A 56398-nucleotide genomic window follows, 5' to 3' on the forward strand; every position below is an offset into this window, starting at 1 on the left:
GTGGCGCTGCATCCTGTTGCAGTGCGTCAGCTGTAAAACCGGATCACTCCGCTTCAGGCAGCTATTTGCAGGACAGCACACTGGCAACTATTTGTACAAAGTGTATCAGCACAATTCTGACGCACCAAACCTACCGAAACCGAGGTTGGCGCCAGAACAACAAAGTTACCGCCTTCACACAACAGAACAATGCAGTGCTGATGCCAGCTCCGATTTGAGTCCCGCGCCGACTTTGTTGGGCTACCGAAGCGAAGGGTGAAGGGCAAATGGTGCTGGCACTTCGCATCTCCAGCCTGGCTCACTCACGGTTCGACATTTGGCCCAAATCGGGACCGGTCGAAGTCCGTATCCAGCCTGGCAGGTACATGGCCCGCCATCGCGACGCGCTGTCGTTAACCGGCACCGACTATCGATGCATGACATTGGAGAAAGCCCAGCGGACAAATTTGTCCGCTGGGGGGACTTGTTCGAATCGTCAATCCTGACTTCGAACCCCACAGCTGAATATGACCACGCCTCGCGCAGTTGGAATCTCCGCAAAAACCCCACGTGAACCAATGATCCTGGTGCTGCGGACAACCGCTGATGGACGGAGCCGATCCCGCAGATACACAAATGCAGGGGCGGGCTGTGTATGTACTACGACCGAAGGGCCCCGTGAAGCAACCACTTCGGTCAACGGAATCGCGCCTGCCCGCGTGAGTGCATCCTCCGCTGGATACCGGCTCTAACCACCGCCAAACAGACCTACGAATGTAAACGGTCCATCCCCACAGCAGATCGCGCTCCGCCAGTGGCGTCCACTCAGGGCACAAGTGCAATGGTCACTGGGAACAACTTGAGCTGGGCTGACGCTGTTGGCGTGGCACAAGCTGGGCACATACAGGGCACAGGCACCAGGGAAGCAAAAGGGGTGACCATTGGTCCCTTGACCAGTTGAGCCCGATACCAGGACCCAAACGTACTCATGGAGCACAACTGCACAACACGTTGATGGCAATCACTTGCGCGGAACACAAGATATGGTGCGGCTGGCGGGGATCGAACCCACGACCCTTGGCTTCGGAGAGCAGAAAAATTGATCGACATGTTGATGCTCTAAGCTCACCAAGCAAGCGTCAAGCGGCGCTAGTCGGCATCAAGTCGTTGATCTACTGATCCTTTTTCAGAGACGTGGTGTGACAGGCGTTTTTTCACATGACGTCGCTTGTCACACATCTGTCCTAAAAAACGCTCGTGTTTTCCAGCAAGGTGCGCCTCAAAGCCGCTGACCATTGCCCCCTCAGTCATAGCCTGCTTCCGATGCGATCATGTTGATTTGACTTGCCCCTCAGTAGTTCGCGCATGTGGCAGCACCATCAAAGCAAGAAGGGCCAACGCGCCCAGGCCGGCAGACAACCATAGCGCGCCCGAGCCCCATTGCACCAGCGCCATTCCGAACAGAAATGGCGCCATGGCCTGCGCCACGCGCGCTGGCAACATCAGCCAGCCCTGGCGCATGCCGTAGCCCTGAGGACCAAACAGCACCAGCGGAAGCGTCCCCTTGGCAATGGTGAGGATGCCATTGCCCGCGCCATGCAAAACGGCGAAAAGCGGCGCTACAACTGGCCCGGCAATGAGCAAAGCCGCTACGCCCAACGGATGGCCCATCGCGGCAAGTCGTGCCGACAACAGTGGGTGAACGTGTCGAAGAAACCCGAATTCGAGCAGTCGCCCGGCCACCTGTGCAGGCCCGATCAATGCGCCCACACCAACTGCCACCGCTAGGCTGGCGCCACTGGCTTGCAGAAGTGCTGGGAGGTGTGTCGCCATGGCGGTGCTGATGAACCAGGTAACGGCAAACACGAAGGCCAGCAAAGTGGAGGTGACTTTCACACGATTGGCAGACGGCGCCTTGCCGTCAACCTTTGTCGGCGGCGTCTGGTGGGGCTGCTGCGCCACGCCCGCGCGCGGCAGCGCTGCGTTAAGGGGCAGGCCAAGCACCAGATGCAGACCTGCCCAAGCAAAGCAGGCGCCTCGCCAACCGATCTGTGCTTCAAGCAAGGTCGAAAGCGGCCATCCCACCGTGCTGGCGAAACCCGCGATCAGCGTGATGCCTGTGATGGCACTGCGGGAACCTTGACCGTACAGCCGAACCAGGGCCGAGAAAGCTGCTTCGTATAGGCCGCTACCCATGGCAAGACCAATCAGTGCCCAGGCCGCAAACAAGGACCACACGCCTTGCGATGTACCGAGTGCGGCCAACCCGAGTGCGAAGAGCAGACTTGTGCCCATGAGCACAGGGCGCCCCCCATGGCGATCAATGGCGCGGCCAGACCATGGGCCTACCACCGCGGACACAACCAGCGCGAGCGAGAATGCGGCAAACACGGTGGGCGTGCTTACACCCAAGTCCCGTGCCATGGGGGCCGCCAGCATGGCTGGCAGGTAGTAGGTGGATGCCCACGCCAGGGTTTGGGCAGTCCCCAGCGCCGCGATCGTGGCCGCGTTGCCTGGAATGGCCATGTCAGCCGCAGCAGGCGGCTGCGGCCGGGACTGCAGAACGGGTGGCGGGATTGGCTGGCTCAACCGGGGGAGACGAGGATTTCGATCCGCACCCGCAGCCTGACTTGCCCTGCACCTTGCTCGCTTCGTCGAGTACACAGCAGGCGGTTGTGTCGGCCTTTGCCGGCCCGCCGCAACAGCCCATGTCTGCTCCCCCGGAAGGAGGGCTCGCCAAGTCCACCGAGCACACACCGGTCTGCGGCAGCTCAAGCTGCACGTCATCGGCGGCGCTCAGGTCGCCAGCCAATGCGGCCACGACCGAACGTGCCTGCTCATAGCCTGTGGCGAGCAGGAAATTCGGGGCACGGCCATAGCTTTTTGCGCCGATGGCATAAAAGCCGGCTTCGGGATGTGCGAGCTCGCGGTGACCATGGGGCCGCACGGTGCCGCAGCTGTGCACGTTGGGGTCGATCAAGGGCGCGAGTTCATCGGTGCTTTCCAGCCATGGATCAAGGCGAAGCCGCAGTTCCCGCGCAATACTGAGGTCGGGCCGGGCGCCTGTAGAAGCGATGATCTCGTCGACACCCTCGATGGGTGCCTTGGCTGCATCAACGGCGAGCACACGCAACCCCTTGGGGCCGGGAGCCACCTCGCGAATGCCGAAACCGAGGTGCATTTCGAGTCGACCTTGATCGACAAGCGCGCGCAGGCGCACTCCCAGTTCGCCGCGCGCAGGCAAACCATCGTTTTCTCCACCACCAAAAAGCCTGCGCAGGTCATTGCCCCGCACCGCCCAGGCCAGACGCGTGCCAGGTTCCTCTTCTGCCAGGGTGGCCAGGGCCAGCAGATTGCCGGCAGCCGAATGTCCCGCACCGACCACCAGCACCTTGCGGCCGGCATAGCGGCTGCGATCCGTGCCCAGCACATCGGGCATGCCGTGCACGATTTGTGCGCGAGCATCTGCTTCGCCCAGTACAGGCAAGCCGTGTACACCCAGCGGATTGGGTTGCGACCATGTGCCCGAGGCGTCAATCACTGCGCTGGCGTGCAACTCGCGCAGACCCTCAGCCGTCTGGATCTGGAGCACAAAGTCGGCCTGCTCACGACCTGCGGTCTTGGCCTTGTCGTACCCGTCACGCGAGATGGCCACCACCCGATTGCCGAAATGAATGTGTGGCGCCAGCGCCGACGTGCGGGCCAGTGGGACCAGATAGTCTTCCACCAGTTCGCCTGCGGTGGGCAGCTTGTCGAGCACCGGAGCAAGCCAGCCCGATGCGTCGAGCAATTCGCGCGCGGCGCGGTCGATGTTGTAGCGCCAGGGAGAGAACAGACGAACCTGGCGGTAGCTGGCCAGATGGCTCGCGACGATGCTGCCCGCCTCCAGAACAACCACAGGCAGACCGCGTTGCACCAGATGGGCCGCCGCAGCCAAACCGACCGGGCCGGCACCTATGACGGCCACGGGAGAAGAAGCGGAACTCAGAACTTTCATGGGAGACTCCTTCGTACTTCGTCGATTGACGAATAAATAAACCAAAAAAGGCCGCCCTTAGAGCGCCTCGACCAATCTCTTGAGCGTGGCCACGCGATCAGGGTTGATGCAATAGCAGGTGCGTTGCTCTTCGGCAGATCCCAGCACAAGGCCAGCGTCTTTGAGCACCTTGACGTGTTGTGAAGTGGTGGACGGCGCGAGATCCACGACGTCGGAGAGCTTGCCGAAATAGCAGGTGCCGTGGCTGGCGAGGTGCTGCAACAGACGGATGCGTGCCGGGTGCGCCAATGCCTTAAAAAGCACAGACAACTCTTCGGCTTTATGTTTTTCGTAGGCGGACTTTGACTCATTGGTGGACTTCGCCATGACCTGCTTCGTAATTCGTAAAAATACGAAGAAATGTATCTGGAACTCGCTGCTGGGTCAACTGATCTCGCTCCATAAGTTGGCCGGATACACCTAGCTCACAACCATGTCGCAGTAGTTCACAACGACCCGGCTTTTATCGACCAGTACCACTGCGTATCCAGGCGGCTCCTTGCTCCGAACAAGCTTCTGTGCGTTCATATCGAACTCAAACTGCACATGGGTACTCTTCAGCGTTGCGATGGGATGACCTGCCCACAATCCCGTGCTGTTTCGATGGACATGCCCAGCGAACAGGAACGTTGGATGCTTGCGAGCCTGGACCAGTGGAAGAAGTGCGTCTGCATTGATGAGCTTTAGCCGGTCAAGTGCAGCAACACCGATATCGGCAGGCGGATGGTGCAGAAATGCCAGCAGTGGGCGTTCGTCGCTGGACGAAAAGGCCTTCTCGATCCAGTCCAGTCTGGACTCGCACAGTTCGCCATGGTGCTTTCCGTTGTCGGCAACAGTGTCCAAATAAACGATCTGTGCGTCTGAGAGTTCGTCAAACCCGTGGACGAAGGGCCCCGCGCCGCAGAGATCGGGGAAGATCGATAGCAGTGCTCGACGGTCATCATGGTTTCCCGCCATGACGCGGTACGCAATACCGGTCTGGTCAAGCTCGTCGCGCAAGAGGCTATAGGCGCCAGGGTTCTTTAATTGAGCAACATCACCAGAAACAACGATCCTGTCTGCATCACCGTGTCTTTGACGCACTTCGCTGAGGCAGTTGCGCAAGCGCTGTAGTGGGTCAATGCCCTGCGGCCACTCCCGGCCCGGCTCGACCAGATGCAGGTCTGTCAACCATATGAGTTTGCTCATGCTGACTGTCCTTGAATTTGAGGCGCAATCGCAATCGCAGACAGGTCCCGGCCTTCATCTCGTGCAGGCATGCTAGCCTCCTTTCGTTCGGAATACCGGTCTGTCAGGACGGGTACGTGGGGCCGAAGCAAAGCGGTGAAGCGGACCAGTTCTTCGACCACATCAACGATGCGATCGTAGTAAGCAGACGGCCTCATGCGTCCTGCGTCATCGAACTCCTGAAAGGCCTTTGCCACGCTAGACTGATTGGGGATGGTGAACATGCGTACCCAGCGACCGAGCAAGCGCAACGTATTCACTGCATTGAAGGATTGCGAACCACCCGACACCTGCATGACTGCCAGCGTCCTCCCTTGCGTTGGCCTCAACCCACCCAGGCTCAGCGGAAGATGATCAATCTGCGCTTTCATGACCGCTGTGATCTGCCCATGGCGTTCGGGACTGCACCAGATCTGCCCTTCCGACCACATCGATAGTTCGCGCAGCTCACGCACCGCTGGATGTTCGTCATGAGCCACCTGGTCCGGCAGGGGCAGATCCGACGGATCAAAGATGCGCGCTTCTGCACCGAAGAAGCGCAGAATCCTGGCGGCCTCTTCGACAACCAGCCGGGAGTACGAACGGTCGCGCAACGAACCGTACAGCAAGAGGATACGTGGAGGGTGATCAAGGCGCAGGCCTGCGGGAAGATCACCCGCCAGATGACGCATCGTGTAGCGCTTGTCCAGGGCGGGGAGGTGGTCCGGATCTGCAAGGGTACGAAGTCTCATTTCAATCAGTCTTCCTTAAAGGTTGGAGGATTGCGGCCTTGCCACTGCAGCCGCGAGAGAAGGTCGGTCACTCTATATACATTGCACAAGGAGGCATCCTACACCGATGTATAAAGTGAAAAAAATAGCCTAGGGGGTGGTCATCACGTCACCGGCGAGCATTCAATTGAGTCATCGCTTGGCCCGCAAGGATGCAATCGGTGGCCTCAAGCCAGGCTTCCACTGCCGTCTGAAACGCATCGCGACCCTTCTTGGTGATTCTGTACACCTTGCGTTCGCGTCCCTGAACGATCTCCGACTTTGAGTTCAGATAGCCGCCCGCTTCAAACTCGTTGAGCATGGGATACACAGTTCCTTCTGAAGGGCTGCAGCATCCTTTGGTTGAGGCCTCTACGGCCTGCACCACCTCGTAGCCATGCATGGGCTTCTGGTGAAGCACGCATAGAACGAAAAACTTGGAGAGGGACATCTTGATGGTGCCCTGCCAGTACGCCTGGTCTGAGTAATCAGGTATCTGGCGTGAAGTCGTGCGCGCTGGTGATGAAGCAGATGTCATGGCTGAAAATATAATACCTTGATGGGCGAGGTGTCAACCGGGTGAAACAATAGACCCCTGACTCGCAAACCAAGCGCTTTTCTTCAAGCAAAGATCAATGCGTCGCCTTCATCTGCGCTTGCTTGCCTACCTGGGTGGGCACAGCAAGCTCAACGCCGAGGTGTCTTTCAGCTTACTGAATCGACAAGCGTTTCATTCGCTCCCAAAGGCTCTTCCGACTGATGCCCAATGCATCTGCCGTGATACCGATTTGCCAGTCGTGTTTGGCAAGGATCTGGGTGATGTATTGCTTTTCCTGCTCCCGGAGGTAGGACTCCAGCGTCGGAGATGTTGATTTCGCCTCTGGCCCAAACTCAGGGGTTGGAGAGACCAGGCTTTCATCCTGTGCAGGCTGCAGGAGCCTGGCTTCAATGGTCGTTCCCTCAGATAGCAGACATGCACGTTCGATGCAGTTGCGCAGCTCACGCACGTTGCCCGGCCAGCGGTGTGCCATTAGCATTCGCTCGGCTTCTTCTCCCAGGAGTCGGGGTGCTGATGGGTGCTCCTGATTCCAAGCTTCGACAAAGCGCTGCGCGAGCCATGGCACATCTTCCGGTCGCTCGTGCAAGGGCGGCACACGCAGGTGCACCACGTTGATGCGGTAGTACAGGTCTTCCCGGAAGCGACCGGCCCTAACCTCTTCGTTCAGGTGCCGGTTGGTCGCGAAGATGATGCGCACCTGGACCTGCTGGGCCTTTTCGCTGCCCAGGCGGGTGATCATGCGGTCCTGCAGCACCCGCAGCAACCGGCTCTGGAGGCTCAGCGCCATGTCACCGATTTCGTCAAGGAACAAAGTGCCACCGTTGGCCTGTTCGAACATGCCCTTGTGGGAACGCGATGCACCGGTGAAGGCCCCTTTTTCGTAGCCGAACAGCTCGGCTTCGATCAGCGATTCAGGCAATGAAGTGGCATTCACCGCCACAAATGGGGCTCCTGTTGGCTGCGTTTCAAGGTGCAGACAGCGCGCCAGTTCTTCTTTGCCGGCTCCCGACTCTCCAGTGATTAGGACGGTGTTCCAGTGATCGCCCAGGCGCCTGACCATGACGTGAAGCTTTCGCATTTCGCTGGAGATACCCAGGGGGCAAGAGGGCGTTTGCAAAGGAGGCGGCGAAGCTCGGGTTGGCGCAAGCGCGCGCAGCCGCTCCATCAGACGGTCCATGTCCAGGGGCTTGGTGAAGAAATCGAAGGCACCTCTGGCCAGCAGTTCGTTGCGCTGGGCGACCGTCCCATAGCCGGTGATGAAAATCCAGGGGCGATCGAGCCAGCGCTTCGGCAGGCGGTTCATCAGTTCCGGCCCCTCAAGATCCGGCAGCCGCACATCGCTGATGATGGCCGCAGCAGGTTCCTGCCCTCCTTCAGCTGCAACGATCAACGCATTCGCAGTGCGCCACCAGCGGCACTCGAAGCCTTCTAGTTGCAACCGCTCGGTCAGCGCTTCGCCCATGAGCGGGTCGTCTTCAATCAGGTCGATGTTCATGCGGTGCTGGCAGGGGAATTCGTGTCGTCACGCTCTGTGCTGAGCAGGTGGAACTGTTGGAGTGGAAAGTCCGCGCAGAGCACGGTCGTTGGTTCGCTGGGGCGGGCCATTCGAAGCTCAAGCCGACCACCCAGGGTATGAAGAATGCGGGCGGTGATCCACAGGCCCAAGCCCAGGCGTCCATCGGGCGTGCGTTCGGTGCCCTGGGTCAAGGCGTCCAACTTTTCATGACTCAGCACCGGGCCTGTGTTGCCCACACACACCTGCCATGACGCCGATGTGGTCTCGGTCCAGACCAGCACTTCGCCCCTTGCGCCTGCCGCCGCCAGAGCGTTGAGAGTGAGGTTGAGAACGACCTGTCGCACCGCCACCGCGGGCAGGTCGCCATGAGAGGGTGGAGCCACCCGCCATTGGAAAGAACAACGAAGATGCTCGGCCTCCGGCCGCAGCAACAGCTCCAAGTCGTGCAGGTCGGCGGCCTGCAGGCTACGCTGCTCGCGGCGAGCTTCATTGAGCAGCGCCTGCACGGTTTCATGTATCTGGTTCAGGCCGCGATCAAGCAGTCCCAGGGTGCGCTCGGTGGCTTCGTCAACACCACCACGCAAGCGCCGGTTCTGTATGACGCCCAGCATGCCACCCAGCGGGTTGTTGACTTCATGCGCAATGCTGGCGGTGATCTGGCCGATGCTCGCCAGGCGCTCGGCTTCCTGCATATGACGCTCAAGTTCCTGCTTGGCCGCAATCTGCCGGAGCATGGCCGAGAAGGTTCTGGCCAGTTCGCCCACTTCGTCCTGACGCTCTCCCACGCTGGTCAGCTCGTCGGACTGCAATTGCTCCTTCACGGTGGCTAGCCGGGGTGTGTTCTGCATGACTTCCCGCAGGCGCCCAAGCGGCGCCGTCAGCCTTGTACCGAGGTAGGCGCCTGCAAGGGCCACCAGCGCCACAGCGATAAGGCCAAGAACGGACAGCTGGCGCACCACGGTTTCCCGCTGCGCTCGGGAGATACCGGCAGGATGGGTCGCCAGCACGACGCCGAGCAAGGCGTCTTCATCGCCCACGATTGGAACGGCCAGAACGAGGGAAGCGCCGCCTGCATCCGCCACCCTGGCCGAACCTGGTGGGTGGCTGGACAGCACGGTGCGCGAAGCCTCGATCATGCTGTCGGGGAGCGTGCTCAGGTGCGCTCCGATGGGGTATTGGCGCGGTGCAGGCGAGACAAAAACCTGCTCCCTGGCATCCAGGACCACGATGCCGACGGACGCGTCCTGCTGCTCCTGCGGTGCAGTTTCAGTGGCAGCGCGAACCAACTGATAGGCCTGCCAAACATCGTTGCGCAACACAGGCTGGACCAGTGCCCGCGCCAACGTGCTGGCCAGTCGGCGTGTTTCGGCCTCTGCATTGGCCTGCACATGACGATCCACCAGAAAGAAGGTGGTGAGCGCCACGGCAATACCGGCCACCACGGCCACGCCCGTGAGTGCCAGTGGCACCAAAAATCGGTAGCTCAGCAGAACCCGGTTCATTTCAGCCGCGCTGGTGAGCGGCCATGTTGGCGATGCTGTCGAACAGTCCGGGCGTCGCATCGGCGAAGCCATCGAGCCGAAGCTCCTTGAGCACCCGCTGTCCGTCCGGATGGTTGGCCATGCGCTTGAGTGCGCTGGCATAACGCGCCACCACCGCACGGTGTGTGTTGGCCGGCGCAACGATCGGCGGAAAGCCGAAATCAGGCGAGCGCATCATCACGCGGGTCTGAGCGGTCACGGCGGGCGAAAGCTCGGCCAGGGTTTCCCAGACGTAGCCATCTACCGCACCGGCTTCCGCCAGCCCCTGCGAAACCGCATCGACCACGTGCCGGTGCGAGTAGGTGAAAAAGGAACGCTTGAAGTAGCTGGCCGGGTCGTGTTTTCGATGTCGCAGCAAATGCTGGACAAACAGGAAGCCCGAGTTCGACAAGGGGTCGGAATACGCAAAGGTCCGTTCGCGAAGGTCGTCCACGGTGCGAACGGTGGATGACTTGTCCGCGATCAGATAGCTCTGGTAGACAAGGGCATCGCGCCAGATCGGAACAGTCACCAGTTGCAACTCTTGGCGATACAGCACATACGGATAGCCGCAGACCCAGGCCAAGTCGAGTTGACCACCCCGAAGGGCATCCATGACCTGGGCATAGGAGCCAAACTGGACAAAGGTCACCGCGCTGCCCATTTCGTTTTCCAGGTACTGGGCCCACTGCCGAAGCAATGTCACGCGGTCGTCCAGAAACACCGGCGTCAGGCCAAAGCGGATGGCTCGCGACTGCGCTCCCAGCGAGCGGGGTGCCAAGGCCAGCACCGCCCCTGCTGCAAGGCACTCACGCCGGTTGAGTCCAGCCCCAACCGCTGGGAAGACTTTGCTTGTCATGGTTACCCGACGGTAACGGAAAGATTGGGTGTTTTCCCTAGGGTGTTACCCGCAGGTAACACCAACAGACCTCGGAAAAAGGTCGGTTGGTCTGTTAATGCTTTGATTTCATTGGGAATTTTAGACGAGGACGCAGTGGCATGCCCCTTGCGGTGTCAAGGTATTTCCCCCACGAGGCCTTCATCGGTCGCCAACAAGAATGCCTGGAGACAAATCGCCTGTCCGCGTCATGCTGCGCGCCGACAAACCGCTGTTGCACGAAGAGGGCGCGTGCCTGCCGTTGCGCAGCCGACATGGCCAGTGCCGTGCGTGTGCGAGTGCCTGCCCGGCGCAGGCGCTGGAGGTGTCGCTGGCCGAAGTGACGCTGGGCGACGCCTGCACCGGCTGCGGCCAGTGCACGGCTGCCTGTCCCACTGAAGCGCTGTCGCTGCCCGAGCTGGCGTTCCTGTCGCCTGCGGCTCCGCAGGCGGAAGCCGGCCGCTCTTCCCCTGCGCAGCCTGCGGTGCCCGTCATCCTGGAATGCCGCAAGGTGCCAGCCGACCTGCGCGCGCCAGCCAGCCAGGAGGTGCCTTGTCTGGGTGCGGTCCGCGCGAGTCATCTGGTGGCGCTGAGCGCCGGAGGCAGCGCCGTGCAGCTCATGGACAGGGGCTGGTGCGAAACCTGCGACATGGGTTGCCACGGTGAAGCCCCACACCACCCCGCGCAAGCGGCGCTGGATCTGGCCACCCTCTGGCTGGAAGCCGTGGACGCAGCGGCGGCGGCTCCCCAGCTGGTCCGTGAGCCCCTGCCTGCAGAACGCTGCCCGCAACTGCTGCCCCCCGCACCAGAGACGGCGGAAAAACTCGACCGGCGCAGTTTCTTTCGCCAGGCCCTGGAGCGGCCTGCAGGCCGTTCCACAGCCGTTTCCACCCCCATGGGTGGCGACGGCAAGGCTGCGTATCCGGCAGACCGCCGCCAGGCTTCGCCGGACCGTCAGCGTCTGCTGACAGGCTTGGGTTCTTTGGCCGAACGTTCAGGGAACGAACTGCCCAGCGAGCTCTACCCGCAGATGCATGTGAACGCCACCTGCTGCGACCAGCGTCTGTGTGTAGCCCTGTGCCCCACGGCTGCGTTGACGGTGCGCGACAACGGCATTGGCGCGCACCTGCAGTTTTCAAGCGAGAGCTGCATCGCCTGTGGCACTTGTGTGCGGGCTTGCCCGACCGGCGCCATCCAGCTGGCTCCCACCGGGGGCCGGCGCGGCGCGCAGACCGTGTTTTCCCATGTGCGGCGCCCCTGTGCGTCATGCGGCGACGTCTACACGCCGGATGCGGCGCAACTGGAGAGCGAGGCGCCCAGCCTGTGCCCCAGCTGTGCCAAGTCACAACGCTTCATGGACGACGCACGCAAGCAACTGTTTGGCGGCCTGAATTGATTCAACCAAGAGGAGACCTGTGATGGGCATCATCGAACGCATCTTCCAGCCAGCGGTCTCACGCCGGCGCTTCCTGCAGGCCACGGCTGCCACTGGCGCGGCGGCTACTGTGGTCGGCGGCACCACGCTCAGGGAAACCCGGGCACAAGCGCCGGCCGCCGCTGCGGCCGAGACGAAGATCACCAAAAACATCTGTCACCAGTGCCCGGCGCGCTGCGGCATCGACGTCTACACCACCAACGGCAAGGTCCACGCCATCTACGGCAATACCGACCACCCCATTGCCAACGGCAAGCTCTGTCCCAAGGGCCCGCTAGGCACCTACATACTGTACGACCCGGACCGCTTCAAGAGCCCGATGAAGCGCACCAACCCGAACAAGGGGCGCAACGAAGACCCGAAGTTCGTGCCCATCTCGTGGGACGAAGCGCTGCAGACGGTGGCCGACCGCCTGAACATGCTGCGCGACAAAAACGAAAGCCACCGCTTTGCCTTGCTCTATGGCCGTGGATGGGGTGCATCCTGCGCTGGTCTGCAGGGCACCTTCGGCAAGCTTTACGGTTCACCGAACGTGGCCATCGGTCACTCGTCGATGTGCTCGGACGGGAGCATCAAGTCCAAGCAGGCCACCGACGGCAACGGCTCCTACAACGCGCACGACTACCGCAACACCAACTACCTGTTGCTCATGGGCTGTGGCTTTCTGGAGGCCTTCCGGCCCTACAACTACGTAATGCAGATGTGGGGCCACATGCGCTCGAAGTCACCCAAGACCCGGGTAACGGCGGTGGATGTGCACATGAACACCACACTGGCCGCCAGCGACCGAGCGCTCATGATCAAGCCCGGGACCGATGGCGCGTTTGCCTTGGCCGTGGCCCATGTGATCCTGACCAAGGGCCTGTGGGAACGCTCTTTTGTGGGCGACTTCAAGGACGGCGAAAACCGCTTCAAGGCGGGAGAGACCGTCGATCCCGAACTGTTCCAAGAGAAGTGGACGCGCGGCCTGGTGGAGTGGTGGAACATCGAACTGAAGGACCGCACGCCTGAATGGGCCGAAGGCATCACCACCATCCTGGCGCGTGACATCATCGCCACCGCCACCGAGTTCGGCAGCACGCGCCCGGCGATGGCGATCTTCGAACGTGGTGTGCACGCGCACAGTAATGGCATCTTGAACGGTATGGCGGTGCATTCGCTCAATGCGCTGGTGGGCTCGTTGTTCGCCGAGGGCGGCATGATGTACCAGATGGGTCCGTCCTACGGTGCCATGCCGGTCGACGAGGCCGACTTCATGGACGACTATGCGAAGGACGGCCCCTGGAAGAGCCAGCCACGCATCGACCTCAAGGGCCACGAAGACGGCTACCTGATGGCCAACAACATGATGCAGGAGGTGGGGCCCAACTCGCTCGCGGGCAAGCCCTACAAGCTCGACACCATCATGTTCTACCTGAACAACGCGGTGTGGACAGCCCCCAACGGCCAGCAATGGGAAGAGGCGCTCAAGGAACTGTTCGTCATCGACACCTCGCCCTTCCCCGGCGAGACGGCCATGATGGCCGACATCATCCTGCCCGACCACACCTTCCTGGAACGCCTGCAGGACGCACCCACCTATCCGTTCGAAGGCTGGCCACTGGCGCAACTGCGAGTGCCTGCGATCAAACCGCTGTACGACACCAAGTACTACGGCGACACGCTGATCGAAATCGGCAAGCGCATGAAGGGGTCCATGGGCGCGTACTACAAGGAACTCAAGGATTCTGAAAATGTCATCCGCCATCTCGCCAAGGGCTTCGAGGCCGACCCGGGCGACAACGGCGTGAAGGATTTTGAGAGCTGGAAGGAAAAGGGCGTCTGGTACAAGAAGCGCTACCTCTGGCAGCAGCGCAATGGCGACTTCTTTGAGTGGGACGGAAAAGCCTACGCCAAGCCCATGAGCGCGGACGAGGTCAAGGCCAAGTTGCTCAAGACACCGTCGGGCAAGTTTGAATTCCGCTCCGGCTGGCTCGAGGCCAAGGCCGACTGGATCGCTTCCAAAACCGGACGCGATCGCGCCAAGCTGATGTTCCCGCACTGGGAGGAGCCTCAGAACCCCGGTGGCGGCGACATGTTCATGGTCACACCCAAAGTGGCAATGCATGCAGAAGGCCGCGGTAGCAACCTCCCACACGCCATCAGCCTGCTGCAGCCGGTGATGGGCGGTCGCGATCAGGCCTACATCGAAATCCATCCGGAGACGGCGAAACAACGCGGCATCGCCGATGGCGACCGCGTGCGGGTCAAGACCAGCGTCGGCTCCATTGAGGGGGTGTGTCGCCTCTTTGAAGGTGTGCGACCAGACACGCTGGTGTACCCGATGGAGCATGGCCACTGGGCACAAGGCCGATGGGCCAAAGGCCGCGGGCCGGGCCACAGCGGCGACATCACCGTGAATCAGAGTGATCGCATCACGGGGCAGTGCAACTACTACTCCACCAAGGTCACGATCGAAAAGGCCTGATGGCCATTCCAACCAGACAAGGAGACTGAAATGGCAAAGTGGGGAATGGTCATTGACCTGGACAAGTGCACCGGCTGCCAGGCCTGCACCACCGCGTGTTCGATGGAGAACAACCGGCTGCCAGGTGAGAACTGGCAGGACGTGCTTTTCTATCACGAGGGGACGTACCCGAACGTGAAGATGCAGTGGTTCCCGCGCCCCTGCATGCATTGCGAAAACCCGTCCTGCGTGGATGTCTGTCCAACCGGTGCCACGTACAAGGAAGAGGACGGTGGCTTCGTGCTGATCGACTGGAACAAGTGCATCGGCTGCAAGGCCTGCATGGTGGCTTGCCCTTATGGCGTGCGCTTCTACACCGACGAGAAGGCCGTGGTGCAGCCCGACTTGCGCAGTGTGTTTCCAGGCCAGGACGGGCGCCAGTGGGACCCCCCCTACAAGGGGCCCCAGGACGATCCCACCCATGGTGTGGGCATCCAGCCGAGCGGCGTGGTGTCCAAGTGCACCTTCTGCCACCACAAGACCAGTACCGCGCCCAAGGGTGTGGCCGATCTGGACGAGGACAACCCGGTGACCAAGGAACACACCCCGGCCTGCGTGCGCGTGTGCCCGCCCAAGGCGCGCTACTTCGGTGACCTGGACAACGCCAACTCCAACGTCAACAAGCTGATCGCCGACAAGCGTGGCGTGCGCCTGCTCGACCACACCGGCAACAAGCCGCAGGTGTACTACCTCTCGGGTGGAGCCGGTGCCGCCGTGCCCAGCAGCCGAGCCGACGAACCCAAGGCCTGATACAGAGGAGAACCCACATGAACACCCTTGCTCAACCTCGCCCTTCCTCGGGCAGCCCGATGGGGCTCCTCCTCATTCTGGCGGTGGTCGGTCTGGTCGTGGCTGGCGGCTTCGTGCTCAGCCAGTTGCTGACCGTCGGTCACACCGCTTACAACAGCGACAGCCGGGGCATCTTCTGGGGCCTGCCCATCGTCACCTACGACTTCTTCCTGCTCTCGTCGACCGGCCTTGCCATGCTGGCTTCTGCCTGGACGGTGTTCCGGCTGCCGGCTTTCGAGCCGATCGCGCGGCGCGCCACCCTGCTGGCCATGGCTGCCCTGGCCGGCGGCGTGGCCGCCTTGTTCATGGAGCTGGGCGCGCCCATGAAGGCGCTGTTGCTCATCCCGTTCAGCGGTACTTTTTCGGCGCCGCTGTTCTGGAAGGTGTGGGGCGTGATCTTCTACAGCGTGGGCCTGGCCTGGCTGCTTCTGACGTGGCTGTGGCCCAGGGCTGTGCTGCCGTCGAAGGCCGCTGCCGTATTGACTTTTGTGGCTGCGGTCTACATCACCTTCGTGGCGGGCGGCGTGTACGGCTGGATGTCGATGCGGCCGTTCTGGTTTGGCGGTGAAATGTCACTGGCCTTCATGGTCGAGGCCTTTCTGGGTGCCGTCACGTTCGTGATCATCTTCACCCACCTGGCCGCCGGCTTCAACACGCAACGCATACCGGAGAGAACCCGCATGCTTTTTACCGGTCCACTGGGCGGCCTGTTTGCGGTGCTCATGATCGCGCACGCCTTTTTCGTGGTGTCGCGCCTGATCGCGGGCCTGTACAGCAACGCCGAGGGCATGCAGGTGTGGCACTACCTCTGGAGCCGGCCCACGTTCCAGGCCGAGCTGTGGATCGGTCTGGGTCTGCCCATCGTGCTGACGGTGCTGCCAGGCCTGCGCAGGTCGCTGTCGCTGCAGCTGCTGGCCGCCGTGGTGGCGCTGGTGGCCTTGTTCACCGCGCGCTATGACTTCGTCATTGGCGGCCAGATGGTGGCCCTGTTCAAGGGCAGCTGGGCTCATGGTTTGCTGAGCTATACGCCTTCCCTGACCGAGTGGGCGGTGCTGGCCACTGCGGTGTTTCTCGCCAATGTGGTCTATGCGCTGGGAGAGAGACAGCTCGCGCTGGACGGCCAGGAGGGCCTGTGAGCGAAGCCGCTGCACTGGCGCCGGGTGTGCTGAGCTCTGAAGGCGAGGCGCAGCTGCAGCGGGCCGACCTGCTGTACTGCCTGGCCCAGGCCTTTCTGCCACCACCCGATACGTGGTCCATCTGTGACTGGGCGCAACCTCTGGTCGACGACCTGGCTGAAATGGCGCCTGGCCTGCCCGGTCTCGACATGGAAGGCGTCAAGTCCGCGCTGGCAACTGAATGTGCCCGCTGGGCGGCCAACGCGCGAGCCGGGGACGCAGACACGTGGCTGGTGGAGTACAGCCGACTGTTTCTGGTGCCGCCGGTACCGGTGACGCTCAACGCAGGGGTGTATCTGGAAGGCGCGCTCGGAGGCAACAGCACACAGATGATGCTCGCCTGCTACGAGATGGCCGGGGTCAAGCCTGACGAACGCTTTCACGATCTGCCCGATCATGTGGCCATGCAACTGGAGTTTCTGGCCCGCCTGTATGAGAGCGCAGCCCGTGGCGACCCGGATGCTCAAGGCATGGCAGAGGAATTTGCTACCGAGTTCGTTCATGCCTGGGGAGGCCCTTTGGATCGGGCCTGCCACAAGGCATCCACCCGTTTTCCGGCGGCACTCGTGTTCGCGGCGCTGGTCAGGTTGATGCGGCATGCCCTGGCGGATCCCGCGCCTTGAACGACTGAGTTGGCGAGACAACTGAAAGGAAGAGGAGCCCGTATGCGCACCCATGGCCTGAAGCCTGGTTTTGATTCATTGAAGCAGTTGCCGGGACCGCATCACCCGATGCCTGATCCCGCAGCTTCTCGGTCCACCGCGCTGCAGGGGCTGCTCAGCCGGCACTCGGTGGGACCCCGATGGTTAACCGAGCCTGCGCCGTCGACGGGGCAACTGGAGCAGGCAGTGGCCTGCGCCTTGCGCGCGCCAGACCACGGTCTGCTGGTGCCCTGGCGCGCAGTGCTGGTGCCCTCGGAACAGCGTGACGCGCTCGGCGAACGGTTCGCGGTGTTTGCGGCAGCAGTGGGCAAGTCCGCCGACGACATTCAGCGTGAGCGGGAACGCGCGGCCAAGGGCCCGATGCTGGTGGCCTGGGTGGCGCACATCATTCCCGACATTGCAGAAGTGCCCGAGCATGAACAATGGATGACGGTAGGCGGCGCCCTGACGAATTTCCTCAATGCCATGCACCTGATGGGCTTTGGCGCCAAGACACTCAGTGGACGCAAATGCCAGCACCCGGCTGTTACGGAAGCGTTCTGTGCCGCCGACGAACAGCTGGTGGCATTCATCTGCGTAGGAACACCCTCCCAGGTGGGCAAGCCACGGTGTGCGGACAACGTGGCTGCGGCATGGTCGCAGTGGCACGGCAACGCCCCTGCCTGAGCGCAGAACGGAACATCTTGGGGGTTGCGGCGTTCGGTAGGGCACTTGGGCCGCTGGCGTTGCTCACGGTCCTGGCCCTGCCGGCACACGCGGAAATGTCGGGCGATGACTACCGCAGCCCGACGGTGCTGTCTTCACCGCAGGAACGTGCCAAGGTGGCAGAGGAACTGGAGGCCGACCGGCTGCGCCTGTCCCGCGAGGCCGAGCAGCAACAGGAGTCACAGGCCAGAGCGCTGGCGCTTCAACGCCAGCGAGAACAACAACGTCCGCTGGGCGAACGGCTGCTTGACGCGAAATGCACCCGTTGCCATTCGCTGGACATCGTGAGGTCGCAGAGCAAAAGCGCACTGGGCTGGCGCTGGACGGTGGAGCGCATGCGGTGGTGGCACGGTGCCGCTCTTGAAAAGGGCGAGGCTGGCGTGATCGCACGTCAACTGGTGCAGACACGTGGCGCGGCCAGATCATCCATCTGGTTTTTGGCAGGCGCAGGCGCCGCAGGCGTGGGAGTTCTTTTTTTTGGGATCAGGCGCTTCCAGGGGCGTCGAGTCAGCGCCGAAAACCATGCAAAGTTCAATACAAAGGGGATATGAATGAGGCTGGTCATCGGGTGCGTGTGGTGTGTGGCGATGGTGCAGGCGCTGGCCCAGGCGCCTGCGGAACCGCTGGCGAAGGCCGAGGCGGTCGTACCTGCGCTCATTCAGCCTTCAGATCCGCAGCGCCTGTTCAAGCAGGGCGGGCGCCAGATCAAAGACCAGAAGCCCGCCATCTCTGTGTCCAAGGAACCAGTCGGCAAGCGACCGCCTCTTGTGCAGGTCAACCCACCCTCTCTGGGACTGTGCGACGGCAGTTGATCGCCGCGCAGCCCTTTCACGGGGTGATCACCGAACCTTCGCGCACTACCAGCAGCTCCCCCTGCGCCAGCGGGACCCATGCTTCGTCTGTGAGTGGCACGCTGGCCACCAAGGTAAGGAACTGCTCGGCCGGCTCCACCGCGACACCCACTTGATTGGCCTGTTCCTCGGCGGAGCGTCGGGGCTGCTGAAGGGCGCACTTCTTCTGCAGTACCCATAAACCGGGAGCAGCGGTCTTGCCACTCAGCTGTTGCTTGCGACGGTCGGCATGCACAAAAAGAGCATCGCCGTCCGCGTACAGGAAATTGGCTGGCCCGAGCGCTCTCATTTCGGTTGCAAACGCTCCCAGTACGGTGTGGCGGTCTGCCACTGTTGGCGGCGTGTTCCGCCCCCAAAGCGCTTGCAGTCTTTCCAGCAGCAGTCCAAAGGCCCACTCCGAGTCTGTTTCGCCCACTGGCAGACTGGGCCCAAGCAGCTTGAGGCCACTGTCACGAATGCCCTGCAGGTGGCCATTGTGGGCGAAGACATGCATGCGTCCAGCCATGGCTCGGCTGAAAGGCTGGGTGTTTGCCAGAGAGAGACGACCTTGCGTGGCATGCCGGATGTGGGATATGGCCAATTCGGTGCGCGGCCCTTGCGACTCCAGGAACCGGACCAGCCGACTGCCGGCTGCGGGCGCAGCCTGCCGGAACAGCGCCACATCCGGGCCATCGTAAAAGGCCACGCCCCAGCCATCGGGGGCCACACCGGGTTCTGCGCTGTGCGCGGCCAGTGTCTTCAATGAGAAATTCAGACGCGCCGGGCGCGAACTCGACAGGGCGAGCAGTTCACACATGGCATCAATGAGCGGGCAACTTGCCGAGCACCGGCGAATCGAGGCTGGCATTCATCGCGTTGCCGCAGCCATTGAACATGGGCGTCTTCCCCATCTGCAAGGTGACATGCTCGATATCAAAGCGATCGTGCAGCAGCGCCGAAACGTTCTCCAGAAAAGCCTCGTCGCCGACGCCGTCTGGCATCACAAGGTGCGCCGTGAGCGCAATCTTCTGGGTGCTCATGGCCCAGATGTGCAAATCGCTCACCTGACTGACGCCGGGCTGGTTCGTCAGGCAGTCGTGAACCGCCTGCGGATCGATGCTGTCTGGCACGCCGTCAAAAAGCAGGTGCAGAGACTGGCGAAAAAGATTCCAGGTGCCTGCCAGGATTACGGCCGCAATCAACAGGCTGGCAACCGGGTCCAGCCAGACCCAGCCCATCCAAAGCGTGAGCGCGCCGGCCACCACCACGCCAGCCGACACCAGCGCATCGGCGGCCATGTGCAGAAACGCACCGCGGATGTTGAGGTCGGTTTTGCCTCCTCGCATGAATAGCAGGGCTGTGATTGTGTTGACCACGATGCCGATGCCGGCTACCACCATGATGGTGGCGCCTTCGGCGCTTGCAGAAGGATCGGGCGATATGAGGCGGCCCACTGCTTCCCAAATGAGTGCGCCCATGGCCACCAGCAGCAGGAGGGCGTTGCCAAAAGCGGCCAGGATGGTGCCGCGTTGCCAGCCGTAGGTATGTCGCTGGTTCGGTCGCAGCTTGCTGGCCAGCGCTGCGCCCCAGGCCAACACCAGCCCGGCCACGTCGCTCAGGTTGTGCCCTGCATCGGCCAGCAGGGCCAGCGAATTGATCTTCCAACCATAGAAGGCCTCGATGGCCACGAAGGCAAGGTTCAGAGCAATGCCGATGGCAAACGCCTGGTTGAATGCCTTGGGAGCGTGATCGTGGTGGTGGTGTTCGGCACCCATGTTGAAAGCCTGTCAGCGCCGGCGCAGCGAACCTTGCAGATCCGTACCGGGCGACACGGTGTTGAATACAGTACCGTACTTCCTGACGTTGTCGTGCAGCAAGCTCAGCCGCTGATCGTTCTCGTCGGTGTCCACGATGATTTCGTAACGGATGGACTCCATGCGCGGCGGCACGTCCTGGCGCACACCTTCGACCACTACCTCCACACCACTCAGTTGGAATTTGAGGATGGGCGCTACGCGCTCGATGCTCTTGATCATGCAGGCCGACAGGGCCGCCAACAGGAGTTCCGCCGGGTTGAACGCATCGGGGCTCCCCGCCAAATCGGTGTCTAGCGCTACCTCGGCATTCTTGCAGCGCGACCGGCTACCGTGAGCGTTGACCCGGCGGGACTCGACGCGAAAGCGCATCTTTGGTGGAGTGTCTTGCATGGGGTCTGTTTGGTTAGCGGTTGCTGCCGCGGTCGCGAAATGCTGCATCAGGTTACGCCAGAACTGGCACGCCAGGGTTGCTTCATGTCAATTGAACAAATGAATGGGTGAGAGTCTGATGGGCGCAGTTTTGCTTTTCTTTGCATCTTTTGGCCCCATGCTCCGTCTTCAGAGACATGAGCACACTGTCCGCCCAACTGTTCCGCTGGCCAAAGAAGCAGCCCCTGGCCTTTCTTCTGATCGCTGTCGCCATTTGGCTGGGGCTTTATCAGTTGTTGATTCCCTTCTCTGAGGTGATGGTGGCCGCCCTGCCTGTGGAGCGCCAGAGCCATCTGGGCAAATCGCTGCAGTTCTTTTTCTATGACACGCCCAAGGTCTTGCTGTTGCTGACCGGAGTGGTGTTTGTCATGGGCATGGTGAACACCTGGTTCACCCCTGAGCGCACGCGGGCGCTGCTGGCCGGGCGAACGCATGGTGTGGCAAATGTCATGGCCTCGGCGCTGGGCGTGGTCACGCCGTTCTGTTCCTGTTCGTCGGTACCGCTGTTCATCGGTTTTGTGCAGGCGCGCGTGCCGCTGGGGGTGACATTCTCCTTTCTGGTCACCGCGCCCATGGTCGACACGGTCGCCCTGACCATCCTGTTCTCGCTCTTTGGCTGGAAGATCGCCGCGCTCTACCTGGGATTTGGCATGGCGCTTGGGGTCATGGCAGGCCTGGTCATTGGCGCGCTGAAACAGGAGCGCCACCTGGAAGACTGGGTGCGCGCGATGCCACAGGTGTCGGCCGATGTGGACCCGCAGCAGCTTGCAATGGCTGACCGTGTCGCAGCTGGCATGGCATCGGTGCGCGAGATTGTGGGCAGGGTGTGGCCCTATGTGCTGGGAGGCATTGCGGTGGGCGCGGGCATTCATGGCTACGTGCCGCAGGAGTTCCTGGTCTCGTTCATGGGCAAGGACGCTGCCTGGTGGTCGGTGCCAATGGCGGTTGTGATGGGCGTTCCCATGTACGCCAACACCGCCGGCATTCTGCCGGTGATCGAGGCGCTGACCGCCAAGGGCGCGGCCATGGGAACGGCGCTGGCGTTCATGATGAGCGTGGTGGCCTTGTCGCTGCCCGAGATGATCATCCTGCGCAAGGTGCTCAAGCTGCGCCTGATCGCCACTTTTGTTGGCATCGTGTCCATCGGCATCCTGGCGGTGGGTTTCATCTTCAACGCCATTCTTTGAAGCGCTTCGACAAACAACAAACCAACGGAGACACCGCATGGATCTTGAACTCGCCCGAGCCAGACAACTGTTGACGATCTGCCTCGCGTCCACGCTGGCCTGGTCTGCCCAGGCGGTTGAGATCGTCTTCCACCCCGTGGCCCCTGGCGTGTACGCCTACGTGGGCGACCTTGAGGGCCGTACCTACGAGAACGAAGCGCTCAACGCCAACCTGGGCCTGGTGGTGACGCCGTCGGGCGCGCTGCTGATAGACAGTGGCGCGAGTTTCCAGGGCGCGAAGCAAATCGCTGAAGCCGCCAGGAAAGTGACGACGCAGCCGATCCAGTGGGTGATCAACACCGGGGGGCAGGACCATCGCTGGCAGGGGAACGGCTACTTCAAGGCGCAGGGCGCCGAAATCATGGCCCACGCCAACGCCGAAGCCGACATGCAATCCCGTGGACCTGAGCAGTTGAAGGCCAATGCACCCGTGCTCAAGGAAAAGCTGGACGGCACCGAGGTCGTGCTGCCCACCCGCTGGCTGAAAGACGCCGACACGCTGCTCGATCTGGATGGCGTGGCCGTGCAGGTGGTGCACCGCGGTGGCGGGCACACACCTGGCGACAGCATGGTCTGGCTGCCGCAAAGCGGTGTGGCGTTCACGGGTGACGTGGTCTACGTGGACCGCATTCTGGGCCTGCACCCGGTGAGCAAAACCCGGAACTGGGTGCAATCCTTCGAAGCGCTGGAGGCACTCAAGCCCAGGGTGGTGGTGCCTGGCCACGGCAACGTGACCACGCTGGCCCAGGCACAGAAAGACACGGGTGCGCTGCTCATGGCTTTGCGTGCCCACATGGGCAAGGCAGTGGAAGAAGGGACTGATCTGGCCACTGCGGTCAAGACCTTCGAAGCCACGCCTTTCAAGCACCTCAAACACGCGGATGTCTGGCTCCCACAGCTGGCCAACCGCACCTATCTCGAAATGGAACTGGAGTAAATCATGGACATCAAAGTACTCGGCACAGGCTGTGCCAACTGCAAGAACACGATCGCCCTCATTGAACAGGTGGCCCAGGCCAAAGGCGTGCCGGTGACCCTGCAGAAGGTGGAGGAACTGCGCGACATCATGGGATACGGCGTCATGTCGACGCCGGGCGTGGTGGTCAACGGCAAGGTGGTGCACGCCGGTGGTGTGCCCAGTCGCGAAAAGATCGAGCAGTGGTTCGTCGCCTGAAGCCCATAGAGACCCGTATGCGCAGCCTTGCATTCACCTGCCTTGCGCGGTTCCATCACATACACACACCGGTGATCAACCTGGAGGGAGGCGTGTGCGCGGGTGGGTAGGGGTGGCGGTGCTCCTTGCTCTGGCCACTGGCGTCTGGGTGTACCAGCAGGCAGATGAAGGTGAGCCGATGCTTGTTTCAGAGGCGCCGACCGACCCGGTGGCACAGGCGCTGGCAGCAGGTAAACCCACGGTCATCGAGTTTGGCGCGAACGCCTGCGTGAGCTGCCGTGAGATGAAGCCGGTGCTCGCTGCACTGGCCCAGTCGCACGGCGACCGCATCACCGTGCTGGACCTGGACATCCTCAAGGAACGGCATCTGATCCGCCAGAACCAGATCCGCCTGATGCCCACCCAGGTTTTCTTCGACGCGCAGGGGCGCGAGACCGGGCGGAACATGGGCAAGATCAGCGCCGAAGACATCCTGACGCGGCTGGGCGTGCCACACGCACCATGACGGGCGTGCAGGGCCTGATGGCCGCTTTTCTGGGCGGCCTGTTGACCTCGGCCTCACCCTGCGTGCTGGCGGCTGTGCCGGTGGCCGTGGGGTTCGTGGGTGGGCAGGCGCAGAGTGCGCACCGCGCCTGGGCACTCACCTTGAGCTTTGTGGTTGGCATGAACATCACCCTGGTGGTCATGGGACTGGCGGCGGCGCGCCTGGGTCTGCTCATGGGCGCCTTGCCGGGGCCCTGGCTCGTGGCCGTGGGCCTGCTGCTGGTGGGCATGGCGGTGTTGCTGTGGCGCTCCTCGGCCAGCAACTGCGGCTTGAGCCTGCCGCCACGCTGGCAGCAGGCGCTCGCGCAGTCGGGTCACCCCGGAGCGCTGCTGCTGGGTGGGTTGATCGGTACCGTCATGAGCCCTTGCGCGACCCCGGCGCTGGCGGCTGCACTGGCAGTGGCCGGATCCGGTGCCGCGCTGGGTGCGTCCGCAGCGTGGGGTGCTGCCCTGCTGCTGGCCTACGGCATCGGTCACAGCGCACTGGTGCTGGTGGCCGGAGGTATGCCGGTCGCCGCTTCCACCTTGATTCGGCGCGTGGCACGTTGGCAGCGATGGATGCCGGGGCGGCGCAGCTTTGCCGCGATGCTCGGTGCCGCGGGGCTGTACTGGTCGGTGGCCGGTCTGTCGTGGATGTGATCACCTTGGCTAAGGCTTGGGTGGCGTTCGGGGCACAAAGTCATCGACATGCCCCGTGCTGTCAAATGACACTTGGCAGACCGACACCATACGTTCCCTCATTCGTCGGCGGGCACGCTGGATGCGCGACTTGGCCGCAGAGAGGGTGAGACCCTTGAGCTCGGCGTAGCTGGCCTGGTCCATGTCGTTCAGGTCGCAAAGTTCAATGATCTCTCGATCCTGCGCATCGAGCTCCGAGAGCACACGGGGCAGGCACACGGAAGCCAGGGCGTCCACAGTATCGGTTTGCGTCTGGGGCGCCGGGATATCTTCCAGGTTGTCGGGCAATGGCGCACTCTTGCTAAGGGCGCGCAGGCGATCGGTCAAGGTATTGCGGGTGACCTCGAACAGCCAAGCGCGGGGTTGCTTGATAGAGCCCCACTTTTCTCTCTGGTTCATCGTCTTGACGAACACATCCTGCAGGATATCGTCAACCTCTCCAGGTACAGGCGCATGTGCCCTGAGCCAGCCGCGCAATTCCGCCTCATGACGGTTCCAAGTGGAAAGCAGTGTGTTCAGAACATTCCAGTGTGACAAGCAGGTAGGGAGAGATTCTGCCATCTTGTGGCCAGCAGATGAGCAGTTTGCCGTTGCGAACGACCAGCAATAAGCCATAGGAGAATGGGTCAACGTTCCTGAACGATGAGTGGCACACTAGCGATCCCGACGCCCAATGATCCGGATGAACAGACGTGACCTCTACGCCGTCGTCAACAGTCTGATCTGCAGGCACGCAGTGGCGGCACTGCACCTACAGTCCCGGAGATTCAGCCCGTGGCGTGGCGGCTTGCAGACGCAGGTGGACGTGCGCAAAATGGATCTGACCGTCGGCATACAAAAAGTGACCCGACTACGCTGTGCGCTCCCTTCGTGAACGCAGTCATGTGCGACCTACAACTTCTACATCGAGTAGCGGGTCGTCTGACTGGCGACCGCAGTGGATAAGCTGGAGGAGGTGCCGTTGGGTCTCTCGCTGGGACAAACGCTGGCGCCGCGCTGCCTCACCCTGGAGAAACCTAAATGGAAACCATCAGGATTTTTCACAACCCCAAGTGCGGCACCTCGCGCAACACCCTTGCCCTGATCCGCAACAGTGGCGTGGAGCCCTTGGTCATCGAGTACCTGAAAACACCACCCACCCGCGACGAACTAATGCAATTGATCAGCGACATGGGATGCGCTGTGCGCGATGTGCTGCGCCGAAAGGGTACACCCTATGACGAATTGGGGCTGGACGCACCGCACTGGACGGAAATGCAACTGCTGGACTTCATCGGTGAGCACCCCATTCTGCTGCAGCGACCCATTGTCGTCACTGCCCTGGGCACCCGCCTGTGCCGCCCTTCCGAGGCGGTGCTCGATATCCTGCCGCAACCGCAGAAAGGTGCCTTCACCAAAGAAGACGGTGAGCGAGTGATCGACGAAAGAGGACAACGCGTCAAAATCGATGAATGAGCTGCGGAAGCAGACGTGTGTACGTCGCTTGACGCGCGCCTGTCTCGCGCTGTGTGTGTTGCCCTGTTCGATGTAGGGTACAGCGAGCGCAAGAAACCTACAGCCTCTTCATGACAGCCGAATCCGAATCCCATCGGACTCCCAGGTGGGTACGGTCCGTGCGCTTGCATACGCCTCCTTCACTGCAAGCATCAAGGCTGATGCAGCAGCTCCGCCATTTGCATGAAGTGAGATACCAATAGCGATTGGCGGCGCTCCTTCAGGCAGACCACATGGACGTGCGTGTAGAGCTCGTCGCAATGGATGGGCAAGCAGACCGTTCGCTCGTCCGGCCGGTACGCGGTGGCAGACACAATACCCAGACCCAGCCCTTGCGCCACTGCTTCGTACACTGCCTCCCGGCTGCCAATTTCCACGTCACAGCGCACCGACACACTGTTGCGTCCCAGCACCTGCTCAAGTACCCGCCGAGTCGTCGATCCCTTTTCCCTAAGCACGAAAGCCTGCGCATTCAGATCCACGATGCTCAGGGTCTGCCTCGCGGCCAGTGGATGATCGCGGTGACAGAAAATCACCAGTGGTTGTTTGCGGTACGGCATGCAATGGATTCGAGGATCTTCCACCGCGTGCACCAGCACGCCCACGTCACCCCTGTAGTCGAGCACCTGTTCAACGATTTCCCTTGAATCACCCATTTGCATGGACACATGCACCCCAGGGTGCATGCGCCGGAACTCCCGGACCATGGGCATCACGTTGTAAGGACCCACCGCGCAGATCCGCAAGGTGCCTCGGTAGGCCGAGCCGCCCTGGGCCAAGAGCGACATGGCTTCCGCTTCAGCGTCGTACAGGCGGTGGGTGGTCTCCAGCAGACTGCGCCCAAAATCTGTGAGTTCAACGCGCCGACCACGCCGAAAGAACAGCTCGACCCCGAATCGCTTCTCCAGCTTGGCCACGTGCGCCGAGATGGTAGGTTGCGTCACCCCCAATTGCCGGGCACCCGCCGACATACCCCCGTGGCGGGCCGCTGCGTGAAACGCGCGCAACTCATCAATGCAATCCATAGACATGGCCTATATGTTGGGCGACCAATATGACGTTCTTGTTAAACACCCTGACACATTGAGCTTCCACCATAGGCACTGTTCCAACCCAGGAGTTCTGCCATGTCCAAGTTCCCCCAACTCATTACCGCTGTCATGCTGGCCAGCTCAGCCACCGTCTCTTTCGCACAGGCGATTCCAGATGGCAGCAAAGAGCGTCCCATCCGCGTGATGCTCATCCCTGCCGATGGCGGCACCGAAACCGGCACCAAGGCCGACTATCAGCCAGTGTTCAATGCGGTTTCGCGCATGACCGGAATGAACTTCGACATCAAGGTGGGCCAGACCTACGGTGCGGTGGTCGAAGCCATGTGCAATGGACTGGTCGAAGTAGCCTTTTTCGGGCCAGTGGCCTACGTGCAGGCCAACAAACGAGGCTGCGCGCAGTTGTTGGCTGTGGCCGTTGAGAACGGCGAATCTGTTTACTACGCTGGCATGTTCGCCAAGGCGGACTCTGGCATCAAGACCATTGCCGATGTCAAAGGCAAACGCGCAGCTTTCGGTGATGTCAACTCCGCTTCCAGCTTTACTTTCCAGATTGCGATGCTGATGGACGCCAAGATCGATCCGGTCAAGGATCTCAGCGAACTGCGCATGACGGGAAGCCACGCCAACAGTCTTGCAGCTCTGGGCCAAGGCCTGGTCGATGTGGCCAGCGCATCCTTTGACTCCTATGAAAAGGCAGTCCGCCAGAACGCGGTCGATCCCAAGCAGATCACCGTAATTGCCAAGAGCATTCCTATTCCCTACCCGCCTCTGGGAATGAACACAAAGCTACCCGACGCCATGAAGGCTCAACTCAAGAAAGCGTTCAACGAGGTACACAAAGCGCCTGGCGTGACTCCGGAAATGATTCGCGGCTATGGCGGCAAAAAAGTGGATCGCTTCAACGCAGAGTTTCCTGAGAGCGAGTTCAACATCGCTGCAGAAAAGCTGGCGCTGGTGAGTGACCAACTCAAGGGTGAAATCCTCAAGAAGGCCTCTGCCCGTTAAAGCCATGCTCAGTTTCAAGAACATCGCGAAGCAGTTTGCCGACGGCACTCGCGCCCTCCACCAAGTGAGCCTGGAGATCCCGCGCGGCCAGTTCTGTGTGGTGTTGGGACCTTCTGGCGCCGGCAAATCCACGCTGCTTCGCATGGTGAATGGGCTGGCGCTCACCAGCGAGGGCTCGGTGGCGGTGGATGGTGTCGAAGTGACGCCCGCGAACCTGTATGCCCTGCGTCCGCGTATCGGGATGATCCACCAACAGTTCAACCTCGTCGAACGCTCCACGGTGTTGGCCAATGTACTGGCGGGCGCCTTGCCCACAGTACCCTTGTGGCGAGCTGTCTTCAATGCCTACCCTCTGGAGGTGCGTCGCAAGGCGGCTCGTCTGCTTCACGAAGTGGGCCTTGACCAAGGTCAGTTGTCGCGTCGCATCACCGAAATGTCTGGCGGCCAGCAGCAGCGCGTGGGCATTGCCCGCGCCTTCATGCTGGATCCCACCGTGGTGTTGGCCGACGAGCCGGTGGCTAGCCTGGATCCCAAGACCAGTCGCGACATTCTCGACCTGCTGAAGCAATCCTCTCGATTGCATGCGTCCACGGTGCTGTGCACGCTGCACCAAGTGGATCTGGCCCGAGAATTCGCCGATCGCATTGTTGCCTTGCGCGCAGGCGAGGTGGTCTTTGACGGTGCGCCGCAGGCGCTGGATGACACCACTCTTCGACATGTGTTTGGCGCCCACCAGGCCAGGGCAGAGGCAGGTGTACACCCTCCGATCCCGGAACCCGTTGTGGCGCTTGGAGCCGTCCTCATCAAGGAAGCGAGTCCGGCATGAACCCATCTACCCGTCTGGGACGGCACCCCGCCGATGAGTGGACACTGCCGCCGGTCTTCACCTGGCGCAGCGTGCTGGTCGTTGCCGTGGCGTTTCTGGTACTGATGTACACCGGCCAACGCACGGAAATGGACAAGATGATTCGTCTATCGGGCGAAGCGGTTCTCTCAACGGTGGGTCTCGCGAACGAATCGCAGGTAGTTTCGGGCCTGTCTAAGGTAGCGCGCTCCATGTACCCCCCTGCCATTTCGGAGGTGACCGAGACGGCGCGCATTGAAAACCTCGACCGTGACAATCTGCCAGCCTTTTCCCGGCTTGAAATCGAAGAGCAGGTGGAACAACGCCTGAACCCCTCGACGCTCCAGATGGAGACGACGGTGGAGCGGCGCGAAGTACTGGTGGAACCGTTTGGCTACTTGCTTCACGTGCTGGCCAAAATGCTGGAGACCCTGGAGATCGCGCTTTGGGGAACGGTGGTGGCCGTGGTCCTGAGCCTACCGTTGGCCTTCTTCGGCGCCAGAAATTACACCCTCAACCGCTTCACCTATGGTTTCGCCCGATCCACCGTCAGCCTGTTTCGCGCGGTGCCCGAATTGATCAGCGCACTGTTTCTGGTGCTGGCTTTTGGTTTTGGTCCCATTGCAGGGGTGTTGGCGTTGGGCATTCACGCTGCTGGTTTCCTAGGCAAGTTCTACGCCGAAGACATCGAAAACGCCGACGACAAGCCGCAAGAGGCCTTGCGCGCCATCGGCGCAAGCCGGCTCAAGGTCTTGCGCACTGCCGTTATTCCGCAAGTGTGGCCGCAGTACATTGCCTACACCCTGTACATACTGGACCGGAACGTGCGGATGGCCACCGTGGTGGGCATCGTGGGAGCCGGTGGTATCGGGCAGGAGCTCAAGGGGCGATACGACCTGTACAACTACGCGCATGTGGCGACCATCCTGCTGGCCATCTTCGCCACTGTGGTGATTCTCGACTTGCTCTCTGCCCGTCTGCGCGCTCGCTTCATCTGAATGTTGACGACATCTGTATCCACGCTGATCACCCGTGCAAGCGTGATTGTGTTCGATCTGGACGGCACCCTCGTGGACACGCTGGAGGACTTGGCAGAAGCACTGGACAGTGCACTGCTGGAGAATGGTTTGTCCAAGGCGCCACGCAGTGTCTTGCTGTCGCAACTTCATCTGGGTCTTGAAGCCAGTGCGCGAACGGTACTGCAATGGAACGGTGTCGATGCGAGCCAGCATTCAAAGGTCGTCGACGACTATATGAAGCACTACGTCGATCGTGCCCACCGATGTTCGCATCTGTATGCCGGCGTTGAAGCTTTCCTGAGCGCCTCTCAGCAGCGCGGGCAGGCGCTCGCAGTCTGCACCAACAAATCGCACGAAGATGCCGCGGTGCTGCTTTCTTTGCTAGGCATAACGGACAGGTTCAACCTGATCGTGGGAATTGACACCTGTGGCACCGGAAAGCCCGACCCCCAGCCGTTGCTGTGGACGCTGGAGTGTCTCGGTTGTCTGAGAGACCAAGCCCTTTTCATAGGGGATAGTCTGGTCGATGCGGAATGTGCGGCCAGGGCAGGCGTTGAGTTTCTGCTGCACGGCGGCGGATACGGAGCGGGCGAAGTCGTTCAGCACCTTCCAGGGGTTTACCGGTTTCATGGTTACGAAGAGCTCGATGTGGAAAAGGGACTGAGCTCGCAATCGGGGGCGCCTGAATATGTTTAGGTCACCCCCTGGGCGCGTACACAGATCAATCGCCTATGACTGGCTCTTCGCTGGCAGCTTGAGCACGGACCAGTGGGCGGCGACCGTCATGAGCATGATCCCCTCATGTACGGACAAGACCCTTGGGTCTAAAACAATGACGTGCTCAAGCGCCTGCCGACACAACCGAATCGCTGAACCGCGTCCGCACAACTGGGTAGCAGATCGGCTGTGAGCACGGATGACACTGTCGTGCGCGTAGACCACGAAAGTGCAGTGCGGCCTATTTCGGCCGCGATACATGTCCAGAGGTGCGAACCAGCATGAGCCCGCCTGATTCGCGCACGATCACACCTTTTTTCTCAAGCGTGGCCAACGTCCTATAAAGCGCTTCATGGCTAACAGCCAGTTCAGTGGCCAGAGACTTCAGTCCCGAACCGATTGGTAGGTGGCCATCCACACCCTCTGTCTCGACCATGTGCAGCAGTCGCTCACCCACCCCCTTGAGTGACATGCGTTCGCACTGCGCGCGCAGGCGACGCACCTCTGCATTTAGCATGCCGATCCAGCGAAGTGCAAAGGCGGAATCTGTTGCAAGTTCTACCTTGAGCGGTTCAATAGGCACCGCGATCGCTCGTCCTGGTGATGTCACCACCGCGTCGCAGTGGTAGCTACCTGACTGCAGACTGGCCTCGGCCACGAAGCCTTGGCCAACCCGCTGCAGCACGACAGGAGCACCTCCTTCACCGGTGCGCTCCAGAACAATCTCGCCCCCGACCACGAAATGCATGTACCTGGGCCGCTGGCGTTGCCGGAAGAGCGAATCACCCTTGCGCAGTTCCAAGCCTGACGACGCTGCCAAGAGGCTGGGCGTGAGCAGTTTACGCAAAGTGTCAGGTACGGAGGTAGACAGGATCATTTGAAAGGCGAATCGTATGATTCAAATCATATGCCCTCGTTCGTCGTGTACCGACAATAGCTGCATTACACGTTGAATCGGGATACCAGCATGCTAAAGACCACCCTTGCCGCACTTGCACTTTTGATCGGAGCAGGAGGCGTCAGTGCTCAGACCATGGATCATTCGCGGATGGACCACGGCGCTCACATGGGAACCATGCATTCCGGGCAGCGGCAAGCGGATGTGGCGGAGCGGGGCAAGGAGGTCATGCCTTTCAGCCTGGCCGCAACAACCCACATCTTCACCAAGACCGCCCAAGGCGGGGTTCAGCAGGTGGTGGTTAAGAAGAGTGATGACACAGAGCAAGTGAGGTTGACCCGGCTGCATCTTCAAGAGATTCGCGAGCAGTTCCTCAAGGGCGATTTTTCAGGTCCAACGCGCATTCACGGCCAGGACATGCCCGGTCTGGCCGACCTGAAGGCGGCTGCCCCCGGCCAGGTCGCCATCACCTACAAGGGCATCAAGGGTGGCGCTGAGCTGAGCTACACGACGGCGAACCCAGCGCTCGTTGCAGCACTTCACCGGTGGTTCGACGCCCAGCTTTCAGATCACGGCAAAGACGCAATGGCGGGTCATGCGGGACACTCCGGCCACTCTGGTCATGGCGAGATGAAGAAGCCTTGACGCGGCCTCAAATCCGCATCACCTTCGACCTCAAGCCTGCCTCCAACACGACGCCCACAAGCACCCCAACGCCAGCGTTCCACACCGACACGGCGGCGGTGGTGAGCAGCACGGCGCGCGCTTCCTTGTCTCGGGCGCTGCCCGCGGTGCCGATGGTGAGTGAGAAGCCGGCCACGAAGAGCATGGCGCCCAGGGTGCCGGCGGGCAGGAGGCTCAGCAGAGCAGTGAGCTGGCCGCTGGCCAACAGGCCACCGAGCAGCAGCACACTGCCCAGAAAGATGGGCGCGCGGCCAGTGCGGGCGCCGCACGCCACTTGTGCAGCCATGCCGCCCGCGCCAAAACACATGGGCGGTGCACCCAGGCCACCGGCCAGCAAGTTCATGAGTCCGGTGCCCCGTGCTGCTCGGCTTTCGTCCAGCGCCACGGCAGGGAACAGGCGGCGCGTTTCGGCCACGATGCCGAGGATGGCGTTGCCGAAGGTCAGCGGTATCTGTGCCACAGCCAGGCTGATGGCAGCAAGCCAAACGGCAGGTTGGTCGAACGCTGGCAACTGAAGCTCGGGCAAGGGCAGCGCCCACGGTGTGTCGGCCAGCGCTTGCACAAGTTCGGGCTGGCGCCACGCGCCCACTGCCCACCCGACTGCCATAAGCACCGGCATGGTGAGCCAGCCACTGCGGCCCAGCAGCACCAACGCCAGCACCACTGACGCCGCACCCAGCACCACGTCGCCTTCGAGGCGGCGCAGCCCGGCGACGATGAGCGCAATGCCCAAGCCAAGCACGACGCCGTGAATCACGTCGCGCGATACAAAGCGGGCCAACCAGCGAGCCAGGCCACTCCAGGCGGCGATCAACCAGAACACGCCCGTGATCAGCGCGGCCAGAGCAAGCACGGCAGGCATGTTTTGCCCAGCCACCACAGCGCCCGCCAAGGCCGCTGCACCCACTGCCTTCATGGGTTGCACCGGGAATGGAACGCCAAAGCGCCATCCAACGACGATCATGCTCAGCCCAAACGCCAGCAGGATCGAGGTGGGGTGCACACCGGTCACAACGATGAAGCCGACCAGAAAGGGCAGCAAGGTGCCCAGATCGCCGAGCGCGCCGCCGAGGTCGCCACGCCAGGTAGCGCTGGAGAGTTCGTGTGGAGCGGACGGGACTTCGCGCGTCTCGGCGGAGGCTTTCATACGAGCGATTTTCCTTCATCGCTAGCGCTGTGGTTCTAGCCTGCACTGACGGTCGTTCCGTTCCAGACAGCATTGCTTCATCGCCGCGTGCCACGGTTCAAGCTAGTTTGACCGGGCGCTTTCATCAGATCCGCCAGAGGCTACACCACGAAGGCGATGTGAACCGCCCCGGGATCGTGGAGGCCGGTTGGTTTATGTCAGACCTCCACCATGGAGATTTGACTGGCGAGATGCCGGTAATAGTTTGCCTCAGGCTCCACTGGCGGGAGATACCGTTGCGCGCTGCTCGTGGCCAATAGCTGTGTCGAGCGGCACCAGGACGATGTCGCCTCGGTCGAACACAGCGATCAAATGACCTCGCCGCCCACGGGCCGCGCCCCATCCCACAGCGCCAGGTCAGTCGGCGGCGGAGCCTTCAGGTCGCACTGAGCGATCATGTCGGCCAGGACATACTTGCGCTTCGGAGTCAGCACGATGTTGCTGTCCGCCGTCGTGTCCAGCGTCAAGTGCTGACCAGCGCCGATGCCCAAGTCTTTGTGGACCGGGGGCGGGATCACCACCGCGACGCTGTTGCCGATCTTCTTCTGAGCGACTTTCATCGACTGCCCCTGTTAAACATCGTTGTACGGATTATGGCGAGCTAGGCGGGCGGTCTCAAACACTGTTTGGGCATCCCCCAGTTTCCCGGACACCCCAACGCCATGATGAGTGCACGGAGCCGGGTCAACACAAGTCTTCGAACAGGCGCGAAATCTTTTGCGCGCGCATTTCAAATCTCGCTCTAGAATAAAACTTCGCTGCTTTCGGGTAGCGCGCGGTTCTTGTGACCGCCATACAGTCAGACCACGGGCCTGACACTCACTTGCGTATCTATGGATACGCGCTGCATCGCTAGCTCAACGCCGGATCGTTCAGTCCGGCACCGGCTGCGTCTTCCAGGACGCCGGCCGCACTAGCTCACCCGCACTCTGATGCAGCGGCGGGCTTGCCAGCTGCCGGCTCCATTTTTGGCCGGCAATTGCGCCAAGAGCACGTCCCGAATCTCTCGCGGCATCTCCTGCTCTCACCTTAACGATCGCTAGCTGAGCGCCCTGCTCTGCTCCACACGGCGATCTGGCTTCTGAAGCCTCCACTTGAAGAACGCGCTTAGTCACGCGCGCTCGCTTCTACCACGGTCACTTGTACCGGGTTCCTCTCGCGTTTGCGCGCTCGGACCCGGACCGATCGCCCCAGTTTCTTTTGACCCCAACGCTGAGGGGAATTCAGCACCTGCACTCACCCGGGGAGTGCGTTCTCGCTTGTCATGGAGTGCGCATGCCCGTTCCTGCCTTCGACCCAGACCGTCAGGTTCTGGATGTTTCCGTGTCCGTTGCTACTGCATCGACGATCACCGCGGTTGCCACGCTCTGCGGAGCCAAGTCATTGAGCTTTTGTTCTCTTTCCGTGCTTCGCAACGTACAGCACTCGATGGATCACACCGCAAGCCAGCACCCATCCGTCAAACCGCTCATCGAGGACTTTCAACTCGAGATCGAGGCCGCCGTCACCGAGCTGTCTGCATCCCACATGGTCGACCCCACCTTGGCAGCTGGCTTCACAACCAGCAAAGAGCCGGTGCTGAGTGTCTTGACTCGTTTTCCCACAAGGGGGCCAGATGAGTTCTACGAAACCGTCGGCAACATGCTGGTCACCGCATGGCTGACAAATCTGGCCCCGTCGATCAACAGATTCAAGCGCCTGCATGCTCTGACATCAAGTTTCCGAAACGAACCCCAACTGACAGAACTGCAAACGTCCGACCTCCACACGCTTCTTCACCGCAGCCGCGCGGACCTGCTGGAAGTGCTGTCGCAACGCTCCCTCACCAAAGACAAGGTCACACTGAGATTCAACGCGGAGCTTCTGATTCACCTGCGCTCCGGCTTGAACAGCCAGCACATTGAGGAGCAGCAATGCGCGGACCAGCGCAAGTACCTACCACTGTCCTCGTTGACTCAGAAGACCTCTGCACTCGAAGCAGAAGTTCATCGAGGGGATGCAAACGCGCTCGTTACGCTCATAGCTTTTTGTATTGGCTTGACCTGGGATCTGACAACACAGATTCCCATGTTTTCTAGCGATGAGCACGAGGGATCGCTGGCTTGGTTGGACATCCGCACTGGTGAGGTCTACGTGAAGATCAAGCCGTTATTACGGGACTTGGGACAGGCAGTCGCCGGCTGTGAAGTGACCTCCGATGTCCTCCGGCTCCCGCTGCCGATGCGCCTAGCGGACGCCCTGAAAACAGCAGTGGCACAGCGGCCCCAGGCAAGGCGCCTGGGTGACCTGCTAGACGAGCCCACCGCTCATACAGCCGATTGGGATGAGCTATGGAGCGTGAGTCATCGAACCAGGTTCATTCGATCGGCCGTGGTGAACGCCATCAGACTGGACCCCAACAGAGCCGTCGCGGCATTTGCATTTTTGAGTTTTCATCTCATCACCGGGCCGGATCTGCACTACTTGACGGTCAGCGAGGCGGCGGTGTGGTCGATGCGTTCCAAGTTCTTCCAGTCTGTCGGACTTGGAGACACGAACTCGCCAGACCTCGCCGCTGCACACAAAGTAGGTTCGATGCGAACCGCCGAGCGGGACATGGTCCGGTCCATCTTTGAAGAGCTTGACAGCTCTGTGGCAGCGGTTCGAGTGGGTCGACGATACAGCCTGGGTACGTTGGTCGAACATCACAATCGCTATGCCCGCCGCGTGGCGATGTTTCTTCAGTTTGCGGCTGCCGCCCGCTCTTCAGCAGAGATTGATTTTCCTGCGTCATCCTGGTTTTTTGGCTCCGTGTTCGGCTACTTGAACGACAAGGACAGCGGCACGGCAGGGGGTCGAACACCCATCCCGATCTCGCCTACAGCCAGCGAACAACTCAGACTCTGGGAGCTGCATTTGCAGAGCCTGCGTCAGCGGCTGAGAAAACTGCTCGGACTGCGCGCACGTTCAGCCGACAAACTTATTCAGCGGATTCTGGAGCGCAATCAACTATCCATCTTCTTTCTCCTGGACGAGAGCGCAAGTGTCCGACCCTTGCGATCTGAGGACCTGTTTGTCGGGCGTTCGGAAAACCTCAATCGCGATTTCGGCCGGCATTTCTTGGCATCGCTGCTGACCGACCGGGGTAGCCCGATCTCCGATGTACAGGTACTACTGCGCCACCAGGGAGACGCTATCAACCCCGGCTCGGCGTTCGGGGTTGAAGGGCCGCAACCTCGACTGCAACGCGTTGCAATTACTTTGGATCGCATCCTGATCGATCTCAACATTCGCCCCCTGCCGGGCGTCGGGGGGAGTGCCGGATGAGCAAAAAGACTACGAAGAAAGAAGGGGTCAGCTCTCAACAGGAAGAAGACCTTCAACTCAAAGTGAATGGAGGTGATGCGGTGTGGCGCCTGCGCCTTGACTCGGCTGCGCGCGCCGCACGTTTTTGCTCATTTGTTCAGCAGTTGCCAGACCACTGGTCAACGGTATCAGATGAGGTCTGCGCCGTTCTGTGCGTCCTTGGGTACGAATGCGTTCTCACCCGACAGGATCTGCTGGGCCTGCTTGCGAGCTCGGGTCAGCAGAAGACCATTCCGCACGCCGTACGAGTAACCTGGGAACAAAAGTGTGGGAAGAACAGCAGGTTCGAGTCTCGATGTCTGTCGGCCAGGACTGTCTTGGCTTTGAAAAAAACGTCCAGCTTCATCGACTGGCCGAACGCCATCTCGTCGACCGAACAGCATCTTGAAATGGTCTATCCCTTTCTCGTGCAACCTCCTCCCACCGTCGTGTTGGAAGAAGTGCTGCTTGACGCGTCAGCGTGGCATTACCTTCATCTGCCGGCTTGTCTTTACTCTCACATTCGCGGCGCAATCTCAATGCCTTCGCTGCCGAATACGGTGCTCGATCGCCTCAACGCCAAGGATGATTTGGAGCAAGGCACCACGGATGCGGAGCTTGACCCCCACTCCGAGCTACCGGGTGCAGCAGAAGTCGAACGGGTTCAGGACGCGTCGATGGATCTCCTCCTCGACCCACCGTCGAATGGTGCTCCAGTGTTCCCCAAGAAGTCGATCGGCTTGCTGAAAAGCCTTTGCGCGGTTTCCTCCAACGATGCTGGGATTCGACTATCGACGCATCTGGCGCGTGCGTCGACCCAGACAAAGTTGACTCTCGCAACAAACATCCTCACCGGTGAAGGGTGGGTCGGTGCCACATTGGCAGCATGGGTCGCGCACCTGCTCCACCACGGAAGCATTCGCAAAGAGAACCCAGCGGTGTCCACGCTATCCGCGTACGTTGGAGAACTGCTTGAACCCCTTGCAAATGCGCTGATTCGAATGAACAAGCCTCCGATCCTAATGATGCAGGAGGATTGGGTGGAGCTTTTTGAATCGCTGGCACAAGAGGGAACCCAGTTGAGAGGCGCTTCCTTGAGCGCTCTTCACCTCTGGGCCATCCGCAGCTTCGGTTGCGATCCGATGCCGCAGATCATGTTTGCGCAGAACGGGCCCTCTCATCATGTGCGGGGCAATGTCGTGTGGCCCGCTGAGCAGGCCCGCGCAATACAGCTGGCAGCCTCTGCTTCTTTCGACGAAAGGGTGAATGCCCAGTGCACCGTCATGCTCATCCTCGGATGCACGGGCCTCTTTCGGATCTCAGAGCTCCCATCGCTTCGAACTACAGATATTCAAGCCACTCGCGAAGGTGTGCGAGTGGCCATCGACCCGTCGCGCGAAACTCATGGTGGCAAGAGCCGCGCTGCCCGAAGGGTGGTGTATCTCAATGAGGTCGAGGCTTTGAGGTACATCCTGGATTTTCGGGACCGCCGCAACATGGAGTCGAACTTCGACCCCAGCGAACCTGTCCATTTGTTTGGAGATCCCAACAAGCCCCAAAAGCTCTATCAGTTTGGTCTTTGCACCCGAATGACCAACCAGATCCTGAGGGCATGCACCGGGGATGAGTCGGTCTCATTCCACTCCTTGCGGCACACCTCCGCTTCAGACCGCTGCATTCAATTGCTCACTGAGCCACTCGCACCAACAGCCATCGCACCGCTGCATATCTTGCTACACGAAATGGGTCATGCATCGCCGACAACTTTGTGGAGCACCTATTTTCATTTCAGCGACTTTGCAATTCGGGACCGAATCGACAAGGTGGCTGAAGTCAGGCAGATGAACTCGACAGAGGTCGGCTTCTGGCTCCAGGAACCCTCTAGCACTTTGAGGCAGCAGTTACAAAGGGGCAGCGAAGGCGACGCCGCAGGCTTCTACTTGAAACGGATCGACCGCGCAGCATTCGGGCCAGATTCAAATGCTCACCGACCCGCCCAACCGTATGGACTTTCAATGACGCCGACACCAGAACCGAGTTCGGCAACGCAGATCGACTACGAGTGGATTTTGAAGGGACTCTCTGCCATCGTGAGCGATCTTCCTTCGAGCGCCATTTGCTCGCGCCTCTCTTGCACAAGTGAACACGTGAAACGGCTGTGTCTGTCCATACAGCAATCTCTTCAGGCGCTGCGTTTACAGCGGCGCCACAAGCTCTCTTCGTTGCTTCTCGACACGGCCGATGTCGATCACTGTGTGAGATGGGCAAGGGAGCAGTTGGATCGGCAAGGTTGGTCCTTTCAAACTTCGCGATCCGAGGGCATCCGCCGCTTGCATCGACATTTGAAAGACCATGCGGACAAGTCCTTTCCCGCCGCGAGAGCGTGGTGCGTGATGTACAGCAACGCTGTGCTTTCACTGGAAGATTCCATCGCAATCATCTCGTTTTTGAGAACGCTCAGAGACGCAGGCTTTCCACCACAGGGTTTGGTGGTACGGGTGCAAACGCTGGCGTCAGATGTGCCCCAGCTGCAACACGAGCAGCACATCAGGGGTGCAATCACAGCGATCAACGCCATCACCATCGAGGCGCTGGGCACCGATGTTCGTATCGAGCAGGTTCGACCACGGCGTGGCTACCCAAAGCGCTATTTGCTGGCAGGCCGCACGGCCTTTCGCGGCGGTGGCGCGGCAGCTTCAGCGGCGATTTGCATGCGTGAACTCCATGGAATTTTATTCGGGCTGCATGTCCTTCACAACATCACGAAATGGGAGAACCCATGACTCATTCCAAGGCATTGTTCAGCGTTCACTTTTGTCAATCATCACAAGAGCTTCTTCTTGATGACTACAGGCATCTGCTCGATCGTGTGGAGTCCGGCATACAGAAACTGCTCAAGCCACTTCGCCTTATGAGCAGCGTCCGTTTTGTGAGGTGCGTGGATGCAACGGGGAAGGAATGGATGGACGTTCATCTCCAGGAAGGCAGTCAACTCAGCTTTGTGCGTGAGCTTGAAGCTTCGATTGACAGCACATTGGACCTGCTTGACATCGAGGTCGGTGCTGCCGCTTCCGTGGCGCGACAGGCATTGCACACGTTGCGCGAGCTCCAGTTCCGCAAGACTTGGAACTCCAGAGATCTGTTGAATCTTGTCGATCGCCGCATCAAGTCAAGTGAGGCTGCGTCCTTAGGCCGCGACTTGGAGACTGAGGATCACAAGGTGAGCATTCGCTTTTCGCAGGGTCACATCTCAAACGCACCGGTCCCTCATCGTCGATTCAGCGCGCTTTGTTTGGATTCCGTTGAACTTAGTTTCAGGCCCAGCCACGTGGGTGTGGACAGAGCGTTTGTGAGTCTTGCGAACACTGCCATGAAGCAGATAAATGCAAAGGCCAGGCGTATCGAGGTCTCGTGGCATGAACCAGCTGGTCATTCCATTTCCGATCGCCTTTTCGAGTCGACCAGAACTCAGACCTGGATCACCGCTCGTTGCAAGGTGGTCGTCAACTCAACGGGTGCGGCCAAAGCACTGCTGCTTGAAACGCTCATGGAATGATGTATCGCCACGAGGTTCGATCACTCATGTTTCGTCGGTTCAACTGCTGCAGAAGCCTGGTTTGAAATCTGGGGAAGACTGCCTCTGCTTCTGCACTTGCAACCTCTGCCAAAACATGAACGCCCGGGGGTGTGCTGTTTCTATCCGTTTTTGAATAGTTGGATGGATTTTCCCCTACAAGCATTCGATTTCGGATGGTTGTGGAGGATGGGCAGACCTGCACCCAGAGGGCAAGGGGTGACGGGCTTGTGCTGACGATCGGCGAGTGCCCAAGGGGTTGATCCCTCACCTCAAAACTCTATACTTGAAAGCGCATTCACCAATTCATCGCACATCATGTTTGAGACCCTTCCCCTCACGTTGATCAACAGCGCATTGATCCTGGGAATCATCCTGGCGCTCATCATTTGGCCTGCGGTGAAAGAGAAGACAAGAGAGCTCAAAGAAGAGACACAGCGCTTGCGAGACGCGGCAGTCGGGGACACCAGCTCCCACAAGACTGACGCCTGAGTTCACCGCGCGAAAGACTCGGTCTGTACCCCCCATAGCGGAAGCTGCTGCGGGTAGTGCACTGCCGACTTGATCAGAGCGACTGACAAAGCCCGCAGTTCGATCAGACGGACTGCGGGCTTTGTTGACTTGTCGTTCAATTAACCTTGCTTCCCCACTCCGCCTGAATCGGCAGGTTGCTCAAGTGCACCGCCGCAGCGATGCGGGCCACCTGCTCGGCGTTACGCACATCGCGCGGTGCGTGGTCCAGCACGGCGGTCATGGTTTCTCCCCTGGCCGTGTCCTGGCTGCGCAGATCGCGCAAGGCGTCTTCCAGCAGAAGCAGCTTGATCGCCTGCACCTCCGCGGGCGTGATGCCGTCCGGGCCATAGTGGGTTTTTACATAAGGATGGGCGCAGTGGAACAAGGCGCAGGACTGCACAAAGGCGGCAGAAAAAACAAACCCGCGTTCCCGGGTATCGATCACCTTCATGCTCGCAGCCCGTTGCCCGGCCCGAATTGCTTCACGCAGCGGCAGAAGCGCCGGCATGGGTACGGCTGGGTCTCCGCCCTTGGGCAGGCGCATGTGGTGAAACACTTCCACCATCAGGTTGTCCTGGAACACCTTGTTCAGGAAGCGTTCCAGAAAGGCGTCATTCACTTGAGGGCGTTCGGCGTGCATGCGGTTGCGCAGCAGGCTGACCCACTTGGGGTGCATTCGCATCGGATCTCCGGGGAGGTAGACCTCGGGCACTTCTCGCGTGGGAGGAAGCGCCACCGGACCGGTCAAGCCCTGCAGGATGAGTGAATCCGGTGGGACCAGCGGTGCATGCTGAGCCAGGCCAGCGCTGGGCACTGGTGGGAAAACACGCAGATGCTGCGAGCGCACCGAGCGGCTGGTGCTGGGTGCTGAAGAAGAGTGAACATTGCGGCGGGTGGGGTTGTTCATGAGGAGGTCCTTGGGTGCAATGAAGGTTTCAGGGATTGATTTCAGGGGGTCAAATCTGTCGCGGAAGGGGTGGAGCGCGCACAGACAAAAGTGGCTTCGGCTTCACCCCTCCAAACCGGTCAGGTCGCCTTGCGCAGCGGTGAGTTCTTGCTGGGAGCCTTGGGCGCCATATCCGTACTATTCCCCCTACCCGCCCTCTCACCCTTCTCCGCACGGTCTGCAGGCTCCCGCTGTTTCGCTCGACCACCCGGCATCACCGGAAACACCGTTTCAGGGGCCATCAAGGCAAGCGTGATCTCAAAGGCATCGGTGTCGGTCATGACAGCCAGTGGCAGGACGGCTTCATCCAGCGCCTCTCTCAGTCGCAGGGCCGCCTCTGTGCCCATGGCGGTGTGGCTCCTGTCGGTGAGACTGACCAGCCCGACGGCGAACACCTGGTGCAATTGCACAGTTGTGGGTACTGAGCCTGGCCTTGCCGACGGGCTTGCCCCCGTAGAAGCTTCGGGCGGGACATGCCCTGTGCTTTTGGTATCTGCTTTCCCTGTGGTGGAGGTGCGCTTGGACGAGGCGCTTGGTTTTTTTACCTTCGGGGCTGCTGCAGGTTTTGCGTTTCCGGAAGTGCTGGGTTTGTTTTGACGGTTCATGTTGATTTCCAAGTTGGTTCTTCGGGCTGATCTGAGTTGGTCAGGAGCACTGGCTTTGCGGTCGGCAGACGTGGCTCCGCCCTGCCCTCGTTCTCAGGCATGTGTTTCTGACGTTGGTTGGGATCGGCTGTTGGATCAGCCGCTGGGGGACGGAGAGCTCTCGGCGTTGTGTGCGTGGCAATCGACGTCCACACTGGACTGCGGTTTTTCGCCTGTGCCGGCCTGGTGCGGCAGGCCCAAATGAACCAACCGATCAGCACCCGTTGATTGCTTCTCGTCCAGCCGAATGGCCAGGCCAGTGACCGGCACCACGGATATGTGCTGTTTGAGCAGCCGCTCCATGGCCGAGCCGTCGCGCCGGGTCAGGTTGGGCACGTACCGGCTGTAGATGCGGAACAGCATTTCTGTGCTGGTGTGACCCAGCTGTCGCGCGATCCACTCCGGTGCCTCGCCTGACGCGAGCCACAGCGTGGCTGATGTATGGCGCATCTGGTAGGCCCGGCGGTGCGGGATGCTCAGGTGTCGCAACAGCGGCGCCCACACGCGGTTCAGAAAGTTCTGGTTGTCGATGGGCCCACCACTGCGGTTGCAGAACACGAACTCGGCGGTCTTGCCCGTGACCTTGAACTGCCTTTGCAAGGCGTCGAACACCAGGTCGTTCATCTGGATGTCGCGCATGCTGCCATCGGTCTTGAGCTCGTCCTCTTCCTTCATCACGATGGCTTCGCGCACCAGGATCAGTCTCCGCTCGAAATCGATGTACTTCCACTTCAGCCCGTGCACCTCACCCGTTCGCATGCCGGTGAAGAAGCGCACAGTGAAGTAGTCGCGGTAGTCAGGCCGCGCGGTGCTCAGGATGCGCTGGACCTCGTCCAGGGTGAAAGGCATCACATCGCTGCGCTTCATCTTGAGCGGTTTGATGTTGCGAAACGCGGAAGTAAACTCGAACCGGTCGGCCGCTTCGTTGAGGATCTGCCGCAGCGGCTTCAACACGGAGTTGATGCGACGGTTGGACAATGTGCTCTGGGATTTTCGGGTGGTTACTTTGGCGAGTGTTGCCCGAAATGCCAGTACGTCTGCCTTGGTGATCTGGCCGACCTCCTTCTCCCCGAAATAGGGAATGAGGTACTGGTCGATCGACCCACGCTGCGTGACGCGGTAGCTGCGCCGCCACGACACTTCCGACTCCGCGAACCACTGTTCAGCGAACTCTGTGAACGTGGGTGTGCCGGTGCGGGTTGAGGGCTGGCGCTGCAGGTCCGGTGCGCTCGCCTCCTCGGCTGCTTCAGCAGCAGGGTCACGCGACGGCAGTAGTTTGCCGAAGGTCTTCTGGTAGTCGAAGGTGCCGAGGGCGATTTCGGCTTCGATGCGGTCGAGGGCTTTTTGCAGGCGCTTGCGGTTGGCAGGACTGTCCGGAAGAGTTGTGTACTCACGCAACCGTTGACCTGAATAGCGGAAGTCCATGAACAGCGTGCCTTTGCTTTCATGGCGGCGAACACTACCCATGGATCACACCTCCGCTGGCCAGTGGAATGTCTGCGGTATTCACGGCCGAGTGTTCGGCCATGTCGGCCTCAATGCGCTCCCAGATGTAGAGCGTCTTGCGGCCCCCAAAGGGTCGGATGTAGTGACGCCCTTCCAGCAACACGCTGTCTTTCAGGCGATCTCGGATGGTTCGACTGTCGTATTTGATTCGAGACGACAACTCATCGGTCGTCAGGTAGGTGCATGCAGACACTTCTCACTCCTTCTGGTTAATGGGACAATCAGAACAACAAAAGAGCATTCAAATCGCTTTTTTGTCATCCTGAGTGGCATTATGGAGTGATAAATGCCATCGTCAAGTGCTTTATGTCATCTTGGATGACATTTTTTCTCGGAGTACGTCTTGATCAAGTGCCACCTGTCCCGATTGATGGGAGAGCGAAAGCTGAAGATCAGCGATGTGGCGCGCGATACTGGACTCCACCGCAACACCATCACGCTTCTGTACCAAGAGACAGCGACTCGCGTTGATCTTGATGCCATCAACGCTCTTTGCAGTTACTTTCAAGTCGCTGTGGGCGATCTTTTCGAGTTTTGCGAGGACCCGCCCTCACCCTAGAGGCGGAGGATTCTGGTGCGAACCGGGAGCTGATGAGTGCAAGCATGCAGCTTCTTGGGATGAAGACTGCGGGACGAGCCGTGTACACACCGATCTGATTCAGTCGTCGCCAACAATCTGAGCATGCGGTCTGCAGCGACTTCGGTCGTTCCTCTGTTTTGCCATGGAGGTCCGCTTGTCATCGTGAAGCGAGCGTTCAGACGCGTCGTTTGGTTCACTGCTGGTCGTTCAGCATGCCGCCAAGATGCCGCCGCCGACGTTCAAACTATGTCCGCCCAAAGCGCAATGGATTGTTTGACTGCGGAGTACAGCGGCGGCGGACGCTCAAGAGTGGAGCGCGACGACGAACTAGCAAGGTGAGCACAGCGGCTTGCCCAGTCTGTAAGATGGCTCTGAGGCATCCACATGTAAGACATCCAATGCGGTGAGTCTGGGTCTCTGCGCAGAGACCTATACCCGCAGGGCTCCAGGGAGGAGATCTGTGCCGAAGCAATTAACGCTTCTACTCGACACCAATGTCCTGATACCGCTGCAAAACTCATATGCCGCACTAGGTGACAACCTAGCAAACTTCCATCGGCTCGCGCTTGTCGGCGGCCACAAGCTGGTCTATCACCCAGCAAGCATCGAAGACTTCGAAAGGGACACCGACCTGGGCCGACGCGCAAGGAACTTGGAGCATATCCGCCGGTACCCAGCTCTAGAGCGCCCCGCCAAATGCCCATGGAATACGCCCACTACAAGCCTAAACGACGCCTGTGACAACGAAATTCTATATGCCCTTGAGTGCGATGCGGCACATGCGCTAGTAACGGAAGACAAGGGGCTCCGGTCGAAGGCCCGAGCACGCGGTCTGGGTCACCGAACCTACAACATCCAAACCGCCGAAGACTGGCTACGGCGGCTGCATCAGCCGTTCGATGTCGTGCTGCCGAACATCGACGATGTTCCGCTGCACAGCTTGACGCCAGAGCTTTCGGACACCTTCTTCGGCAGCCTGCGCGAGGGTTATACAGGCTTCGACGACTGGTTCCGCAGAAAGGCTAGGGAAAACCGGAAGGCGTGGGTCTATCGGGATGAGACTGGCCTGCTCGGCGCGATCTGCGTGTACGACGTTCAGACTGACGAAGTCGTTACCAACGCGGGCAAACGCCTAAACGGCAAAGCCCTGAAGCTCTGCACATTCAAGGTCGGCCAGAACGTCCGTGGACGCAAGATTGGCGAGCTCTTCCTGAAGGCCGCATTCCGCTTTGGGACCGAGAACGCATGCGAGCACATCTTCATCCACGCCGACGTGGAAAGGCATGCATACCTCGTGGACCTCCTCGTCGACTTCGGCTTTGAAGATGTCGGATCCTATGAGGCGGACCGGGTCTTCGTGAAGCAGCACCCAATCACCCCCCCAGACACCGCAGGACTCTCTGCACTCGAATTTGTCCGACGTTTCTACCCCCACTTCCGGGACGGTCATCAGGTCCAAAAATTTCTAGTACCGATCCAGCGGGAATTCCATCGGATACTCTTCCCCGACTATCAGGCACTTCAATCCCAGCTCTTTGCACCCCAAGGTAGCGTGGGCAATGCCATCAAGCTGGCCTACCTTTGCCATTCGGCATCGAAACAGATCAGACCAGGCGACGTACTGCTGTTCTACAGGTCAGAGGATGAACAGGCGGTCACCTCGCTCGGCGTGGTGGAACAGTTCGCAGTGCTCAACGACGCCGCTAGCATCGCCGCCATGGTCAGCAGGCGCACCGTTTACAGCATCAAAGAGATTGAAGACATGGCCACTCGGCCAACGAAGGTCATCCTCTTCAGGCTCGTAAAGCACTTCCCAGCACCGGCCCCCCTCAAGCGCCTTCTAGATGACGGAGTGGTCGCTGGCAACATTCAATCTATTACCAAAATTTCCGATGACGCGTTTTCAAGAGTGCTTGCGGCCACAGGGGCCTAGAGCCTTGCTACTTTCCGTTAAGCCAAGGTTTGCCGAGCAGATACTCGCTGGGACCAAGACGGTGGAGTTTCGTCGGTCTTGGGCTGCGGAGCCCGTTGGCCTGGCCGTCGTGTACTCCAGCTCTCCGGTTCAGCGCCTGGTCGGCATCGTGGACATCGAGGGGGCGGTTTTCGCGTCACCTGCGTCCGTCTGGACGAAATGCCGCGCGCGCGGGCCGGGTCTTGAACGCAAGGAACTCATGGAGTATTTCGCAGGCAAGGACCAAGCATATGGCGTCTTGCTGGGAAGCCTGACCGTCCCGGAGAAGCCGATTCGACCGAAGTTGCTTTTCAAGGATTTCCGTCCGCCGCAGTCCTATCGCTACTTGACTTCAACCGAACTGCGCCGCATCGGCAAACAGTTCGGTCTTGTCGAGGAATTCGAATGACCATCTTCGTCGCTGGAGTCCATGGCGCGGGAAAGACCTTTGCCACCAAACCGGCCTGTCAGAAGCTAGGGCTGGTGCATGCCACGGCCAGCCAACTCATTAAAGAGGAGCGCGGGCAGGCCTCGTGGGACGGCGCGAAGATGGTTTCGGACGTGGACCAGAACCAGATGGCGCTCATTTCGGCCGCCAGACGCATCCGAGAGAGCGGCGCGACGCTCGTCATAGACGGCCACTTTGTGCTTCGACGAGCACCTGGCACCCATGAAAGGCTGCCTGTCGACGTGTTTCGGGCACTGGAGTGCTCGTCAATCTTGTTGATCCGTTGTCCTGTGCCAGTCCTGCTCGAGCGTCTGCATGCTAGGCAAGACACCAGCTGGACTGAGGCAGAACTAGCCGAGTTCAGCAAGGCTGAGGACGCCCACAGCGCTGAGGCAGCCAAGGTGTTGGGCATTCCCTTGAAAGCTCTCGATTCCCCGACCGCCCAGGAGGTGGAGACCTGGTTGGAACGGCTTTCGAAAGGCATGGGCGTCTCGCGCCGATAGCCGAGTGTCGAAGGAGAAAAAAACTGCGTTGCCTCTTCTGCAAAGCCGACTCGTCAACTTCCCGGTCCAGGGAGCACATCGTGCCTGAGTCCTTCGGAAACACCGAGCATGTACTTGGGCCTGGCGTCGTCTGCGACGGATGCAACAACTACCTGGCGCGCGAGGTCGAGAAGCCGATTCTTGATTCCCCATACTTCAAGGAACGCCGTTTCAGTTCTGTCGTCCCAAACAAGCGAGGACACGTCGTCCCGCTCGATGGCTTTCACCTGGAGTCAGGCACTCGCATACAGGCTTACGCGGACACCGGCGAGGGCATCTCCATTGCCGCCCATCCGGATGCCGACGAGGCTCGTCTCATCGAGAGGCTGTTGGGCCAGTCTCAAGGAACGTTGATATTCCAGAGGGCAATACCTCCAGATGAACGCGTCCTTGCCCGTTTTGTCGGAAAGGTCGGACTCGAGGCACTTGCGTCTCGGCTCATACGTGCTGGCAAGTCACATGAGGAACTTGTCGACAAGCCAGCCCTTGATGAGCTCCGAAACTTCGTCCGCCGTGGGAGCGGACCGCGTGAATGGTCCGTCGTCAGACGGCAGTTGTACACACTAGATACGGTGTTCTCAGATGACAACGAACACTACGAGCTTCTCCACGAATATCAGCTGCTGTTGAGACCAATTGACGATGCCAACAACGTCTATGCTTGCTATATCGCTCTGGTCCTTTTTGGAGAAGAATTTGTCCTCAACATGGGCGGTCCCTCACTCGATGGCTTCGAGACTTGGCGGGCAGGCGTTGAAGACTGACTGACAACGTGTTGTGCGACTGCGTTTTGAGCACCCAATCCATCGGCGCCAAGGACAGCAACGCTAGATGGCTGCCGACCGTCAGTCATGCGACTGACGGCCCCAATCTGCCTTGACCTGAAGCTCGAAGGTCAGAGCACTGCTTTGCAGCGAGAGCAGGCGTTCAACAGGCTGAATGTAGATATCTTCAATGGACCAAGCAGCAATGCCCGTTGTTGGGAAAATCAAGGCAAAGACCTACTTATCAATTCCAGCGAGGGCAACGATGACGCAAGAGAAGGAAAACCAATCCGGCAAACCAGAGGACATCGCCGACGAGTTCTTCGACGAGCGGGATGGGTTGGAACATGAAGATGGGCGAAGCGATGGCCTCGAACCTGGCACCAACCCGGACGCCGAGGCGATGGTCGTGTCACTGAAGAAGACCACCCATGGTGGCGAGGACTGCGCTGAGGTGTATGCCCACGGCGAGGCCCACCCCGAAGACGGGACGGAGAAAACCCAGCAGACTGTGCTGCTTGCCCGCGTGACCGAGACCGCGCTCACCATGTTCCCGCGAGTTTCGGCCTCGTATCGCCCCGCATTTCTGACCCCAAAGTATGACAAGTTGACCACGATCACCATCCTGGCCGAAGAGGACGAGCCATGGTGGCTGCCCGAAAACATCAGGGAGTTCGACGCGATGCTCGAAAGCCTCCCCACCGGCTTTGGCCGCCACGCCAAGTATGGACTTGGCTTCAAGTGGGAATACCGACTGATCCCGCACGCAATCCTTGAAATGCACGGCATCACCGAGCTGGTGATCGAGCCAGGCAATGGCGCGTCGGCCGACCTGCCCAAGTTCAAGCTCGGCATTGATCGGTTCTCGGCGATTAAGCGCTCCATCGACTCGATCACCACGCGCTCGCGCGCGCAGTCGCTACGCGAACGCCAATTGCTCGCCTTTAATGAATTGCTGCACGTTGCAGACCCTGTCCAGTTCGAGCGGCGCTTCCCCAAGGTGAAGCCCGGCGCAATCTACGAGCTGGTCAAGCTGGGGGGGCGCGTGCAAAACCGCAGCGCTGACGACCGCCTCGCGGCAGCCACAGTCATCTGCGACGACGCCGCGAAGATTGCCGCAGAGCAGCCCTCGCAGTTGGTGGAGCTCAAGGCTGTGATCGAGCAGGTCACGTTGAAGGAGCTGATCGCCAAAATCGAAGACATGCTTGGCAAGAATCTGTCGGAGTCCAAGTGGCAAGCATTCTTCAAGGCCAACCCATTCGTCCTCGGCCTGGCGTTCCCCCATCCAGTGATCATGATTCAAGACCAGGCGCATGTCGGCGGGACGATGCTGCACGGCGCTGGCGAAAGCATCGTGGATTTCCTGTTCGCGCAGCGATTTACCGGAAGTCTCGCCCTCATCGAGATCAAGCGCCCGTCCACCAAGCTCATTGAGGCCAAAACGTTCCGCGGTGACCTACACGCGCCGCACAAGGATTTGACCAGCGCGATGGCGCAAGTGCTCGATCAGCGCTTCCAGCTCTTAAACAACTTCGCGGCCAAGTCCCACGACCCCGCGCTCAAGGACACGCATGTGTCGGCGGTTCACTGCATCGTGATTGCCGGAACGGCGCCAGACACGATCCAGAAGAAGCGCTCGCTAGACCTGTTCCGTCACTCATCAAGGGACGTGGTGGTGATCACGTTTGACGAGTTGCTCGACAAGCTGCGCGAGATTCTGCGGCTGATGACTGCGGGGGCTCCCGGCCCTGCGCCGACTCCTGCCCCGCCGCAAGACGACAGCGACCTCTTTTGACATCCATTCGACGGGTTTGCAAGCCCTCCGATGACGCGCCCATGCGGGTCTCACCACATCACAACGGCAGAGCAAATGCTATTCAAGAAATTCCAAACTGTATTGGCTAGCGCGCGCATCGCGGCGCAAGATGCCTATCTTGTTCATCTGAGCGGCGCAGTTGAAGCCGTCGATGCGAAGCTGGCAGCAGAGGCTGAGCTCCAAGCCTACGCATCTGCATTGAGCACATTGCTGGACGATTCTAGTTTCGGCGTGAATCCCCATTTGACCAACAAGTTCGCCCAGACTCTTGGAGAGGCTCACTTCTGGCTCATGTGCTTGGACAGGGGACTGCGGCTGACGCGCATTCCTGAGGTCAGGGACAAAAAGACACCTGACTTCTCCGCCACCATCAGCAGCCAATCCATTTGCTTCGAAGTGAAGACGTTGTCTGTGGTTGGCGGCGACACAGGCATCGCGAATGCCCTGCACTCCTCGCTCGACGCGCACATTTACCTGGAAGCGCAGCAACGAGCGGGCGCCCGAGTTGCCATCGCGACTTCCGAGGCGCAACCCTACGGAGACAGGGTCAATCGAGATCAGACGTTGATGAGCGCCATCAACACGCTCGTCGAGAAGACCCGCGGGAACATCAAGGCTGACCAGTTCGCACGTCCGAACACGTTCTTGGTCATCAATCTCAGCGTCATCCCGCCGTACGTCACCGAGCCCAAGGCACTCAGACCCGCCTATCTCGACGACTTCATGTTCCCCAAGGCAGTCACCGGCGACCTATGGACTCTGGCCTTCGGCAAGGTAGGCATGTTGATCTTGGGCATCCCCGAATTCGAGGGCAAGCCCTGTGTCGAGGGAACGTTTGACAAGGTCGGCATCCTTGAAGACGAAGAATTCTCCGCTGTTGCAGGGCTGATTTTCATGATCCACCCGTGGCAGCGACCTTCGGAGCTATGGGGGCTCTTTCGTGGTGCAGACATCCGCAAATGGGAAGATGGAGAACCCGCGCTGTTAGAACAAATTCTTGCGCTTACCGGAAAGTGCTGGAACGACTGTGGGGACACCAATGGGTGGCAAGTGCAGTAGCTGCGATAGGTAAGGGCCTGCGCAGTCGCTAAACCACTAGGAATAATGTTTTAACCCGACGCAGCGATGCTTAACAACTTGGCGATCAGAACGTAGGCTTTGACAGCCGAATGAAGTGCTTCATGAACGAAGACGTGAGCTCGAAAACAAACTCGACCTCAGCAACGATAACGGCATCGTCGTGTTTGACATAGGTGTTCTCGTACTTGGAAAAGTAGTCAACCAGCTTCTGAAACATGTTCGCCAATTCCGGCGACCCACCCCGATCGCGGACAAATGTACCGATAGCTGGGATCTGGTTTTCCAGTGACTTGGCGTTGCCGAGGAGGCTGCGCAGCAACAACTCCAGGGCAAGCCGAAGGTCGTCCAGCGTATTGCGCCGGAAGACGCCATGATCGTGCTTCTGCAGAGCCTCGTTGAAGAGCTTCTGCGACTCCGGGTGATCGGCCAGCCAGTGCCGCGTCTCGACCAGTAGTGTCCGGTGCATGTCGGTGAATTGATCCTGATCGGCACACTCAGCAAATTCGATGAAAAGTTTTGTCTTTAGCTTGACGATCTCCGGTCGTTCTCCCATCGGGTCAACACGGTCGCACAGCTCGCGGATGATCTGGTACTGCTGCTTAGGTTCAAAGGCCGCTAAGTTGTCTAATAGCATGCTGCGCTTGTTCGGCGCATCGTTGGGATATCGCGCGTACTTGACCTCAATACCGAAGTCGTAGGCATACGCGGTCGTCAGTTCGACAGCCTTACCACCTGACAGGCCTCCTCCGCCCTCGTCGATATGAGTGGTAAGGATCTTTGCAGCGTGCTGCAGGAAAGCCGTTGTGATCTTGTCTGCCATGGAAGAATGGTACTTCCGCGTCGAACTGATGCTGCCGAATGACCCGTTCACGATCAAGCTGACGTCGAGTAAGTAAGGATCGACTGACCGCTCCCAGCCTTGAACCGACTTTGCGATGCCCAGAGGCAGCAGTGCAGCGGTTGCCGACGGTGGGTGCTACCTAGCGTACACACGCTAACTGGCAAGAAGCGGCTGTTGGGTACAGCGACCGGCGCTGGCCCGAAAGGCTGCTGTACGAGGTACTGTGGTCATAAGACCTCCGCCATCCAGTTGGCGCCGCGTCACTCACCGACAGCTTCCCCGCCACCTGGATGGGAGGGTATCGAACCACTGCGGCTGGTCGATGTCCCAGAGGCAACGACACCGGTTTTCAATCGCGGTAAACCAACTCCCCTTATTTGTGCGCTTTTGCGCATCAGCAGAAGGCGAGCAGTTCGATCGCGCCGATCCTCGCTCCCGCCAAGCTGCGAATCGCAATCCAGTTACACCACCGCCAACTTGGCAGTTATTGGCAAACGCCGAATGACAAATTTCTCAAACTCAGCGATAAAGAAGACCATCAGGCCCGCCCCCAGGACCTTCAGCCATTCCGCCAGATGGAGATCAGTCGATCCGAAGATGCCCTGCATCACCGGAAGGTGTGTGAAAGCCAGCTGCAGCGGCACGCAGGCTGCGATGGCTAGGAGCGCAACGCGGTTCCCGGTGAGTCCTTCGCGATTCAGCACACTCGCCAGAACGTGGCGACTGTTGAGCAGATAGAACATCTCGGCGACCACGATGGCGTTGACGGCCATGGTGCGGGCGGTCTCCAGGCTGCTCCCGTGGGACAGCTCCCAAAGGAACAGGCCGAGCGCACCGCTCATCATGAGGACCGACACCAGCACCACACGCCAGACGAAGAAACCCGACAACAGGGGTTGACCGGGCGGCCTGGGCCGCCGCCGCATGATGCCATCCTCAGCGGGCTCGAAAGCCAGGGCCAGACCGAGCGTGCTGGAGGTGACCATGTTGATCCACAGGATCTGCGCGGGCGTCAGTGGCAGGGTGAGCTCGAACATGATCGCCGCGATCACGACCAACGCTTCGCCGCCGTTGGTGGGCAACATGAAGAGAATGAACTTCTTCAGGTTGTCGTACACCGCACGCCCTTCCCGCACGGCCGCAGCGATGGTGGCGAAGTTGTCGTTGGCCAGCACCACGTCCGAGGCCTCTTTGGCGGCATCGGTGCCCTTGTTGCCCATGGCCACGCCCACATCGGCGCGCTTGAGCGCCGGCGCGTCGTTGACCCCGTCGCCGGTCATCGCGACGACCTGACCATCCTCCTGCAGCGCTTGCACCAGCCGCAGCTTGTGTTCCGGGCTGGCGCGCGCAAACACATCCACCTCCATGGCCACGCGTCGCAAGGCCGCATCGTCCATCAGGGCCACCTCTGCGCCCGTGATCGCGGGTTTTCCGACGCCAATGCCCAGCTGGGCACCGATGGCGCGCGCGGTCTCGACGTGGTCTCCGGTGATCATCTTCACGCGGATACCAGCCCTTTGGCATTCCTGGACGGCGCGAATGGCTTCCTCGCGCGGCGGGTCCACGATGCCGACCAGGCCCAGCATCATGAAACCGTGTTCCACGTCGGAGAAGCCGAGTTGCGCACCGGCTGGCTCGGCGCGTTTGCAGGCCAGCCCCAGGAGGCGCAGGCCTCTGGCCGCAGTGTCGTTGGCCATGCGGCGCCAGGTGTCCACCTCGATCGGGCGGTCACCTGCGTCGGTGCATTCGAAGGAGCAGATGTCGAGCAGGCGCTCCGGAGCGCCCTTCACGAAGATCCACGACTGGCCGTCGGCATCGCGATTCCAGGTTGCCATGAAGCGGTGTTGCGATTCGAAGGGGATGGAGTCCAGCCGTGGCCACTCGGCGCTTCCGATGTGCTGGGTGAAGCCGGACTTCTGCCCGACCACGAGCAAGGCACCTTCGGTCGGATCGCCCACCACCTGCCACACGCCATTGTCGTCACGCAGTTGGGCGTCATTGCAGATCACGCCTGCACGCAGGGCCAGCGACAACGAGGGGTGGCGGTTGGCATCCACCACATGGGGACCGATGTTGAAGTCACCCACCGGTTCATAACCCACGCCGGACACGTTCACGTCCAGCTCCGCGCACACCACGCGTTGCACCGTCATTTCGTTGCGCGTGAGGGTGCCAGTCTTGTCCGAGCAGATGACGGTGACCGAACCCAGGGTCTCCACCGCCGGCAGCCGCCGCACGATGGCGTGGCGCCGTGCCATGCGCTGCACGCCCAGCGCCAGCGTCACCGTCATGATGGCCGGCAGGCCCTCGGGGATGGCCGAGGCCGCCAGCGCCACGACCATCATGAACATTTCGGCGGGGGCGTGCTCCCGCCACAGCACGCCGAGCACGAAGGTCGCCGCCGCCAGCGCGAGGATGGTCAGTGCAAGGATGCGACCGAAACGGTCGATCTGGCGCAGCAGCGGCGTGCTGATGTTGCGGATACCGGCCAGCATGCGGTTGATCTGGCCCAGCTCGGTGCGGCTGCCCGTGGCCACGACGATGCCCGTGGCCTGTCCATAGACGACCAGCGTGCCGGAGTAGGCCATGCCAGCGCGGTCGCCGAGCGGGGCATCGGCCGCGACGGCCCGCGTGTCTTTGTCGACCGGCAGCGATTCGCCTGTGAGTGCGGCTTCTTCCACCCGCAAATCGCGCACCTCGACAAGCCGCAGATCCGCTGGCACGCGGTCGCCCGGGGCCAGCAGCACCCTGTCGCCCGGCACGAGGTCGGAGGCGTCGATGTCGAGCCTCCGGCCGTCGCGCAGCACGGTTGCGTGGGGCGACAGCATCGAGCGGATGGCTTCCAGCGCCGCTTCGGCCTTGCCTTCCTGTATGAAGCCGATGATGGCGTTGACCACCACCGCAGCCAGCAGAACGCCGGTGTCGACCCAGTGGCCGAGCGCCGCCGTGATGGCCGCCGCGCCCATCATCACGTACAGCAGGATGTTGTGGAACTGCAGCACGAAGCGCAGCAGCGGGCCCCGGCGTTTTGGGGGCGCCAGGCGATTGGGACCGTGCAAAGCCAGGCGTTGCCGGACTTCGTCGGCACTCAGACCGCCAGGCTCGGCCTGGAGTTGGCGCTGCACGTCCTCGGGCGTGAGTGCGTGCCAGGTGGCATGAGGGGGTGCCGACGGGGTCGAATGGGTCGTGGCGGTCTCGGACATCGGTGGGAGATCGTCTTTTATGTAAGTCGGGCAGCGCTGATGCGGAATCGGCACAGGTGTTGTTATGGGTCGATCCCACCCTTTGACTCGCAGTTCCTTCGAGTATCAGTCATCGCGCACAGGGCGAACCTGGGGTTGATCTCCGTCAAATTCAGGTTCGCAGGATAAGCCCGCGATCAGAAAGCCGGCACATAACCCTGTCAGTAAACTCGACGTCAATGTCCTTGCTGTTTTTGCTTTCGTTGCCCTTCATCGGCAGCGCGGTTGCCGCGCTGTTGCCGACCAACGCCCGCAACCTCGAATCGTTGTGGGCCGTGGTCGTCGCCCTGGTGGTGACGGTGCAGTTGGCCTTGTTGTACCCCGACGTGAGCGCCGGCACCGTGGTGTCGGAGCGCCTGAGCTGGCTGCCCAGCCTGGGCATCGACATCGTCGTCCGCCTGGACGGCTTTGCCTGGATGTTCGCGATGCTGGTCAGTGGCATGGGCCTGCTGGTCATCGTCTATGCGCGCTACTACCTGTCGGCCGACGACCCGGCCGCGCGCTTTTATTCGCTGCTACTGGGGTTCATGGGCGCGATGCTCGGCGTTGTGGTCTCGGGCAACCTGGTGCAGCTGGTGGTGTTCTGGGAGCTGACCAGCATCTTCTCGTTCCTGCTCATCGGTTACTGGACCCACCGCAAGGACGCCCGGCGTGGCGCCCGCATGGCCTTCACCGTCACCGCGACCGGTGGGCTCGCGCTGCTGGCCGGCGTGCTGCTGCTGGGCCACATCGTCGGCAGCTACGAGCTCGATGTGGTGCTGCAGGCTGGCGACATGGTGCGTGCGCACCCGCTCTACGCCCTGACGCTGGGCCTGGTGCTGCTGGGCGCGCTGACCAAGAGCGCGCAGTTCCCGTTCCACTTCTGGCTGCCACACGCCATGGCCGCGCCCACGCCGGTCTCGGCCTACCTGCACTCGGCGACGATGGTCAAGGCCGGTGTCTTCCTGCTCGCCCGCTTGTGGTCGGTGTTGTCCGGCACCGATGAATGGTTCTGGATCGTTGGCGGTGCCGGCCTGACCACGCTGCTGCTGGGCAGCTACGTGGCGATGTTCCAGAACGACCTGAAGGGCCTGCTGGCCTACTCGACAATCAGCCACCTGGGCCTGATCACGCTGCTGCTGGGCCTGAACAGCCCGCTGGCCGCGGTGGCGGCGGTGTTCCACATGATGAACCACGCGACCTTCAAGGCCTCGCTGTTCATGTCGGTCGGCATCATCGACCACGAGACCGGCACGCGCGACATGCGCCGACTCGACGGCCTGTTCCGCTTCATGCCCATCACCGGCACGCTGGCCA

Annotated in this window: 55 protein-coding genes (1 of these 55 cut by a window edge); 32 read left to right on the top strand and 23 right to left on the bottom strand. The window is 60.7% G+C overall.

Annotated features, from left to right (window positions below; translation table 11 throughout):
• Positions 1-218: hypothetical protein (locus J2W49_RS23940; protein WP_310321960.1), on the top strand; the 218-nt coding region annotated here is incomplete at its 5' end.
• Positions 219-1308: 1090 nt separating this feature from the next.
• Here J2W49_RS23940 and J2W49_RS23945 read toward each other — a convergent pair.
• The 9 genes from J2W49_RS23945 to J2W49_RS23985 all read right to left on the bottom strand — a co-directional run bounded on the left by J2W49_RS23945 (position 1309) and on the right by J2W49_RS23985 (position 10445).
• A complete protein-coding gene (locus tag J2W49_RS23945; protein ID WP_310321963.1) occupies positions 1309-2505 on the bottom strand; it encodes an MFS transporter in 1197 nt (398 codons plus the stop codon).
• 1 nt (position 2506) lies between these two features.
• Entirely contained in the window at positions 2507-3976 is a 1470-nt protein-coding gene (locus J2W49_RS23950; protein WP_310321965.1) for an FAD-dependent oxidoreductase, read from the bottom strand.
• A 57-nt stretch (positions 3977-4033) separates the two neighbouring features.
• Positions 4034-4342, bottom strand: a complete 309-nt coding sequence (locus J2W49_RS23955; protein WP_310321967.1) for an ArsR/SmtB family transcription factor — start codon at positions 4340-4342, stop codon at positions 4034-4036.
• A 93-nt stretch (positions 4343-4435) separates the two neighbouring features.
• A complete protein-coding gene (locus J2W49_RS23960; RefSeq protein ID WP_310321969.1) occupies positions 4436-5203 on the bottom strand; it encodes a phosphodiesterase in 768 nt (255 codons plus the stop codon).
• Positions 5200-5973 carry an arsenical resistance protein ArsH gene (gene arsH, locus J2W49_RS23965; RefSeq protein ID WP_310321971.1) on the bottom strand — a complete coding sequence of 258 codons (774 nt, stop codon included), beginning with the start codon at positions 5971-5973 and terminating at the stop codon, positions 5200-5202. The genes J2W49_RS23960 and arsH overlap by 4 nt, the downstream gene beginning before the upstream one ends.
• 148 nt (positions 5974-6121) lie before the next feature.
• Positions 6122-6529, bottom strand: coding sequence for a PadR family transcriptional regulator (locus J2W49_RS23970; protein WP_310321973.1), 408 nt, complete (start codon positions 6527-6529; stop codon positions 6122-6124).
• A 172-nt stretch (positions 6530-6701) separates the two neighbouring features.
• The gene (locus J2W49_RS23975; protein WP_310321976.1) at positions 6702-8045 is read right to left on the bottom strand and encodes a sigma-54-dependent transcriptional regulator; all 1344 of its coding nucleotides are present in this window, start codon (positions 8043-8045) and stop codon (positions 6702-6704) included.
• Positions 8042-9568, bottom strand: a complete 1527-nt coding sequence (locus tag J2W49_RS23980) for a sensor histidine kinase (RefSeq protein ID WP_310321978.1) — start codon at positions 9566-9568, stop codon at positions 8042-8044. Before J2W49_RS23980 ends, J2W49_RS23975 begins: the two co-directional genes overlap by 4 nt.
• A 1-nt stretch (position 9569) precedes the next feature.
• Entirely contained in the window at positions 9570-10445 is an 876-nt protein-coding gene (locus J2W49_RS23985) for a substrate-binding domain-containing protein (protein WP_310321981.1), read from the bottom strand.
• 199 nt (positions 10446-10644) lie between these two features.
• Between J2W49_RS23985 and J2W49_RS23990 the strand changes: the two genes are divergently transcribed.
• From J2W49_RS23990 to J2W49_RS24025, 8 genes are all read left to right on the top strand, one after another.
• Positions 10645-11859, top strand: coding sequence for a 4Fe-4S binding protein (locus J2W49_RS23990; protein ID WP_310321983.1), 1215 nt, complete (start codon positions 10645-10647; stop codon positions 11857-11859).
• Between the two features lie 22 nt (positions 11860-11881).
• A complete protein-coding gene (locus J2W49_RS23995) occupies positions 11882-14365 on the top strand; it encodes a molybdopterin-dependent oxidoreductase (protein ID WP_310321985.1) in 2484 nt (827 codons plus the stop codon).
• A 30-nt stretch (positions 14366-14395) separates the two neighbouring features.
• Positions 14396-15154 carry a 4Fe-4S dicluster domain-containing protein gene (locus J2W49_RS24000; RefSeq protein ID WP_310321987.1) on the top strand — a complete coding sequence of 253 codons (759 nt, stop codon included), beginning with the start codon at positions 14396-14398 and terminating at the stop codon, positions 15152-15154.
• A gap of 17 nt (positions 15155-15171) precedes the next feature.
• A complete protein-coding gene (gene nrfD, locus J2W49_RS24005; RefSeq protein WP_310321989.1) occupies positions 15172-16329 on the top strand; it encodes an NrfD/PsrC family molybdoenzyme membrane anchor subunit in 1158 nt (385 codons plus the stop codon).
• The gene (locus J2W49_RS24010; RefSeq protein ID WP_310321991.1) at positions 16326-16991 is read left to right on the top strand and encodes a TorD/DmsD family molecular chaperone; all 666 of its coding nucleotides are present in this window, start codon (positions 16326-16328) and stop codon (positions 16989-16991) included. The genes nrfD and J2W49_RS24010 overlap by 4 nt, the downstream gene beginning before the upstream one ends.
• 108 nt (positions 16992-17099) lie before the next feature.
• Complete coding sequence (locus J2W49_RS24015) at positions 17100-17696, top strand: nitroreductase family protein (RefSeq protein ID WP_310321993.1); 597 nt, start codon at positions 17100-17102, stop codon at positions 17694-17696.
• Positions 17697-17713: 17 nt separating this feature from the next.
• Positions 17714-18286, top strand: a complete 573-nt coding sequence (locus J2W49_RS24020; RefSeq protein WP_310321997.1) for a hypothetical protein — start codon at positions 17714-17716, stop codon at positions 18284-18286.
• Positions 18287-18547: a hypothetical protein gene (locus J2W49_RS24025; protein WP_310321999.1), complete on the top strand. Its 261-nt coding sequence runs from the start codon at positions 18287-18289 to the stop codon at positions 18545-18547.
• A gap of 16 nt (positions 18548-18563) precedes the next feature.
• Here the strand turns inward: J2W49_RS24025 and J2W49_RS24030 are convergent, their stop codons facing one another.
• Genes J2W49_RS24030 through J2W49_RS24040 form a run of 3 tightly spaced genes read right to left on the bottom strand, consistent with a single transcriptional unit; the run spans position 18564 to position 20772 of the window.
• Positions 18564-19382 (bottom strand): class II glutamine amidotransferase, encoded by an 819-nt coding sequence (locus J2W49_RS24030; protein ID WP_310322001.1) that lies wholly within the window; start codon positions 19380-19382, stop codon positions 18564-18566.
• A gap of 4 nt (positions 19383-19386) precedes the next feature.
• A complete protein-coding gene (locus J2W49_RS24035; RefSeq protein WP_310322003.1) occupies positions 19387-20340 on the bottom strand; it encodes a cation diffusion facilitator family transporter in 954 nt (317 codons plus the stop codon).
• 12 nt (positions 20341-20352) lie between these two features.
• Positions 20353-20772, bottom strand: a complete 420-nt coding sequence (locus tag J2W49_RS24040; RefSeq protein WP_310322006.1) for an OsmC family protein — start codon at positions 20770-20772, stop codon at positions 20353-20355.
• A gap of 176 nt (positions 20773-20948) precedes the next feature.
• Here J2W49_RS24040 and J2W49_RS24045 point away from each other — a divergent pair, with 176 nt between their 5' ends.
• From J2W49_RS24045 to J2W49_RS24065, 5 genes are all read left to right on the top strand, one after another.
• Positions 20949-21998, top strand: coding sequence for a permease (locus J2W49_RS24045; protein WP_310322008.1), 1050 nt, complete (start codon positions 20949-20951; stop codon positions 21996-21998).
• Positions 21999-22035: 37 nt separating this feature from the next.
• Positions 22036-22974, top strand: a complete 939-nt coding sequence (locus J2W49_RS24050; RefSeq protein WP_310322011.1) for an MBL fold metallo-hydrolase — start codon at positions 22036-22038, stop codon at positions 22972-22974.
• A 3-nt stretch (positions 22975-22977) separates the two neighbouring features.
• The gene (locus tag J2W49_RS24055; RefSeq protein ID WP_310322013.1) at positions 22978-23211 is read left to right on the top strand and encodes a thioredoxin family protein; all 234 of its coding nucleotides are present in this window, start codon (positions 22978-22980) and stop codon (positions 23209-23211) included.
• 178 nt (positions 23212-23389) lie between these two features.
• Positions 23390-23716, top strand: a complete 327-nt coding sequence (locus tag J2W49_RS24060; RefSeq protein WP_310322015.1) for a thioredoxin family protein — start codon at positions 23390-23392, stop codon at positions 23714-23716.
• Positions 23713-24393, top strand: a complete 681-nt coding sequence (locus J2W49_RS24065) for a cytochrome c biogenesis protein CcdA (RefSeq protein ID WP_310322016.1) — start codon at positions 23713-23715, stop codon at positions 24391-24393. The genes J2W49_RS24060 and J2W49_RS24065 overlap by 4 nt, the downstream gene beginning before the upstream one ends.
• Before the next feature lie 9 nt (positions 24394-24402).
• Here J2W49_RS24065 and J2W49_RS24070 read toward each other — a convergent pair whose 3' ends face one another.
• The gene (locus J2W49_RS24070) at positions 24403-24993 is read right to left on the bottom strand and encodes a sigma-70 family RNA polymerase sigma factor (RefSeq protein WP_310322018.1); all 591 of its coding nucleotides are present in this window, start codon (positions 24991-24993) and stop codon (positions 24403-24405) included.
• 459 nt (positions 24994-25452) lie between these two features.
• On the opposite strand from J2W49_RS24070, the gene arsC reads away from it, so the two are divergent.
• Positions 25453-25887 (top strand): arsenate reductase (glutaredoxin), encoded by a 435-nt coding sequence (gene arsC / locus J2W49_RS24075; RefSeq protein WP_310322021.1) that lies wholly within the window; start codon positions 25453-25455, stop codon positions 25885-25887.
• A gap of 191 nt (positions 25888-26078) precedes the next feature.
• On the opposite strand, the gene J2W49_RS24080 is transcribed toward arsC, so the two are convergent.
• On the bottom strand, positions 26079-26957 hold the full coding sequence (locus J2W49_RS24080) for a LysR substrate-binding domain-containing protein (RefSeq protein WP_310322024.1): 879 nt from the start codon (positions 26955-26957) through the stop codon (positions 26079-26081).
• Positions 26958-27053: 96 nt separating this feature from the next.
• Between J2W49_RS24080 and J2W49_RS24085 the strand changes: the two genes are divergently transcribed.
• Genes J2W49_RS24085 through J2W49_RS24100 form a run of 4 tightly spaced genes read left to right on the top strand, consistent with a single transcriptional unit; the run spans position 27054 to position 30542 of the window.
• Positions 27054-27983 carry a phosphate/phosphite/phosphonate ABC transporter substrate-binding protein gene (locus J2W49_RS24085; RefSeq protein WP_310322025.1) on the top strand — a complete coding sequence of 310 codons (930 nt, stop codon included), beginning with the start codon at positions 27054-27056 and terminating at the stop codon, positions 27981-27983.
• Between the two features lie 4 nt (positions 27984-27987).
• Entirely contained in the window at positions 27988-28809 is an 822-nt protein-coding gene (phnC, locus tag J2W49_RS24090) for a phosphonate ABC transporter ATP-binding protein (protein WP_310322027.1), read from the top strand.
• Positions 28806-29825 carry a phosphonate ABC transporter, permease protein PhnE gene (gene phnE / locus J2W49_RS24095; protein WP_310322029.1) on the top strand — a complete coding sequence of 340 codons (1020 nt, stop codon included), beginning with the start codon at positions 28806-28808 and terminating at the stop codon, positions 29823-29825. The genes phnC and phnE overlap by 4 nt, the downstream gene beginning before the upstream one ends.
• Positions 29826-30542, top strand: a complete 717-nt coding sequence (locus J2W49_RS24100) for an HAD family hydrolase (RefSeq protein WP_310322032.1) — start codon at positions 29826-29828, stop codon at positions 30540-30542.
• Between the two features lie 262 nt (positions 30543-30804).
• Here J2W49_RS24100 and J2W49_RS24105 read toward each other — a convergent pair whose 3' ends face one another.
• On the bottom strand, positions 30805-31440 hold the full coding sequence (locus J2W49_RS24105; protein WP_310322035.1) for a Crp/Fnr family transcriptional regulator: 636 nt from the start codon (positions 31438-31440) through the stop codon (positions 30805-30807).
• Between the two features lie 90 nt (positions 31441-31530).
• Between J2W49_RS24105 and J2W49_RS24110 the strand changes: the two genes are divergently transcribed.
• Complete coding sequence (locus J2W49_RS24110; protein WP_310322038.1) at positions 31531-32106, top strand: aspartate carbamoyltransferase; 576 nt, start codon at positions 31531-31533, stop codon at positions 32104-32106.
• A 7-nt stretch (positions 32107-32113) separates the two neighbouring features.
• Here J2W49_RS24110 and J2W49_RS24115 read toward each other — a convergent pair whose 3' ends face one another.
• Both J2W49_RS24115 and J2W49_RS24120 read right to left on the bottom strand, forming a co-directional pair.
• Complete coding sequence (locus J2W49_RS24115) at positions 32114-33292, bottom strand: molybdate transporter family protein (RefSeq protein ID WP_310322042.1); 1179 nt, start codon at positions 33290-33292, stop codon at positions 32114-32116.
• Positions 33293-33639: 347 nt separating this feature from the next.
• Positions 33640-33891: an AbrB/MazE/SpoVT family DNA-binding domain-containing protein gene (locus J2W49_RS24120; RefSeq protein ID WP_310322044.1), complete on the bottom strand. Its 252-nt coding sequence runs from the start codon at positions 33889-33891 to the stop codon at positions 33640-33642.
• Positions 33892-34606: 715 nt separating this feature from the next.
• Here J2W49_RS24120 and J2W49_RS24125 point away from each other — a divergent pair.
• From J2W49_RS24125 to J2W49_RS24140, 4 genes are all read left to right on the top strand, one after another.
• Positions 34607-36637: a hypothetical protein gene (locus J2W49_RS24125; RefSeq protein ID WP_310322045.1), complete on the top strand. Its 2031-nt coding sequence runs from the start codon at positions 34607-34609 to the stop codon at positions 36635-36637.
• Positions 36634-39438 (top strand): site-specific integrase, encoded by a 2805-nt coding sequence (locus J2W49_RS24130; RefSeq protein WP_310322047.1) that lies wholly within the window; start codon positions 36634-36636, stop codon positions 39436-39438. The genes J2W49_RS24125 and J2W49_RS24130 overlap by 4 nt, the downstream gene beginning before the upstream one ends.
• Entirely contained in the window at positions 39435-40211 is a 777-nt protein-coding gene (locus J2W49_RS24135) for a hypothetical protein (RefSeq protein ID WP_310322050.1), read from the top strand. Before J2W49_RS24130 ends, J2W49_RS24135 begins: the two co-directional genes overlap by 4 nt.
• A gap of 336 nt (positions 40212-40547) precedes the next feature.
• Entirely contained in the window at positions 40548-40721 is a 174-nt protein-coding gene (locus tag J2W49_RS24140) for a hypothetical protein (protein WP_310322053.1), read from the top strand.
• A 136-nt stretch (positions 40722-40857) separates the two neighbouring features.
• Here the strand turns inward: J2W49_RS24140 and J2W49_RS24145 are convergent, their stop codons facing one another.
• The 4 genes from J2W49_RS24145 to J2W49_RS24160 all read right to left on the bottom strand — a co-directional run bounded on the left by J2W49_RS24145 (position 40858) and on the right by J2W49_RS24160 (position 44031).
• Positions 40858-41649, bottom strand: a complete 792-nt coding sequence (locus J2W49_RS24145) for a hypothetical protein (RefSeq protein ID WP_310322055.1) — start codon at positions 41647-41649, stop codon at positions 40858-40860.
• A gap of 119 nt (positions 41650-41768) precedes the next feature.
• Positions 41769-42293 (bottom strand): hypothetical protein, encoded by a 525-nt coding sequence (locus tag J2W49_RS24150; RefSeq protein ID WP_310322057.1) that lies wholly within the window; start codon positions 42291-42293, stop codon positions 41769-41771.
• A 135-nt stretch (positions 42294-42428) separates the two neighbouring features.
• The gene (locus J2W49_RS24155; protein WP_310322060.1) at positions 42429-43799 is read right to left on the bottom strand and encodes an Arm DNA-binding domain-containing protein; all 1371 of its coding nucleotides are present in this window, start codon (positions 43797-43799) and stop codon (positions 42429-42431) included.
• Positions 43792-44031, bottom strand: coding sequence for a hypothetical protein (locus J2W49_RS24160; RefSeq protein WP_310322063.1), 240 nt, complete (start codon positions 44029-44031; stop codon positions 43792-43794). The genes J2W49_RS24155 and J2W49_RS24160 overlap by 8 nt, the downstream gene beginning before the upstream one ends.
• A gap of 174 nt (positions 44032-44205) precedes the next feature.
• Here J2W49_RS24160 and J2W49_RS24165 point away from each other — a divergent pair, with 174 nt between their 5' ends.
• The 7 genes from J2W49_RS24165 to J2W49_RS24195 all read left to right on the top strand — a co-directional run bounded on the left by J2W49_RS24165 (position 44206) and on the right by J2W49_RS24195 (position 50998).
• Positions 44206-44397 (top strand): helix-turn-helix domain-containing protein, encoded by a 192-nt coding sequence (locus J2W49_RS24165; protein ID WP_473092268.1) that lies wholly within the window; start codon positions 44206-44208, stop codon positions 44395-44397.
• A 481-nt stretch (positions 44398-44878) separates the two neighbouring features.
• Positions 44879-46351 carry a PIN domain-containing protein gene (locus J2W49_RS24170; protein ID WP_310322065.1) on the top strand — a complete coding sequence of 491 codons (1473 nt, stop codon included), beginning with the start codon at positions 44879-44881 and terminating at the stop codon, positions 46349-46351.
• Between the two features lie 109 nt (positions 46352-46460).
• Positions 46461-46778, top strand: coding sequence for a hypothetical protein (locus J2W49_RS24175; RefSeq protein WP_405001079.1), 318 nt, complete (start codon positions 46461-46463; stop codon positions 46776-46778).
• Entirely contained in the window at positions 46775-47320 is a 546-nt protein-coding gene (locus J2W49_RS24180; RefSeq protein ID WP_310322070.1) for an ATP-binding protein, read from the top strand. The genes J2W49_RS24175 and J2W49_RS24180 overlap by 4 nt, the downstream gene beginning before the upstream one ends.
• A gap of 23 nt (positions 47321-47343) precedes the next feature.
• Entirely contained in the window at positions 47344-48123 is a 780-nt protein-coding gene (locus J2W49_RS24185) for an HNH endonuclease (RefSeq protein ID WP_310322199.1), read from the top strand.
• A 190-nt stretch (positions 48124-48313) separates the two neighbouring features.
• Positions 48314-49918 carry a Shedu immune nuclease family protein gene (locus tag J2W49_RS24190; RefSeq protein WP_310322072.1) on the top strand — a complete coding sequence of 535 codons (1605 nt, stop codon included), beginning with the start codon at positions 48314-48316 and terminating at the stop codon, positions 49916-49918.
• Positions 49919-49993: 75 nt separating this feature from the next.
• Positions 49994-50998 carry a hypothetical protein gene (locus J2W49_RS24195; RefSeq protein ID WP_310322088.1) on the top strand — a complete coding sequence of 335 codons (1005 nt, stop codon included), beginning with the start codon at positions 49994-49996 and terminating at the stop codon, positions 50996-50998.
• Between the two features lie 85 nt (positions 50999-51083).
• Here J2W49_RS24195 and J2W49_RS24200 read toward each other — a convergent pair whose 3' ends face one another.
• Both J2W49_RS24200 and J2W49_RS24205 read right to left on the bottom strand, forming a co-directional pair.
• Positions 51084-51839 (bottom strand): hypothetical protein, encoded by a 756-nt coding sequence (locus tag J2W49_RS24200; RefSeq protein WP_310322090.1) that lies wholly within the window; start codon positions 51837-51839, stop codon positions 51084-51086.
• A 482-nt stretch (positions 51840-52321) separates the two neighbouring features.
• Positions 52322-55063 carry a cation-transporting P-type ATPase gene (locus J2W49_RS24205; protein ID WP_310322092.1) on the bottom strand — a complete coding sequence of 914 codons (2742 nt, stop codon included), beginning with the start codon at positions 55061-55063 and terminating at the stop codon, positions 52322-52324.
• A gap of 218 nt (positions 55064-55281) precedes the next feature.
• Here J2W49_RS24205 and J2W49_RS24210 point away from each other — a divergent pair, with 218 nt between their 5' ends.
• Positions 55282-56398 carry the 5' portion of a monovalent cation/H+ antiporter subunit A gene (locus tag J2W49_RS24210; RefSeq protein WP_310322098.1) on the top strand. Its footprint extends 1805 nt past the window's final position, so 1117 of the gene's 2922 nt are visible here — the first part of the coding sequence; the start codon lies at positions 55282-55284; its stop codon lies beyond the right edge, outside the window.

This window comes from Hydrogenophaga palleronii (assembly GCF_031457455.1).
GTDB lineage: Bacteria > Pseudomonadota > Gammaproteobacteria > Burkholderiales > Burkholderiaceae_C > Hydrogenophaga > Hydrogenophaga palleronii_A.

Bases quoted from the DNA above. Each gene is read 5' to 3' on its own strand.
- J2W49_RS23950 (WP_310321965.1), bottom strand. From the start codon at position 3,976: ATGAAAGTTCTGAGTTCCGCTTCTTCTCCCGTGGCCGTCATAGGTGCC.
- J2W49_RS24080 (WP_310322024.1), bottom strand. From the start codon at position 26,957: ATGTCTATGGATTGCATTGATGAGTTGCGCGCGTTTCACGCAGCGGCC.
- J2W49_RS23960 (WP_310321969.1), bottom strand. From the start codon at position 5,203: ATGAGCAAACTCATATGGTTGACAGACCTGCATCTGGTCGAGCCGGGC.
- phnC (WP_310322027.1), top strand. From the start codon at position 27,988: ATGCTCAGTTTCAAGAACATCGCGAAGCAGTTTGCCGACGGCACTCGC.
- nrfD (WP_310321989.1), top strand. From the start codon at position 15,172: ATGAACACCCTTGCTCAACCTCGCCCTTCCTCGGGCAGCCCGATGGGG.
- J2W49_RS24115 (WP_310322042.1), bottom strand. From the start codon at position 33,292: ATGAAAGCCTCCGCCGAGACGCGCGAAGTCCCGTCCGCTCCACACGAA.
- J2W49_RS24000 (WP_310321987.1), top strand. From the start codon at position 14,396: ATGGCAAAGTGGGGAATGGTCATTGACCTGGACAAGTGCACCGGCTGC.
- J2W49_RS23945 (WP_310321963.1), bottom strand. From the start codon at position 2,505: ATGGCCATTCCAGGCAACGCGGCCACGATCGCGGCGCTGGGGACTGCC.
- J2W49_RS24120 (WP_310322044.1), bottom strand. From the start codon at position 33,891: ATGAAAGTCGCTCAGAAGAAGATCGGCAACAGCGTCGCGGTGGTGATC.
- J2W49_RS24200 (WP_310322090.1), bottom strand. From the start codon at position 51,839: ATGGCAGACAAGATCACAACGGCTTTCCTGCAGCACGCTGCAAAGATC.
- J2W49_RS24040 (WP_310322006.1), bottom strand. From the start codon at position 20,772: ATGCAAGACACTCCACCAAAGATGCGCTTTCGCGTCGAGTCCCGCCGG.
- J2W49_RS23990 (WP_310321983.1), top strand. From the start codon at position 10,645: ATGCCTGGAGACAAATCGCCTGTCCGCGTCATGCTGCGCGCCGACAAA.
- arsH (WP_310321971.1), bottom strand. From the start codon at position 5,973: ATGAGACTTCGTACCCTTGCAGATCCGGACCACCTCCCCGCCCTGGAC.
- J2W49_RS24150 (WP_310322057.1), bottom strand. From the start codon at position 42,293: ATGAACCGTCAAAACAAACCCAGCACTTCCGGAAACGCAAAACCTGCA.
- J2W49_RS24205 (WP_310322092.1), bottom strand. From the start codon at position 55,063: ATGTCCGAGACCGCCACGACCCATTCGACCCCGTCGGCACCCCCTCAT.
- J2W49_RS24070 (WP_310322018.1), bottom strand. From the start codon at position 24,993: ATGGCAGAATCTCTCCCTACCTGCTTGTCACACTGGAATGTTCTGAAC.
- J2W49_RS23955 (WP_310321967.1), bottom strand. From the start codon at position 4,342: ATGGCGAAGTCCACCAATGAGTCAAAGTCCGCCTACGAAAAACATAAA.
- J2W49_RS23995 (WP_310321985.1), top strand. From the start codon at position 11,882: ATGGGCATCATCGAACGCATCTTCCAGCCAGCGGTCTCACGCCGGCGC.
- J2W49_RS24195 (WP_310322088.1), top strand. From the start codon at position 49,994: ATGCTATTCAAGAAATTCCAAACTGTATTGGCTAGCGCGCGCATCGCG.
- arsC (WP_310322021.1), top strand. From the start codon at position 25,453: ATGGAAACCATCAGGATTTTTCACAACCCCAAGTGCGGCACCTCGCGC.
- J2W49_RS23985 (WP_310321981.1), bottom strand. From the start codon at position 10,445: ATGACAAGCAAAGTCTTCCCAGCGGTTGGGGCTGGACTCAACCGGCGT.
- J2W49_RS24025 (WP_310321999.1), top strand. From the start codon at position 18,287: ATGAGGCTGGTCATCGGGTGCGTGTGGTGTGTGGCGATGGTGCAGGCG.
- J2W49_RS24130 (WP_310322047.1), top strand. From the start codon at position 36,634: ATGAGCAAAAAGACTACGAAGAAAGAAGGGGTCAGCTCTCAACAGGAA.
- J2W49_RS24140 (WP_310322053.1), top strand. From the start codon at position 40,548: ATGTTTGAGACCCTTCCCCTCACGTTGATCAACAGCGCATTGATCCTG.
- J2W49_RS24050 (WP_310322011.1), top strand. From the start codon at position 22,036: ATGGATCTTGAACTCGCCCGAGCCAGACAACTGTTGACGATCTGCCTC.
- J2W49_RS23975 (WP_310321976.1), bottom strand. From the start codon at position 8,045: ATGAACATCGACCTGATTGAAGACGACCCGCTCATGGGCGAAGCGCTG.
- J2W49_RS24125 (WP_310322045.1), top strand. From the start codon at position 34,607: ATGCCCGTTCCTGCCTTCGACCCAGACCGTCAGGTTCTGGATGTTTCC.
- J2W49_RS23980 (WP_310321978.1), bottom strand. From the start codon at position 9,568: ATGAACCGGGTTCTGCTGAGCTACCGATTTTTGGTGCCACTGGCACTC.
- J2W49_RS24135 (WP_310322050.1), top strand. From the start codon at position 39,435: ATGACTCATTCCAAGGCATTGTTCAGCGTTCACTTTTGTCAATCATCA.
- J2W49_RS24105 (WP_310322035.1), bottom strand. From the start codon at position 31,440: ATGATCCTGTCTACCTCCGTACCTGACACTTTGCGTAAACTGCTCACG.
- J2W49_RS24145 (WP_310322055.1), bottom strand. From the start codon at position 41,649: ATGAACAACCCCACCCGCCGCAATGTTCACTCTTCTTCAGCACCCAGC.
- J2W49_RS23970 (WP_310321973.1), bottom strand. From the start codon at position 6,529: ATGACATCTGCTTCATCACCAGCGCGCACGACTTCACGCCAGATACCT.
- J2W49_RS24085 (WP_310322025.1), top strand. From the start codon at position 27,054: ATGTCCAAGTTCCCCCAACTCATTACCGCTGTCATGCTGGCCAGCTCA.
- phnE (WP_310322029.1), top strand. From the start codon at position 28,806: ATGAACCCATCTACCCGTCTGGGACGGCACCCCGCCGATGAGTGGACA.
- J2W49_RS24180 (WP_310322070.1), top strand. From the start codon at position 46,775: ATGACCATCTTCGTCGCTGGAGTCCATGGCGCGGGAAAGACCTTTGCC.
- J2W49_RS24065 (WP_310322016.1), top strand. From the start codon at position 23,713: ATGACGGGCGTGCAGGGCCTGATGGCCGCTTTTCTGGGCGGCCTGTTG.
- J2W49_RS24060 (WP_310322015.1), top strand. From the start codon at position 23,390: ATGCTTGTTTCAGAGGCGCCGACCGACCCGGTGGCACAGGCGCTGGCA.
- J2W49_RS24110 (WP_310322038.1), top strand. From the start codon at position 31,531: ATGCTAAAGACCACCCTTGCCGCACTTGCACTTTTGATCGGAGCAGGA.
- J2W49_RS24015 (WP_310321993.1), top strand. From the start codon at position 17,100: ATGCCTGATCCCGCAGCTTCTCGGTCCACCGCGCTGCAGGGGCTGCTC.
- J2W49_RS24190 (WP_310322072.1), top strand. From the start codon at position 48,314: ATGGACCAAGCAGCAATGCCCGTTGTTGGGAAAATCAAGGCAAAGACC.
- J2W49_RS24035 (WP_310322003.1), bottom strand. From the start codon at position 20,340: ATGGGTGCCGAACACCACCACCACGATCACGCTCCCAAGGCATTCAAC.
- J2W49_RS24055 (WP_310322013.1), top strand. From the start codon at position 22,978: ATGGACATCAAAGTACTCGGCACAGGCTGTGCCAACTGCAAGAACACG.
- J2W49_RS24100 (WP_310322032.1), top strand. From the start codon at position 29,826: ATGTTGACGACATCTGTATCCACGCTGATCACCCGTGCAAGCGTGATT.
- J2W49_RS24030 (WP_310322001.1), bottom strand. From the start codon at position 19,382: ATGTGTGAACTGCTCGCCCTGTCGAGTTCGCGCCCGGCGCGTCTGAAT.
- J2W49_RS24155 (WP_310322060.1), bottom strand. From the start codon at position 43,799: ATGGGTAGTGTTCGCCGCCATGAAAGCAAAGGCACGCTGTTCATGGAC.
- J2W49_RS24045 (WP_310322008.1), top strand. From the start codon at position 20,949: ATGAGCACACTGTCCGCCCAACTGTTCCGCTGGCCAAAGAAGCAGCCC.